General features: G+C 68.2%; 41 protein-coding genes. 17 read left to right on the top strand and 24 right to left on the bottom strand.

Features of this window, described 5'->3' with window-relative positions; translation table 11 throughout:
- Nucleotide 1 precedes the first annotated feature (1 nt).
- Together ACE3P2_RS16705 and ACE3P2_RS16700 are read right to left on the bottom strand one after the other, a co-directional pair.
- Nucleotides 2–1,237: an MFS transporter gene (locus ACE3P2_RS16705; RefSeq protein ID WP_374266523.1), complete on the bottom strand. Its 1,236-nt coding sequence runs from the start codon at nt 1,235–1,237 to the stop codon at nt 2–4.
- A gap of 64 nt (nt 1,238–1,301) precedes the next feature.
- The gene (locus tag ACE3P2_RS16700; RefSeq protein WP_374266521.1) at nt 1,302–5,969 is read right to left on the bottom strand and encodes a PAS domain S-box protein; all 4,668 of its coding nucleotides are present in this window, start codon (nt 5,967–5,969) and stop codon (nt 1,302–1,304) included.
- A 274-nt stretch (nt 5,970–6,243) separates the two neighbouring features.
- Between ACE3P2_RS16700 and ACE3P2_RS16695 the strand changes: the two genes are divergently transcribed.
- Both ACE3P2_RS16695 and fusA read left to right on the top strand, forming a co-directional pair.
- Nucleotides 6,244–7,992 carry a SulP family inorganic anion transporter gene (locus ACE3P2_RS16695; RefSeq protein ID WP_374266519.1) on the top strand — a complete coding sequence of 583 codons (1,749 nt, stop codon included), beginning with the start codon at nt 6,244–6,246 and terminating at the stop codon, nt 7,990–7,992.
- Nucleotides 7,993–8,092: 100 nt separating this feature from the next.
- The gene (gene fusA / locus ACE3P2_RS16690; RefSeq protein WP_374266517.1) at nt 8,093–10,144 is read left to right on the top strand and encodes an elongation factor G; all 2,052 of its coding nucleotides are present in this window, start codon (nt 8,093–8,095) and stop codon (nt 10,142–10,144) included.
- A 197-nt stretch (nt 10,145–10,341) separates the two neighbouring features.
- Here fusA and ACE3P2_RS16685 read toward each other — a convergent pair whose 3' ends face one another.
- The 5 genes from ACE3P2_RS16685 to crcB all read right to left on the bottom strand — a co-directional run bounded on the left by ACE3P2_RS16685 (nt 10,342) and on the right by crcB (nt 20,103).
- Nucleotides 10,342–12,099 (bottom strand): putative bifunctional diguanylate cyclase/phosphodiesterase, encoded by a 1,758-nt coding sequence (locus ACE3P2_RS16685; protein WP_374266515.1) that lies wholly within the window; start codon nt 12,097–12,099, stop codon nt 10,342–10,344.
- Entirely contained in the window at nt 12,092–14,722 is a 2,631-nt protein-coding gene (locus ACE3P2_RS16680) for a GAF domain-containing protein (RefSeq protein WP_374266513.1), read from the bottom strand. The genes ACE3P2_RS16685 and ACE3P2_RS16680 overlap by 8 nt, the downstream gene beginning before the upstream one ends.
- 156 nt (nt 14,723–14,878) lie before the next feature.
- A complete protein-coding gene (locus tag ACE3P2_RS16675; RefSeq protein ID WP_374266511.1) occupies nt 14,879–15,421 on the bottom strand; it encodes a hemerythrin domain-containing protein in 543 nt (180 codons plus the stop codon).
- A gap of 155 nt (nt 15,422–15,576) precedes the next feature.
- Nucleotides 15,577–19,650, bottom strand: coding sequence for an ATP-dependent RNA helicase HrpA (gene hrpA, locus ACE3P2_RS16670; protein ID WP_374266509.1), 4,074 nt, complete (start codon nt 19,648–19,650; stop codon nt 15,577–15,579).
- A 48-nt stretch (nt 19,651–19,698) separates the two neighbouring features.
- Nucleotides 19,699–20,103, bottom strand: a complete 405-nt coding sequence (gene crcB, locus ACE3P2_RS16665; protein WP_374266507.1) for a fluoride efflux transporter CrcB — start codon at nt 20,101–20,103, stop codon at nt 19,699–19,701.
- A 171-nt stretch (nt 20,104–20,274) separates the two neighbouring features.
- Between crcB and ACE3P2_RS16660 the strand changes: the two genes are divergently transcribed.
- The 5 genes from ACE3P2_RS16660 to ACE3P2_RS16640 are packed head-to-tail and all read left to right on the top strand — an operon-like array spanning nt 20,275 to nt 25,651.
- The gene (locus ACE3P2_RS16660; RefSeq protein WP_374266505.1) at nt 20,275–21,816 is read left to right on the top strand and encodes a response regulator; all 1,542 of its coding nucleotides are present in this window, start codon (nt 20,275–20,277) and stop codon (nt 21,814–21,816) included.
- Nucleotides 21,813–22,127 carry a hypothetical protein gene (locus ACE3P2_RS16655; protein ID WP_374266503.1) on the top strand — a complete coding sequence of 105 codons (315 nt, stop codon included), beginning with the start codon at nt 21,813–21,815 and terminating at the stop codon, nt 22,125–22,127. Before ACE3P2_RS16660 ends, ACE3P2_RS16655 begins: the two co-directional genes overlap by 4 nt.
- Complete coding sequence (locus ACE3P2_RS16650; RefSeq protein ID WP_374266501.1) at nt 22,124–22,963, top strand: HDOD domain-containing protein; 840 nt, start codon at nt 22,124–22,126, stop codon at nt 22,961–22,963. The genes ACE3P2_RS16655 and ACE3P2_RS16650 overlap by 4 nt, the downstream gene beginning before the upstream one ends.
- 7 nt (nt 22,964–22,970) lie before the next feature.
- Nucleotides 22,971–24,344: an ATP-binding protein gene (locus ACE3P2_RS16645; RefSeq protein ID WP_374266499.1), complete on the top strand. Its 1,374-nt coding sequence runs from the start codon at nt 22,971–22,973 to the stop codon at nt 24,342–24,344.
- Complete coding sequence (locus ACE3P2_RS16640; RefSeq protein ID WP_374266497.1) at nt 24,341–25,651, top strand: HD domain-containing phosphohydrolase; 1,311 nt, start codon at nt 24,341–24,343, stop codon at nt 25,649–25,651. Before ACE3P2_RS16645 ends, ACE3P2_RS16640 begins: the two co-directional genes overlap by 4 nt.
- A 15-nt stretch (nt 25,652–25,666) precedes the next feature.
- On the opposite strand, the gene ACE3P2_RS16635 is transcribed toward ACE3P2_RS16640, so the two are convergent.
- Genes ACE3P2_RS16635 through ACE3P2_RS16620 form a run of 4 tightly spaced genes read right to left on the bottom strand, consistent with a single transcriptional unit; the run spans nt 25,667 to nt 33,177 of the window.
- Nucleotides 25,667–27,811 carry an EAL domain-containing protein gene (locus tag ACE3P2_RS16635; RefSeq protein WP_374266495.1) on the bottom strand — a complete coding sequence of 715 codons (2,145 nt, stop codon included), beginning with the start codon at nt 27,809–27,811 and terminating at the stop codon, nt 25,667–25,669.
- Complete coding sequence (locus ACE3P2_RS16630) at nt 27,808–30,570, bottom strand: response regulator (RefSeq protein WP_374266493.1); 2,763 nt, start codon at nt 30,568–30,570, stop codon at nt 27,808–27,810. The genes ACE3P2_RS16635 and ACE3P2_RS16630 overlap by 4 nt, the downstream gene beginning before the upstream one ends.
- On the bottom strand, nt 30,570–31,142 hold the full coding sequence (locus tag ACE3P2_RS16625; protein WP_374266491.1) for a YfiR family protein: 573 nt from the start codon (nt 31,140–31,142) through the stop codon (nt 30,570–30,572). The genes ACE3P2_RS16630 and ACE3P2_RS16625 overlap by 1 nt, the downstream gene beginning before the upstream one ends.
- Nucleotides 31,143–31,152: 10 nt before the next feature.
- Nucleotides 31,153–33,177, bottom strand: a complete 2,025-nt coding sequence (locus ACE3P2_RS16620) for a TonB-dependent receptor plug domain-containing protein (RefSeq protein WP_374266489.1) — start codon at nt 33,175–33,177, stop codon at nt 31,153–31,155.
- Between the two features lie 292 nt (nt 33,178–33,469).
- On the opposite strand from ACE3P2_RS16620, the gene ACE3P2_RS16615 reads away from it, so the two are divergent.
- The 9 genes from ACE3P2_RS16615 to proB all read left to right on the top strand — a co-directional run bounded on the left by ACE3P2_RS16615 (nt 33,470) and on the right by proB (nt 43,593).
- On the top strand, nt 33,470–35,191 hold the full coding sequence (locus ACE3P2_RS16615) for a glutamine--tRNA ligase/YqeY domain fusion protein (RefSeq protein ID WP_374266487.1): 1,722 nt from the start codon (nt 33,470–33,472) through the stop codon (nt 35,189–35,191).
- A gap of 276 nt (nt 35,192–35,467) precedes the next feature.
- Nucleotides 35,468–37,909, top strand: a complete 2,442-nt coding sequence (locus tag ACE3P2_RS16610; protein ID WP_374266485.1) for an EAL domain-containing protein — start codon at nt 35,468–35,470, stop codon at nt 37,907–37,909.
- Between the two features lies 1 nt (nt 37,910).
- Complete coding sequence (locus tag ACE3P2_RS16605; protein ID WP_374266483.1) at nt 37,911–39,155, top strand: hypothetical protein; 1,245 nt, start codon at nt 37,911–37,913, stop codon at nt 39,153–39,155.
- Between the two features lie 13 nt (nt 39,156–39,168).
- Entirely contained in the window at nt 39,169–39,594 is a 426-nt protein-coding gene (locus tag ACE3P2_RS16600; protein WP_374266481.1) for a hypothetical protein, read from the top strand.
- 147 nt (nt 39,595–39,741) lie between these two features.
- Nucleotides 39,742–40,566, top strand: a complete 825-nt coding sequence (locus tag ACE3P2_RS16595) for a DUF4440 domain-containing protein (protein WP_374266479.1) — start codon at nt 39,742–39,744, stop codon at nt 40,564–40,566.
- 86 nt (nt 40,567–40,652) lie between these two features.
- The gene (gene rplU, locus ACE3P2_RS16590) at nt 40,653–40,964 is read left to right on the top strand and encodes a 50S ribosomal protein L21 (protein WP_374266477.1); all 312 of its coding nucleotides are present in this window, start codon (nt 40,653–40,655) and stop codon (nt 40,962–40,964) included.
- 12 nt (nt 40,965–40,976) lie between these two features.
- The gene (gene rpmA, locus ACE3P2_RS16585; RefSeq protein WP_153161217.1) at nt 40,977–41,240 is read left to right on the top strand and encodes a 50S ribosomal protein L27; all 264 of its coding nucleotides are present in this window, start codon (nt 40,977–40,979) and stop codon (nt 41,238–41,240) included.
- 87 nt (nt 41,241–41,327) lie between these two features.
- Complete coding sequence (gene obgE, locus ACE3P2_RS16580) at nt 41,328–42,494, top strand: GTPase ObgE (RefSeq protein ID WP_374266475.1); 1,167 nt, start codon at nt 41,328–41,330, stop codon at nt 42,492–42,494.
- Nucleotides 42,475–43,593: a glutamate 5-kinase gene (gene proB, locus ACE3P2_RS16575; protein WP_298619935.1), complete on the top strand. Its 1,119-nt coding sequence runs from the start codon at nt 42,475–42,477 to the stop codon at nt 43,591–43,593. Before obgE ends, proB begins: the two co-directional genes overlap by 20 nt.
- A 177-nt stretch (nt 43,594–43,770) precedes the next feature.
- Here proB and ACE3P2_RS16570 read toward each other — a convergent pair whose 3' ends face one another.
- From ACE3P2_RS16570 to ACE3P2_RS16555, 4 genes are all read right to left on the bottom strand, one after another.
- Nucleotides 43,771–44,979, bottom strand: coding sequence for a porin (locus ACE3P2_RS16570; protein ID WP_374266473.1), 1,209 nt, complete (start codon nt 44,977–44,979; stop codon nt 43,771–43,773).
- A gap of 259 nt (nt 44,980–45,238) precedes the next feature.
- Complete coding sequence (locus tag ACE3P2_RS16565; RefSeq protein ID WP_374266471.1) at nt 45,239–45,553, bottom strand: c-type cytochrome; 315 nt, start codon at nt 45,551–45,553, stop codon at nt 45,239–45,241.
- A gap of 174 nt (nt 45,554–45,727) precedes the next feature.
- A complete protein-coding gene (locus tag ACE3P2_RS16560) occupies nt 45,728–47,464 on the bottom strand; it encodes an autotransporter assembly complex family protein (RefSeq protein ID WP_374266469.1) in 1,737 nt (578 codons plus the stop codon).
- A 75-nt stretch (nt 47,465–47,539) separates the two neighbouring features.
- Nucleotides 47,540–48,541 (bottom strand): class 1 fructose-bisphosphatase, encoded by a 1,002-nt coding sequence (locus ACE3P2_RS16555; protein WP_374266467.1) that lies wholly within the window; start codon nt 48,539–48,541, stop codon nt 47,540–47,542.
- Nucleotides 48,542–48,679: 138 nt separating this feature from the next.
- On the opposite strand from ACE3P2_RS16555, the gene ACE3P2_RS16550 reads away from it, so the two are divergent.
- Nucleotides 48,680–49,945 carry a D-amino acid dehydrogenase gene (locus tag ACE3P2_RS16550; RefSeq protein ID WP_374266465.1) on the top strand — a complete coding sequence of 422 codons (1,266 nt, stop codon included), beginning with the start codon at nt 48,680–48,682 and terminating at the stop codon, nt 49,943–49,945.
- A 13-nt stretch (nt 49,946–49,958) separates the two neighbouring features.
- Here the strand turns inward: ACE3P2_RS16550 and ACE3P2_RS16545 are convergent, their stop codons facing one another.
- From ACE3P2_RS16545 to ACE3P2_RS16505, 9 genes are all read right to left on the bottom strand, one after another.
- Nucleotides 49,959–50,837: a flagellar brake protein gene (locus tag ACE3P2_RS16545; RefSeq protein WP_374266463.1), complete on the bottom strand. Its 879-nt coding sequence runs from the start codon at nt 50,835–50,837 to the stop codon at nt 49,959–49,961.
- A gap of 58 nt (nt 50,838–50,895) precedes the next feature.
- Nucleotides 50,896–51,315, bottom strand: coding sequence for a DnaJ family domain-containing protein (locus ACE3P2_RS16540; RefSeq protein WP_374266461.1), 420 nt, complete (start codon nt 51,313–51,315; stop codon nt 50,896–50,898).
- A 24-nt stretch (nt 51,316–51,339) separates the two neighbouring features.
- Entirely contained in the window at nt 51,340–51,861 is a 522-nt protein-coding gene (locus ACE3P2_RS16535) for a hemerythrin domain-containing protein (protein ID WP_374266459.1), read from the bottom strand.
- Between the two features lie 111 nt (nt 51,862–51,972).
- Nucleotides 51,973–52,416 (bottom strand): ClpXP protease specificity-enhancing factor, encoded by a 444-nt coding sequence (locus ACE3P2_RS16530; RefSeq protein WP_374266457.1) that lies wholly within the window; start codon nt 52,414–52,416, stop codon nt 51,973–51,975.
- A gap of 143 nt (nt 52,417–52,559) precedes the next feature.
- Nucleotides 52,560–53,156: a glutathione S-transferase N-terminal domain-containing protein gene (locus ACE3P2_RS16525; protein WP_153161384.1), complete on the bottom strand. Its 597-nt coding sequence runs from the start codon at nt 53,154–53,156 to the stop codon at nt 52,560–52,562.
- A gap of 107 nt (nt 53,157–53,263) precedes the next feature.
- Entirely contained in the window at nt 53,264–54,007 is a 744-nt protein-coding gene (locus tag ACE3P2_RS16520; protein WP_374266455.1) for a cytochrome c1, read from the bottom strand.
- 14 nt (nt 54,008–54,021) lie between these two features.
- Nucleotides 54,022–55,287, bottom strand: a complete 1,266-nt coding sequence (locus tag ACE3P2_RS16515) for a cytochrome bc complex cytochrome b subunit (RefSeq protein ID WP_374266453.1) — start codon at nt 55,285–55,287, stop codon at nt 54,022–54,024.
- A gap of 1 nt (nt 55,288) precedes the next feature.
- A complete protein-coding gene (gene petA, locus ACE3P2_RS16510) occupies nt 55,289–55,882 on the bottom strand; it encodes a ubiquinol-cytochrome c reductase iron-sulfur subunit (protein ID WP_374266451.1) in 594 nt (197 codons plus the stop codon).
- A gap of 344 nt (nt 55,883–56,226) precedes the next feature.
- The gene (locus ACE3P2_RS16505; protein WP_374266449.1) at nt 56,227–57,198 is read right to left on the bottom strand and encodes a hypothetical protein; all 972 of its coding nucleotides are present in this window, start codon (nt 57,196–57,198) and stop codon (nt 56,227–56,229) included.
- Nucleotides 57,199–57,671: the final 473 nt, after the last annotated feature.

The raw sequence follows: 57,671 nt of genomic DNA, 5'->3' as shown, positions 1-57,671 counted from the left end.
TTCAACGCACCGCGCAGGCCGCGTCCGGGCGGTCGAGCGGCGCCTCGCGGATCGGCAGATTGACCAGCGCGGCGAGGGCGGCCAGCACGATGTCGGCCACCCACATCCAGTCGTAGTTGCCGAACGCCAGCAGCGCGAGCCCGCCCAGCCAGGCGCCGAAGAAGGCGCCGGTCTGGTGCGACAGCAGGGTGAGCCCGAACAGCGTACCCAGGTAGCGCAGCCCGAACAGCTTGCCCACCAGCCCGGCGGTGGGCGGCACCGTCGCCAGCCAGGTCAGCCCCAGGCCGATGGCGAAGGCGTAGAAGGTCAGGTCGGTCTTGGGCGCGACGAGATACAACCCCACCAGCACCGCCCGCGAGCCGTACATCCACACCAGCAGGAACTTCATCCGGTAGCGCTGGCCGAGCCAGCCGGCGCCCAGGCTGCCGGCGATGTTGGCGAGCCCGATCAGCGCCAGCGACAGGGCCGACACGCTGGCCGGCAGGCCGCACAGGTCCACCGCCCCCGGCAGGTGGGTGACCAGGAAGGCGATGTGGAAACCGCAGGTGAAGAAGCCCGCGTGCAGGCACCAGTAGCTGCGGTCGCGCAGCGCAATGCGCAGCTGCGCCGCCAGCCCGATGCTCACCGCCGCGCCGCCGGCCGGGTGCTCGGCCTTGTGGCGCAGGGGCCACGACAGGGGAATCGTCAGCAGGGTGATCGCCGCGAGGCCCAGCAGCGCACTCACCCAGCCATAGGCGCCGATCAGGAACTGGGACAACGGCGCGAACACGAACTGCCCGAAAGAACCGCCGGCATTGATGAAGCCCGACGCGAAGGCCCGCTTGTCGGCCGGCAGGCGCTGGGACACCGCCCCGAGCAGAATCGAGAAGCTGCCCGCGCCGGCGCCGGCCGCCACCATCAGGCCGACGGTCAGGGTGAGCGCCAGCTCGCTGTGGGCGAAGGGCGTCAGCGCCAGGCCGAGGGCCATCAGCACCGCGCCGCCGAACAGCGAACCGGCCGGCCCGTAGCGGTCGGCGATGGCGCCGAAAATCGGTTGCGAGGCCCCCCAGACGAATTGCGACACCGCCATCGCGAAGCTGATGCCGGCGATGCCGATGCCGGTGGCGGTGTTGATCGGCGAAACGTAAAGCCCCAGCGACAGCCGCACCCCGACGGTGACCATCAGCACCATCGCGGCGGCGACGATCAGCAGCCAGTAGGACGCGGGCGGGGCGGACGGGGAAACGGACGACGACATCGGGCGGCTCGGCGGGGCGACGGATTGGGCCCGGGAGCATCCCCCAGAAGGCCGCCGGGGTCAATCAGGGCAAGTGGGTACGCAGCAGCGCCAGCGCCGTCGGGAAATCATAGACCGCCACCGCCTGCTCGAAGCGGCGCATGTCGGCGCCGAGCACCGGCCGGAGCAGGCTGGCGGCATCGCGCACCCGCTTGTGCACGGCCACGTCGCCATCCACCAGCTGGGCCTCGATGGCGGCCAGGGTGGGGGCCGTGGCGGTGGGGTCGGGCGCCGACGGGGCGACCACGTCGGCCGGCAGCGCGCGGATCGCCGCCACGGTGGCGGCCTGGGCGTCGGCGAGCGCCGCAAGACGCGCCGCGACGGTATCGGCGTCGAGGGATTCGCGGATCGCCGCTTCCAGATCGGCCGCCAGGGCCTGCACGCCGACGGCGCCGATCATGCCGGCCACGCCCTTCAGCGAGTGGGCCATGCGGCGCACGTCGTCCTGGACGCCGGCGGCCAGGGCGTCGCGGATGCGCGCCGGATCGTCGGCGTGCCCCTCGGCGTACTTGTGGAGCAGGCGCAGGTAGTTGGGCACCCGGCCGCGCAGGTTCTTGAGGCCGTAGGCGGCATCGAGCCCCGGGACCTGGGCCAGGCGGCTGCGGATGTCGGCGTCGTCGCCCGGCACCGGCGTCGCGGCGGCGGTCTCGGCGGGCACGCCGTCGGCGTGGGGGAGCCACTGCAACAGCTTGGCGTAGAGCGTGGCGGGATCGACCGGCTTGGACAGGTGGTCGTTCATGCCGGCGTCCAGGCAGCGCTGGCGGTCCTCGCCGAAGGCGTTGGCGGTCATCGCGACGATGGGCAGTTGCAGGTGGCCGCCACGGCGGATCGCGCCGGTCGCCTCGAGGCCGTCCATGACCGGCATCTGCATGTCCATCAGCACGAGGTCGTAGTGCCGGCGGGCCACCTGCTCCACCGCCTCGGCGCCGTTGCCGGCCACATCGACCCGGAGGCCGACGCCTTCGAGCAGCGACAGGGCGACCTCCTGGTTGATCGGGCTGTCCTCGACGAGCAGCACGCGGACGTTGCGGTAGTCGCGGGCCAGGGTGGCCTCGGCGGGCAGCCGGCCGGCCGTGGCGGAAGTCGGCGCGCGCCGGGTGACGCCGGCCTGGAGCACGTCGTCGAGGGACGACAGCGTCACCGGCTTGGCGAGCATTCCGGCAATGCCCGCCGCCTGTATCCGCGCGCGCTGGGCGAGGGTGTCGCCCAGGGTCAGCAGGATGCACTGGGGCGACGGCTCGAGCGCCAGTTCGGCGATCCGGCGGGCGGTCTCGACACCGTCGGGGCCCTCCATGCTGCTGTCGAGCAGCACCAGGTCGTAAGGGTCGCCGCAATCGCGGCCGTGGATCAGCTCGGTGAGCGCCTGCCCCCCGGAATCGACGCAGCCCGCCCGCACCCCGAGGGCGCTCAACATGCTGCCGATGGCCTGGCGCGAGGCGGCCAGATCGTCCACCACGAGCACCCGCATACTGGGCAGCGGCTGGGTGCGCCAGGCGCCGCCCGCCCCCCGGCCGAACCGCGCGATGAGCCAGAAATTGCTGCCACGGCCCACTTCGCTCTCGACGCCCGCCTCGCCGCCCATCAGGCGGGCCAGGTGGCTGGTGATCGCCAGGCCGAGCCCGGTGCCGCCGAAACGACGGGTGGTGGAGCCGTCGGCCTGCTCGAAGGGCATGAACAGCCGGGCCTGGGTGTCGGGGTCGATGCCGATGCCGGTGTCGATCACCTCGAAGCGCAGGCGCACGGCATCGGCCTCCTCGTCCTCGACGCGGGCGCGCAGCATGACCACGCCCCGCTCGGTGAACTTGACCGCGTTGCCCAGGTAATTGACCAGCATCTGCCCCAGACGGGTGGCGTCGCCGACGAGACGGTCGGGCACATCCACCACGTCCACGACGAGTTCGAGGCCTTTCTGGCTGGCGCGGTCCACCACCAGCGCGCAGGCCTTGCGCACCACGTCGTCGAGGCGGAAATCCCCGTTGTCGAGGGTCAGCTTGCCGGCCTCGATCTTCGACAGGTCGAGGATGTCGTTGATGATCGTGAGCAGGTGCCCGGCGGCGTCGCTGACCTTGTGCAGGCGGTCCTGAGCTTCCTCGTCGGCGACGCTGCGCTGCAGGAGATGGGTGAGGCCGATGATGGCGTTCATCGGCGTGCGGATTTCGTGGCTCATGTTGGCCAGGAAGGCGCTCTTGGCCCGGTTCGCCGCGTCCGACTGCTCCTTGGCGATCTCCAGCTCGGCCGAGCGCTGGGACAGCACCTGATTGGTTTCCTCGAGCTGGCGGGTGCGCTCCGCCACCCGCAGTTCGAGCTGGTCGCGGTAGCGCGCCAGTTCGGCCTCGACGCGTTTGCGCTCGGTGATGTCCTGCTGGATGCTGAGGTAGTGGGTCACCTCACCGTTGGTGCGCACGATGGGCGAGATGCGCGCCAGTTCGATCACCACCTCGCCGTCCTTGCGCCGGTTAAAGAACTCGCCCTCCCACGACAGGCCGGCCCGCAGCGCCGCCCACAGCGCGGCGTAGGTCTCGCGCGGGGTGAGCCCCGACTTGAGGAAGCCGGCGCGCTTGCCGATGGCTTCTTCGGCGCTGTAGCCGCTGGTGCGCGAGAACGCGAGATTGACGTATTCGATGCAGCCGTCGACGCCGGTGATGATGACGCAGGCCGGGCTCTGCTCCACCGCCATCGACAGCTTGACGAGCTGGTCGGCGGCGGCGCGCTTCTCGGTGGTGTCGCGCCACACCCCGGCCAGGTAGCTGCGGCCACGGATCTCGATGGCCCGGTAGCTGATCTCCACGTTGCGGGTCGTTCCGTCGGCGCGGCGCTGGGTATGCTCGAAAGTGCTCGAGCCGCGCTTGTCGATCAGCGCCCCGACACGCGCCCGGAGCTGCTCGGCGCTCAGATCGGCCTGGACGTCGAGGGCGGTGAGCGCGGCGAACGCATCGCGGGAATAGCCCAGCGACTGACAGGCCGCGTCGTTGAACTCCACGTAACGCAGGGTTTCGGTGTCGAGCAGCACGATGCCGTCGGCAGCCTGGCTGACGATCGCGCTGTAGATTTCCTCCCGCGCCCGCAGCGCCTGCTCCTCGCGCCGCAGCGGGGTGATGTCGCGGGCGATGCCGAACACGCCCACCACCTTGCCACTGGCGTCGTGCAGCGGCCCCTTGGTGGTGAGCATCGTCAGCGGGCCGTCGGCGGTGCTGAGGATCTCCTCCCAGCTTGCCACCGCGTTGGTGGTCATCACCACCTGATCCTGTTGGCGCAGCGACGCCGCCTCGTCCGGCGGGAACAAGCCCCCGTCGCGGCTGCCCACCAGCTGCGCAGCGGTGGTGCCGAGCAGACGGGCCGCCTCGCGGTTGCCAAACAGGTAGATGCCGTCCAGATCCTTGGCGAAGATGGCGTCGGTCGAACCGTCGGCGATGGCGTCGAACAGGCGCAGCTCGCGCAACTGGCGGCTCTGCGCCTCTTCGCGCTCGCGCACCTGCTCCAGTTCGCGGCGCTGGAGCAACAGCACCGCCGCCACCCCGATCGCCAGCAGCGCGAAGCCCGCCGCGAGGGCGATGCTGAGCAGCTGCCCGCTGGCCGCCTCGCGCACCTCGTCGGCATCGATCTTGACCACCAGCTGCCAGTCGGTGCCCGGCACCACGCGCCCGACCCCGACGACCGGGGAGCCCCGGTAATCGAGCGCCTCGATGGCCTTGCCGCGCATCGATGGGTCACCGGCCACGATCACCGACAGCACGTCGCCGCGCCGCATCGAGACCTGCTGGCTGAGGGGCGGCGACGGCTTGTGGCGCAGCGGCGAAACGAAGGTCAGCGCATCGCCGTCGTGGGTGAAGAGCAGGCTTTCGGCGGTGCGGCTCGGCACCGGCCAGGTGTTGAGGTAGTCGAACAGGAACACCGAGGGGTCGCTCTGCAGCACCACGACCAGCTGCCGCCCGCTCACGTTCTGCATCGGCGCCACGAAATCCACATGAATCGGCTCATCGAAGCGCGCCGGATGATCCCGGTAGAACACCGTCTCGACCACCGCATCGTCGTCGAAGGCCCGCTGGATGACCTCGCGCAGCGGCCGGGTGACCGGAAAATCGCCGCCGGTGGCGATCAAAACCTGCCCGTCCGCGTCGATCAGGGCGATCCGGGCGTAGCGGTAAGCGCCGCGCGTCGCCTCCAGGGAGGCCAGCAGGCGCTCGCGGGCGGTGGCGTCCTCGCGCCGCTGCAGTTGCTCGAACAGCGCGCTCAGGCTGGCGTTGCCGGCGATGGCCTGGGCGTCGGCGCGGCGCTCCTCCCGCCACAGCACGAGCTGCCCCACCTTCAGGTCGGCGATCGCCTCGAGGCGCTGGTACTCGCGGGCGCGCAGTTCGCGCAGGGTCAGGCCACCGCTGACGAAGGCCAGCACCACCACGCCCGCCGCCAGCGCCGCCAGCGGCAGCAGCAGGGAGCGCACCCCTTCGCCCGAGAGCCAGCCCGGGAGCCGCCGCGATCGCTTGGCGGTCTCGCCCTCGCTGCGGGCGAGGCGCGACAGCAGGCCCCACAACAGCAACGAGGTGACCAGCACGAAGGCCCACCCCTTGAGGGTGCAGGCCAGACGGACCAGATCGGGGCTGGAGACCAGCAGGCTGACCAGACTGTCCGAGAACAGGATCCAGCCCGCCGAGAACACCGCGTAGATGAGGACGATGCGCAGCACCCGGGAACTCATGGCCGCACTCGCCCCCCGGCGTGCGCTGCGGGCACGCCGGCACGGCCAAGCAGGGAAACGAGAACGTCGGAGATCACCTGGAGAATTCAACCCACACGAGGAAATGGCCGGGCCGGACGATCCGCGCAAGGTGCCATGTCTGGCTGCTTAACGACCCGGGCGGGCGCTTCTTTAACCGCGGCGGCGCCGCGCCCCACCGGCGCGCTGCCCGAGGCCCCCGCGCCGCGCTAAACTTTTCGCCTTCTGCCCTTTTCGTGGAAGGCCACCCCACCCGATGCCGCCCGTTCCGTCCACGCCGCCATCCCGCCTGCCGGCGCGCCTGTTCCCGTTTCTCGGCTGGCGCCACCAGCTCGACCCCGCCACCGTGCGCAACGACCTGCTGGCCGGCTTCACGGTGGCGCTGGTGGCCGTGCCCCAGGCGCTGGCCTACGCCCAGCTCGCCGGTCTGCCCGCCTACGTCGGCCTGTACGCCTCGCTGCTGCCCTCGATCGTCGGCGCCCTGTGGGGCTCGTCGGCCCAGCTCAACACCGGGCCGGTGGCGCTCACCAGCCTGCTCACCGCCAGCGCCCTGTCCCCGCTGGCCCTGCCCGGCTCGGAGACCTGGCTGCTGCTGGCGGTGCAACTGGCGCTGCTGGCCGGGGTGCTGCAACTCGTCTTCGGCGCGCTGCGCCTCGCCCACTTCGCCGACCTGCTGTCGCACCCGGTGCTGCACGGCTTCATCAACGCCTGTTCGCTGCTGATCTGCGCCGCCCAGCTACCGACCCTGCTCGGCCTGCCCTCGGCGGGGCAGCGGCCGTTCTTCGAGGCGGTGACCGATCTCGTCCTGGCCCTACCCGCCGCGCACCTGCCGTCGCTGGCCCTGGGGAGCGCGGCGGTGGGGCTGCTGCTGCTCCTGCAGCGCCTGGCCCTGGGCGGCCCCGGCGTGCTGCTGGTGGTCGCCGGGCTGGCCGGCGCGGCCTGGGCGGGTGGCTTCGAAGCCAGCGGCGGACGCGTCGTGGGCACCCTGCCCGAACAGATCCTGGCCTTCTCGCTGCCCCGCGCCGACTGGGCGCAGATCACCGACCTGCTGCCGTCGGCCTTCGTGCTGGCGCTGGTGAGCTTCATCGAGGCGATGTCGAGCTGCAAGCTCGCCTCGGCGCGCACCGGCCAGCGCTGGGACGGCAACCAGGAACTCATCGGCCAGGGGCTCGCCAAGCTCACCGCCGCCTTCTGCCAGGCCTATCCGGTCAGCGGCTCGTTCGGCCGTTCGGCCTTCCTGCTGGCAGCCGGGGCGCGCACCGGCGTGGCCTCGGTGGTGGGCGCGCTGGTGGTGCTGGGGGCACTCGTCGCGATGCCCGAGCCGATCGCCCACATCCCGCGCCCGGTGCTGGCGGCGGTGATCCTCGTCACCGTGGCGCGCCTGCTGTCGCTGCAGGCCCTGCGCGAAGCCTGGCGCTCCGGGCGCGACGACGGCCTGGCCGGCACCGTCGCCTTCGCGGCGACACTGGTGTTCGCGCCGCACGTGGAGATCGGCATCCTGGCTGGCCTGCTGCTGTCGCTGGCGCTCCTGATCTACCGCAGCATGACGCCCCGCGTGGCGCTGCTGGGCCGCCATCCCGACGGCACCTGGCGGGACGCCGCCCGCTTCGGCCTGCCGCCGCCCCACCCGCAGGTGGCGATCCTGCGCTTCGACGGCCCGCTGCACTTCGTCAACGCCGCCACCTTCGAGGACGCGGTGCTCGCCACCCGCCGCGATCACCCGCAGATGACGATCCTGCTGCTCGCCTGCGCCGGCATCAACGCCATCGACGCCAGTGGCGTGGACGCCCTGCGCCGCATCCATCGCCAGCTCGCCGCCGAAGGCCGGGTGCTGGCCTGCTGCGGCCTCAAGAAGCAGGTCATCGACGTGCTCGAGCGCACCGGGCTGTGGGCCGAGATCGCCGCCCACGCCGCCTACCGCACCGAGGACGACGCGCTGCGCCAGGTGCTGCCCGCGCCAGGGGGCGCCGCGGACGCGCCGGCCCGCCGCGGCTTCGAGTGGTAGCAGCTTTGTTGACCTGGATCGTTGAACTCGGGATTGCGCAGGCAGATACTTGACCGAACCTCGGCTTTCGACTTCCAAAATAACGTCAAAGGGAGCAAGCATGACACCCACCTCGGTCCGCGACATCCGCAACCTCAGCCTCCTCGGCCAGTCCGGCAGCGGCAAGACGACGCTGCTGGAAAAACTGCTCGCCGCCGCCGGCGCCATCGGCGCCCCGGGCTCCGTCGAGAAGGGCGACACCGTCAGCGACTACGACCCGCAGGAAAAAGCCTTCGGTCACTCCCTCAATGCCGCGCTGGCTCACCTGGAATGGGCCCAGCATTGGGTCAACATCCTTGACACACCGGGCTTGCCCGACTTCCTCGGCCGCGCCCTGGCCACGCTGCCGGCGGTCGAAACCGCGGTGGTCGTCATCAACGCCGCCGCCGGCGTCGAGACGGTCACCCGCAAGGTCATGGAGGCCGCCGCTGGCCAGTGCCGGATGATCGTCGTCAACCGCATCGACGCGCCCGGTGTCGACTTCGCCGCCCTGATCGAACGCATCACCGCCAGCTTCGGCAAGGAATGCCTGCCGATCAACCTCCCCACCGCCGGGGGCGAGCGCGTCGTCGATTGCTTCTTCCAGCCCGACTACGATGCCCAGCCGGCCTTCTCGAGCGTGCGCGAAGCCCACGACCGCATCGTCGACCAGGTGGTCGAGGTGGACGAAGACCTGATGGCCCTCTACCTCGAACAGGGCGAGTTGCTCCAGCCCGAGCAGCTCCACGACCCGTTCGAGATCGCCCTGCGCGAAGGCCACCTGATTCCGGTGTGCTTCACCTCGGCCCGCAACGGCGCCGGCATCACCGAACTGCTCGACATCCTGGGCCGCCTGCTGCCCGACCCGACCGAAGGCAACCCGCCGCAGTTCCTCAAGGGCGAAGGGCCGGCCGCCGAAGCCGTCTCCGCGACCACCGACGCCGACAAGCACGTCATTGCTCACGTCTTCCAGGTCAGCAACGACCCGTTCCGGGGCAAGCTCGGCCTGTTCCGCATCCACCAGGGCACCGTCACCCCGAGCACCCAGCTCTTCATCGGCGACGCCAGGAAGCCGTTCAAGGTCGGCCACCTGCTGCGCGTCCAGGGCAAGACCCAGACCGAGATCGAGGTCGGCATCCCCGGCGACATCTGCGCCGTCGGCCGGGTGGACGACATCCACCGCGACGCCGTGCTGCACGACTCCCACGACGAGGACCACTTCCACCTCGTCCCGCCGCGCTACCCGCAGCCGGTGTTCGGCCTCGCCCTGCTGCCCGAAAAGCACGGCGACGAGCAGAAGCTCTCCGAAGCCCTGCACCGGATGCTCGACGAAGACCCCTGCCTGTCGGTCGAACGCGATCCTCAGGCCAAGGAAACCGTCATCCGCGGCCTCGGCGAAGTCCACCTCAAGTCGGTGCTCGACCAGCTCAAGACCCGCTGGAACCTCAATCTCGGCACCCGTCCGCCCGCCATCCCCTACCGCGAGACCATCGCCGGCACGGCCGAAGCCCGCTACCGCCACAAGAAGCAGAGCGGCGGCGCCGGCCAGTTCGGCGAAGTCGCCCTGCGCGTCGAAACCCTCGAGCGCGGCGCCGGCTTCCAGTTCGCCGACGAGGTCAAGGGCGGCACCATCCCCGGCAACTTCATGCCGGCGGTCGAAAAGGGCGTCCAGCAGGCGATCGCCGAAGGCGTCATGGCGGGCTTCCCGCTCCAGGACATCCGCGTCGTGGTCTTCGACGGCAAGCACCACACCGTCGACTCCAACGAAATCTCCTTCGTCACCGCCGCCCGCCACGCCGTGCAGGAAGCCGTTGCCGGCGCCCGCCCGGTCGTGCTCGAACCGCTCATCACGCTCACCGTGAGGGTCGCCGACGAGCACTTCGGCGGCATCAGCGCCGAGCTCTCCGGCCGCCGCGGCCGCGTCACCGGCACCGACAGCCCGCAGCCGGGCTGGACGGAAATCACCAGCCAGGTGCCGATGGCCGAGATGGAAGGCTTCGAGTCCCGCCTCAAGTCGATCAGCGGCGGCGACGGCAGCTGCAGCATCGCCTTCAGCCACTACGAGCCGGCGCCGGGCGACGTCCAGCAGCGCCTCGCCCGCGAACACCAGGGCAAGCGCGTCGGCGAGCAATAAACGCCCGCCGCCGCACCCCGGCGGCGCGTCAGACCAAGGGAGGCCTCGCGCCTCCCTTTTTTTCGCCCGCGGACGACACATCGATCTTCCGGATTCGTCCCACACGCGCCGGGGCGCCTATCCCCACACGGGTTTCATCCTGCGCCGCTGCGCGGCCAGGCACGCTTTCGCCGGCCGGGCGACCCGCCGCCGACGCCTCAATCGTGGGCAGGCGGCACGGGGCTTGCCGCCATCGCCGCCTCGAACAAGGGGCGTTCGAGCGGCTTCGAGAACAGGTAGCCCTGCCCCTGGTCGCAGCCCAGCCGACGCAGGGCATCGAGCTGGGCATCGGATTCGATGCCTTCCGCCACCACCGAGCAGCCGAACAGGTGCGCGATGACGACGATCGTCTCCACCAGCTTCTGGTCTTCGGCGTTGTGATCGATCTCGCGCATGAAGCTGCGGTCGATCTTGAGTTCGCTCACCGGCAGCGACTTGAGGTAGGACAGCGACGAGTAGCCGGTGCCGAAATCGTCGATCGAGACGCCCACGCCGGCCGCGCGCAGGGCGCCGAGACGGGCCTGCGCCTCGTGCAGATCGTGGATGAAGCCGGACTCGGTTACTTCGATCTTGATTCGCCCCGGCGGCAGGCCTGCGGCCGTCAGCCGGCGCAGCACCCCGTCGACGAAACCCTCGTGGAGCAGTTGCCGGCTCGACACGTTGAGGGCCAGCGCGAAATCGTCCGCCAGCCGGCCGGCCGCGTGCCAGACCTGCATCTGACGGATGCCTTCGTCGAGCACCCAGTCGCCGATGGCGAGGATGTCGCCGGATTCCTCGGCGAGGGGAATGAACACGTCCGGACGCACCGCGCCCATGTCGGCCGACTGCCAGCGCAGCAATGCTTCGGCCCCGATCAGGCGGCGGCTGGCGAGATCGATCTTGGGCTGGAACACCAGGGTCAGCTCGCCATCGGGCACGGCTTGCTTGAGCGCGCGGCGCAGCCGGCGGCGCTGGGCGAGGGCCTGCTCCAGCTCGGGGTTGAAATGCCCCACCGGCCCGCCCCCGGGCGGCGGGATCGCGGCGGCGGCCTTGCGCAGCAGGTCTTCGGCGCCACCGACGGCATCGCCCGAGTGAGCGATGCCGACGCGAATCGGCGTCGCCAGCAGCAGATCGTCGATACGGTGGTCGCCCTCGAGCAGCCGCAGCAGACGGCGGGCGGTGCGGTCGAGCTGGGTCGGATCGTCGGTGGGCTGGACCAGCACCAGCTCGCTGCTCCCCCAGCAGCCGACGATGCCGCCCTGGGCCACCGGGCTGGCCGCCGCCAGTTCGCCGAGGGCCTGAAGCAGCTTCTCGGCGGTGGGGTAGCCCTGCACGCGGGCGATCTCCTCGACCTCGTCGGCCACGATGAAGAACACCGCCACCTGCCGGGCGATGCTCATCAGACCGTCGAGCTTGGCGAGCACGGCGCGGCGGTTGGGCAGGCCGGTGGCACTGTCGGTGAGGGCGAGGCTGCGCAACTCGGCGGTCTGGCGATCGACCAGGGTCTGCAGCAGCTCGGTCTGACCGCGCAGATCGCGCGACTGGCAGTGGGCCAGCAGGATGTTGCGGATGCGCTTTTGCACCTCGCCCTGATCGAAGGGTTTGTTGAGGAAGTCGATGGCGCCCAGTTCCAGCGACTGGGAACGCGTCTCCCGGTCGGTCTGGGCGGTGAGCACGACCACCGGCGGCGCCATCACGCCGAGCCGCCAGCGCACCTGGCGCAACACGTCGAAACCCGACAGATGGGGCATGCGGATGTCGAGCAGGATCAGGTCGGGCAGGCAGCGGTCCACCTCGGCGCTCACCTCGCGGGGGTCGGTGATGCCGAGCAGATTCTGGTAGCCGGCGTCTTCCAGGATGCCGAGCAGCAGCTCGACATTGGCCGGCGTGTCATCCACCACCAGGATGCGGGCGTCGGCGAGGTGTTCCTCAAGCATCCGGCTCGCCTCCCAGGTGGTGCGCCAGGACGGCGTATAGCCGCGTGAAGTCGAGCGGCTTGGTGAGGTAGTCGGCAAAGCCGGCGGCAAGCCCGCGCTCCACGTCGGCGGGCATCGCATTGGCCGACAGGGCCACCACCGGCACGTCCCGGGTGGCGGGGTCGGCCTTGAGGGCGGCCAGCGCGGCGTAGCCGTCCATGCCGGGGAGGTTGATGTCCATCAGGATCAGCGCCGGGCGTTCGGCGCGGGCCAGCTCGATGCCCAGCGCCGCCTCGTGGGCGCAGGAAAGCTCGCAGGCGCCGAAGTCCTCGAAGATGTCGGTCATCAGGCGCTGATTGGCGGGATTGTCCTCGACGTAGAGCACGCGCTGACGATGCGTCTCGTCGCCGGCGAGCGGCTGCACGCCGGCCGCCGCGGCGGCCGCCACCGGCAGATCGGTGGCGCGCTGGAGCGCGAACCAGAAGCAGCTGCCGCTGCCGTGGATGCTGTCCACGCCGACGCGGCCGGCCATCTTCTCGACGAGCTGCTTGGTCAGCGCGAGTCCGACACCGGCGCCTTCGATGCCGGAATGCTCGGCGCCGATGCGGTTGAACGGCTGGAACAGCTCGTCGATGCGCTCGGCCGGAATGCCGACGCCGGTGTCGCGCACCTCGACGCGCAGCGCCTCGCCGTCCTCGCGCCAGCCGATGTCGATGCGGCCGCCGTCGCGGTTGTACTTGATGGCGTTGGACAGGAAGTTGATGAGCACCTGCTTGATCCGCGTGAAGTCGGCCATCACCCGCGGCCGACCAGTGCCGGCCGGCGGAAGGTGGATGGCGATGCGGCGCATCTCGGCCAGCGCGCTGATCGACGCGACGGATTCCTCGATTGCGCCGGCGATCTCCACCGGCTCGATCGAGAACGCCAGCCGGCCGGCCTCGATGCGGGCCAGGTCGAGGATGTCGTTGATCAGCGTGAGCAGGTGCTGGCCGCTCTTGAGGATCTGCTCGACCTGCCCGGCCTGGCGCTCGGGCAGCGGTTGCCGACGGTTGTTGAGCAGCAGCTGCGAGAAGCCGATGATCGAGTTCATCGGCGTGCGCAGCTCGTGGCTCATGGACGACAGGAACTCGGTCTTGGCGCGGCTGGCGCGGGCCTGCTGGGCGTGGGCAATCTCGAGCTCGTGGGTGAAGCGGGCCTGCTCGTTGATGCGCCGGTAGAGGTTGATGAGCAGCGCGCAGGTCGCGGTGAAGGGCTCGAGCCAGGCCAGCAGGTCGGCATCCACCCGCTGGCGCGAATTGGCGATGGCGAACATGCCGATCACCTGCCCCTGATCGACGATCGGCACGCCCAGGTAGTTGTGCAGCGGCGGGTGGCCGTGGGGGAATCCCGTACGCCGGGTGACCGTCGCGACGTCGTTGGTCATCATCACTTCGCCGCCGGCGAACACCCGGCCGAGCATCGAATCCGGATTGGTGAGCATCATGTCGCCGGAGCGCAGACGCTCCATCAGGCGGCGGGAATCGTCGTTCCACGACAGGTCGGTGATCGCGTGGATCTTCAGCCCGGGCTTGCCCTCCACCGGCACCACCTCGCCGATCAGGGCGTAATCGCTGCCAGTCAGGTCGCACAGGGCGTCCTTCAGGAAGGACCACAGCTGGTCGCTCGACATCAGCGCGGCGAAGTCGGTCATGCCCCGGTGCAGCACCTGCAGCAGGCGGTGCTGGGCCTGCTCGCGCTCGCGGGCGCTGTAGAGCTCGGAAAGATCGGAGAGGATGCCGATGAACTCGACGCCGTCCTGCCCGGGGATCATCACCTCGCTGACCGCCAGATGCACCGGGATGGTTCGTCCCGACTTGTGCAGCGCCTGCACCTCGCGGCCGATGCCGATGACGCTGGGCGGGCGCCCCTTGAGGTAGGAATCCAGGTATTCGTCGTGATGCTGGGCCCAGCGCTGCGGCATGATCATGCGCACGTTGCGGCCGATCAGCTCGGCGGCGGCATAGCCGAGGATCTGCTCGGCGAAGGGATTGACCTGTTCGATGATGCCCCGCGAGGTGATGCGGATGATGCCCACCGCCGCGCGGTTGAGCAGCGCCTCGTTGCGCGCCACCGCCAGCTCCAGGCTATCTTGCTGGCGACGCGAAGCGAGGCTGGCGAGGTGGTGACGGATCAGCTCCTCGGCCTGCCGGGCAAAGCGGGCGAGGCAGTCGAGCTCCCGGGCGCCCAGGACGCGCGGCCGCGTGTCGATGACGCACAGCGTTCCGATCGGCTGGCCGTCCAGCGGGCGCAGCGGCATGCCGGCATAGAAACGCACCCCGGGCATCGCGCAGGCCGGCGCCTCGGTGGCGAAGCGCGAATCGGCCAGCACGTCGTGAACCACGAAGGCGCCCTCGCCGCCGATGGTGCGGGCGCAGAAGGAGGAGGCGTCGCGGGGCACTTCGCGGATGTCGGTGCCGGCCGCCGCCTTGAACCACTGGCGCTCCGCGTCCATCAGCGCGACGAAGGCCACCGGCACGTCGAACACCGTGCGCACCAGTTCGACGAGATTGTCGAACGCCGCGTCGGGCGGGCTGTCGAGCAGGCCGGTGGCGCGCAGGGCGGTCAGGCGGGCGGCCTCGGAGGCCGATGGGGAGCAGGCGGGCATGCGGGAAGACCGGTCGGGTTGGCGGGAACACTCCAGCGCGCCGGGCGCGAGTTCCGTCCCTTACCCCGCACGCATCTGGCGTATATCGGCACCCGACCGCCCGGCTTGAGCGCCGTCAGGCCCGCGCCCTGGGCCTCGAAGCCGCAGCGGCCGCCCTCAGAGCGGGCCGTACAGCGGGTAGAGATTGCCCTCTTCGTTGCGCATGCGATCCACCAGCACCTTGCCGATGCCCTCCAGCTCGCGGCAAAAGTCGTCCCGCCAGTCCGGGTGCTCGGCCAGCGCCCGGTAGCGGTCGAGGAAATCCACCACGGCCTTGCCGATGCGGTCCATCTCGTGGCGAAAGCCGTGCATCAGCTCGTGGCTGATCGCGTCGCCGGCCAGCGCGTGTTCGAGGTAGACGTAGAGCTTCACGTTTTCCTTGAGCAGATGGCCCTGCAGGGCGTGGCGGAACACCTCGAGCCGCTCGCTGGCCTCGACCAGACGCCCCGCCTCGGCGGCGCCGCGCAGCCCGCTGAAGATGCGCAGCAGATCGCGGTGATCCTGCTCGAGCTGGCCGATCAGCTCTGGATGATGGGCGATGCGGGTGCCCGGCGCCATCGCCGTCGGCTCGGCCACCACGGCGGGCGACGGCGGCTGCGGCAGCGGGGCCTGCGCGGCCTCGGGCCTGCGTCGCCCGAACAGGCGATCGAAGAAAAACATGGCGTTCCCTCCCCGGGTGTCTGGGTGGCGCGGGCGATGCCCGAGCGCCGAGGACGCCATCGTATTTACAATGATTAACCAAAAAATTGACCGCCATCAACGCGGCCGCCGCAACCCGGAATGGGCGCCTAATCCGCCACGACCGGCCGCCGCGGTCAGCGCGGCCGGCTCTCCCAGATCTTCTGCAGGCGCTTCACCGACACCGGCATCGGCGTCTTCAACTCCTGGGCAAACAGGCCCACGCGCAGCTCTTCCAGCAGCCAGCGGAATTCCTCCAGCTGCGGATCGGTGACGCCGGCCTTGGCCTTGGCGAGCCATTCCCGCTCGAAGGGCTGGGCGAGCTTCTTCCAGTCGCCCATCAGCTCGGCATCCCGCGCGGGGTTGTTGCGCAGCTTGTCGATGCGCACCGTGGCGCCCTTGAGGTAGCGCGGAATCTGGGCGATCCGCTCGTAGGGCAGCGCAACGAGGAAGTTCTTCGGCATCAGCTTGCCCACCTGGGCGTTGATGTCGGCCACCACGTCCGGGAAGGTCTTGAGGCCGGCGAGGCGCTTGACGAGCGTGGCGTGCTCGACGATCAGCTGGCCGGTGAGGCGCATCAGTTCCTGGGCCACCAGGGTGATGCGCGGCTTGGCTTCCTGGCAGCGCTTGTCGAAGCTGTCGGCGTCGGTCGGCAGCGGTTCGAGCAGGCAGCAGCGCTCCAGCGTGGCAACGACAAGCTGGGCCTTGAGTTCGGCCTCGGAACCGTAGCTGATGAACTGCAGCGCCAGCTCGCGAATGCCCGGCAGCTTCTCGATGGCCTTGACCTGCGCCGACAGGGCCAGCGCAAACAGGCGCGCGAGGCCGCCGCGATGCACCTTGGCGGCCTCTTCCGGCGTGTCGTAGGGGCGCAGCGACACGCTCGCGCCGTCGTCGTGGAGCGCCGGGAAGCCGACGATCTCGCGGCCGGCGACCTTCACTTCCAGCAGCTCGGGCAGCGGGCCGAAAGTCCAGCCGGTGAAGCCGGCGAGCTGCTTGTCGGCGGCCGATGCGGCGGGCGTGGCCCTGGCAGGCTCGCCGCCCTTTCTGGGCGTCTCTGGCGCGGGCGCGGGCGCCGGCACGATGCGCGCGCTCTGGAAACGCTGTGCCACCTGATCGCGGAATTTCGTGCGCAATTCGGCCAGGTTGCGTGACTGGCCGAGGACGCGGCCGTGCTCGTCATGCACCCGGAAGTTCATGAAGCAGTGCGGGTTGAGGTTCTCGGGCCGGAAGCTCTCCATCGGCAGCTTGAGCGAGACCCGCTCTTCCACGAAGCGCTGCAGCGCCTTGATGAGGGGGTCGTCCAGATCGAACTCACCCGCCTCGAACTTCGTCATGAAGTCCGCCGCGCTGTCGGCCATCGGCTGCAGGCGGTGGCGGTGCTTTTGCGGCACGGTGCGCAGGAGCGCGGTGACCTTTTCTTCGAGCAGACCGGGCACCAGCCACTCGCAGCGGTTGGCGGGAATCTGGTTGAGCATCGCCAGCGGTACGGTGAGCGTCACGCCGTCGTCGGCCTCGCCGGGTTCGTGCAGGTAAGCGAGCTTGAGTTTCTGGCCGAGCACCTCGAGGCTGGACGGGAAGCGATCGGTGGTGATGCCTTCCGCGTCGTGGCGCATCAGCTGGTCGCGGGTGAGCTGCAGCACCTTCGGCGCCTTCTTCTCGGCGGCCTTGCGCCAGGCCTCGAAGCTGGCCAGGTCGAGCACGTCGGGCGGCAGCTTGGCGTCGTAGAAGGCGTAGATGAGCTCTTCATCCACCAGCACGTCGGGCCGGCGGGATTTGTGCTCAAGCCGCTCGATCTCGGCCATCAGCCGGCGGTTGTGGCCCAGGAAGGCCATGCCCCGGGCCGGGCCTTCGGCGATCTCGCCCTGCACCAGGCCTTCGCGGATGAACAGCTCACGGCACAGGGCCGGATCGATCTCGCGGTAGCTCACGCCCCGGCGCGGATACACCGTGAGGCCGTACAGCGTGCCGCGCTCCCAGCCGCGCACGGCGCCGCTGGCCTTGGACCAGTGGGGCTCCGACACCTGCCGCTTGAGCAGGTGGCCGCCCACCTCCTCCAGCCACTCGGGTTCGATGCGGGCGAGGCAGCGGCCGAACAGCCGCGACGTATCCACCAGCTCGGCACACATGATCCACTTACCGGCCTTCTTGGCGATGGCGGAACCCGGGTGCGGCCAGAACTTGATGCCGCGGGCGCCCAGATAGCTGCCGGCGGCGGGGCCGGAAGCGTCCTCGATCTTGCAGCCCACGTGGCCCAGCAGGCCGGCGAGCAGCGCCTTGTGGATGTCCTCGAAGCTGGCGGGCTTGTCGTTCTCCTTCCAGCCGTGTTCGGCGCAAAGGGTATGCAGCTGGGTGAACACGTCGCGCCATTCGCGCAGGCGCAGCCAGGACAGGAAATTACTCTTGCACCACGCCTTCTGCTTGCTGGAGGTTTCGTGGCGCTGGACTTCCTCCCAGGCTTTCCAGAGGTTCCAGTACCACAGGAACTCGGATTTCTGCTCCTGCTCCGGGCCGCGGAAGCGGGCATGGGCCTGGTCGGCGGCGGCCTGACGCTCGGGCGGGCGCTCGCGCACGTCTTGCGTCGACAAGGCCGCGGCGATCACCAGCACCTCGGCGAGGCTGCCCCGATCCCGCGCGGCGAGGATCATCCGGCCGATCTTCGGGTCCAGCGGCAGCTTGGCGAGCTCGCGGCCCACCGGCGTGAGCTGCATGACGCCCTCGCCTTCGCGCTCCTCGACGGCGCCGAGCTCGGCCAGCAGCTGGTAGCCGTCGGCCACCATGCGCGGCAGCGGCGCGTCGATAAAGGGAAAATCCGCTACCTCGCCGAGTTTGAGCGACTTCATCCGCAGGATCACCCCGGCCAGGGACGAGCGGAGGATTTCCGGGTCGGTGTGGGCCGGGCGGGCGTTGAAGTCGTCCTCGTCGTAGAGCCGGAAGCAGATGCCGTCGGCCACCCGGCCGCAGCGGCCGGCGCGCTGGCGGGCCGCCGACTGGGCGACCTTCTCGATCTGCAGCTGCTCGACCTTGTTGCGGTGGCTGTAGCGCTTGACCCGCGCGAGGCCGGTATCCACCACGTAGCGGATGCCCGGCACGGTCAGCGAGGTTTCGGCCACGTTGGTGGCGAGCACCACCCGGCGGCCCTTCGACGGCGCAAACACCCGCGCCTGCTCCTGGGCCGACTGGCGGGCGAAGAGCGGCAGCACCTCGGTGCCGGCGGCGTGGTGGGCCTTGCGCAGGGCTTCGGCGGCTTCGCGGATTTCGCGCTCGCCGGGGAGGAAGACCAGCACGTCACCGGGGCCGCTGCGGTGAGCTTCGTCCACGGCGTCGACCAGCGCGTCGTAGAGGTCGCGGTCCGGCCCGCGGGGTTCGGGGCGCGGCGCCTCGCCGGGGCGGACGGGCTTGGGCTCGTCGCGCTCGACGGGCCGGTAGCGCATCTCGATGGGGTAGAGCCGGCCCGAGACCTCGATCACCGGCGCGGGCTTGTCGGCCGTGCCGAAGTGGCGGGCGAAGCGCTCGGCGTCGAGCGTGGCCGAGGTGACGATCAGCTTCATGTCCGGCCGCTTGACGAGCAGCTGGCGCAGATAGCCGAGCAAAAAATCGATGTTGAGGCTGCGCTCGTGGGCCTCGTCGATGATCAGCGTGTCGTAGGCCGACAGCAGCGGGTCGCCCTGGGTTTCGGCGAGCAGGATGCCGTCGGTCATCAGCTTGATGTAGCTCTGCGGGCCGATGCGGTCGGTGAAGCGGATCTTGTAGCCGACGGTGGCGCCGAGCTCGCTCTTCAACTCCTGCGCGATGCGGGTGGCGGTAGCGCGGGCGGCGATCCGCCGCGGCTGGGTGTGACCGATCAGGCCAGCAACGCCGCGCCCGAGCTCCAGGCAGATCTTGGGCAGCTGAGTCGTCTTGCCCGAGCCGGTCTCGCCGCAGACGATCACCACCTGGTTGTCGCGGATCGCCGCGGCGATCTCGTCCTTGCGCTGGTTGACCGGCAGCTCGGGCGGAAAATCGGGCCGGGGCAACGCGTCGCGGCGGGCGATCAGCTTCGCGGCGGAATCGGCGATGGCGAGGCGCAGCGCCTCCGGCACGTCGGCCAAGGTGCGCGGGCGGCGCTGCAGCTTGCGCAGATCGCGGCGCAGACGCGGGCGGTCGGCGCTCAGGCAGTGTTCGAGCAGGCGGTACGGGTCCTGGGACGTCGGGGCGGAAGGCGAAGCGGGCATTGCGATACGGCGACAGGATGAAAGGCGGAAAAAACGCGACGGCGGCGCTCAACCACGCAGCACGTGGACGGTCCACATGCCAAGCGCGGTCATGCACAGCGAGCCGCCCAGGTGCACGGCGGCAGCCCCCGCCGCCCAGGCGTAGCGGGCGGTGTCGATCAGATGCACGACTTCCGCCGAGAACGACGAGAAGGTGGTGAGCCCGCCCAGGAAGCCGGTGACAACGAACAGGCGCACCTCCGGCGGGAGGTCGGTGCGCAGCGCGAACCACGCTACCGCCACCCCCACCAGGTAGCCGCCGAGCAGGTTGGCGGCCAGCGTGCCGAGCGGAATGTGGGCGAACAGCGGGTTGAGGCGCAGCCCCAGCCACCACCGCAGCCAGGCGCCGAGGGCGGCGCCGACACCGATGGCGACAAACGCGAGAGCCGGGAAATGATGGGCGTGATCGGACATGGCCCGGCATTTTACCTTGCCCGCCCCACCGCCGCCCGGCCACATGCACGCCGGGCCGCCCGGCGCACCGCGCGACGCCGCCCGTGCCGCTAAAGACCTCGGCGCCACGGCCGATATCCACAGCGGCGGCCTGCATTTCAAAAGCGGGTTGCTGTTTGGATTGGAGCTCAGATGGAAAGTCTCGACGGCACGCCCGCCGGTGCGGTGCGGTGCGTGTATGAACCCGGATTCGATTGCGGCAGCGGCGAGCTGACCTGCGCCCGCCTGCGCATCCTCGCCCCCGAGGGCCTGGACGAAGTCGCCTTGCGCGACGTGGGCGGCCCCGGGCTCGACGACCTGCGCAGCGCCGCGGCCCAGGTCGCCGCCTGGTCGGCCGGCTGCGGTCGCGCCCTGGTACTGTGCGTCGGCGCCCTCGAAGAGGCGCTGTGCGACCCGGCCTTTCCGGCGCAACTCAACGCCCTCCTGCTCGCAACCCAGCTCGCGCCGCACTGCCTGGAATTCTGCATCACCACCGCCGGTAGCCACATCGCCGACGAAACCGTCGCCCTGCTGCAGCGCCTCAAGGGCTGCGGCATCCGCTTCTCCCTCAGCGCAACCAGCCCCGCCAACGCCCACGTGGCGTGGGTCCGGCGTCTGCCGCTGGACGCCATCGACGTACCCTCGCACCTGGTGCGCGACGTGGTGGCCGACCCGGAAGGCGTCGCCATCCTGCGCGCCCTGGTGATCCGCGCCCACAAGATGAAACTCGCGGTCTGCGCAACCGGCGTCGACGACCCGCACACCGCCTCGATCGTCACCGCCACCGGCTGCGACCAGGTGTGCGGCCCGATGTTCGGCGCCGCGATGCCGGCCGAAGCGTTCAAGGCCCTGCTCGGGCGCCGCCTCGACAACCCGCTGCGACGCCCGAAGCAGGAGCGCACCCTGCTGCTGGTGGACGACGAGCAGAACATCCTCGCCTCCCTGCGCCGCCTGCTGCGCAAGGAGGGCTACACCATCCTGACCGCCACCAGCGGCCAGGAAGGGCTCGACCTGCTCGCCACCCATCCGGTGGACGTGATCATCTCCGACCAGCGCATGCCGGGCATGACCGGCGTCGAATTCCTGCGCAAGGCCAAGGACATGGACCCCCAGTCTGTGCGCATGGTGCTCTCCGGCTACACCGACCTGCAGTCGGTCACCGACGCGATCAACGAAGGCGCGATCTACAAGTTCCTCACCAAGCCGTGGGACGACGCGATGCTGGTGGCCAACATCGACGAAGCCTTCCGGCGCAAGCTGCTGTGCGACGAGAACCGCCGCCTGTCGGTCGAGCTGCAGCGCGCCAACCGCGAACTCGAACGCATCAACACCCAGCTCACCGACGTGCTGGCCGACCGGGAGCGGCGCCTGGGCGTCGACGAAGCGGTGCTGCGCCTCACCCACGAAGCCCTCGCGGTGATGCCGCTGCCACTGCTCGGCATCGACCCGTGCGGGATGATCGCCCTCGCCAACGCCGCCGCCGAACGGCTCTTTGCCGAGCACATCCCGCTGATCGGCCTCGACGCCGCCGGGGTGCTGCCCCCAGAACTCCTCGCCCTGGTGGACAACGGCACCCAGTCCGGCGAAGTGAACGTGGGCAGCCGAACCTTCCGCATCGAAGCCCACCCCCTCGGCAACGCCTCCGACGCACGCGGCACCCTGCTGGTCTTCACTTGCGCAAGGAGTCGGCCGTGAGCGACACCCGAGAAATCCCCCTCGACGAGGCCGAAGCCGGCATGGAACTCGCCGCCGCCTTGCACGACGCTGCCGGCCAGGTTCTGCTGCCGGCCGGCGTCGTCCTCACCGACGGCCATCTGGACAGCCTGCGCCGACGCGGCATCGAGCGCCTGACGGTGGTCCAGGCCGCCGACCCCGAAGCCATCGCCCGCCAGCGCGAGGCGATCCGCGCGCGCGTGATGCACATCTTCCGCCACACCGCCGACGACCCCGCATCGCTGGCCCTGCTCCACGCCGTGCTGGCCTTCCGCCTGGAGAAAGGCCGATGACCGCCCCCACCCTCGACGAAATGATCCGCCACATCCGCGGCCTGCCGGCCATGCCGGCCGTCGCGATGGAGCTGCTCACCACCCTCTCCGGCGGCGACGCCGACGTGGACGCCCTGGCCCAGCGCATCGCCCAGGACCAGGCCATCGCCGCCCGCGTGCTGCGCGTCGCCAACTCCCCCTTCTACGGCCTGCAGGCGCGGGTCGGCTCGATCCACGACGCCATCGTGGTGCTCGGCTTCACCGCCGTGCGCTCGCTGGTGCTGGCCGCCGCGGTGGTCACCGCGCTGCCGCCGGGCTCCTGCCCGGGCTTCGTGCCGAGTCGCTTCTGGCGCCACGTGCTGGGCACCGCGGTGGCCGCCCAGGCCCTCGCCAAGGCCCTTCGTCACAAGGCCGACGGCCTGTTCATCGCCGGCCTGCTGCACGACATCGGGCGGTTGGTGATGGTCTCGGTCTATCCCGAACACTACGCCCGGGTGATCGCCCTCGCCAACGAGCGCGACAGTCGCCTGCTCGACGTCGAAACCGAGGTATTCGGCTTCGACCACACCGCCGTCGGCGCCGCGCTCGCCCGCTACTGGAACTTCCCCGAGGACATCGTCGAAGCCCTGGCCTGCCACCACAACCCCGAACTGGCGCGCCCCGGCAGCCTCGCGGCGGTGGTGCACTACGCCGACGCCATCGCCAAGGCCCTCGATCTGGAAGAAGCCGAGAACACCCAGACGCCGCCGCTGCACCTGGACTCCGTCAACGCCCTCGGGCTCGACTGGCAGGCCCTCGGCAGCGTGCTGGCCGACACCCAGGCCCGCTTCGACAGTCACCTGCCGATGCTGGGCTGACGCGCCGATGGACATCCAGCCCTTTCCGCTCCCCGACAGCCTGTTCCCGGTCGCCAACGCGCTGAGCTCGGCGGTGGCGCTGTACCGGGACGGGCGGATCCTGTTCGCCAACCGGGCCATGTCGCGGCTGTCGGGCTACACCCCGGCCGAGCTGGCAGCGATGCACATCACCGATCTTTTTCCGCCCCACCTGCGCGACGGCCTCAAGGCCCAGAGCCACGCCCACCTCGAAGGCGATCCGCCGCCGCTGCTGGCCGAGAGCTTCATCGTCACCAAGCGCGGCGAGGAACGCTGCGTCGAGCTGACCCTCACCCACGAACGAATTCGCGACGTCCGCACGCTGGTGTGCAGCCTGGTGGACATCACCGAGCGCAAGCACGCCGAAAACGCCCTGCTGCGGATGCGCACCGACCTGGAAGCCAAGGTCGCCCAGCGCACCCGCGACCTGCAGGACGCCAAGGCCACCCTCGAACAGGACATCGCCCGCCGCGAGACCGCCGAGACCGAACTGCTCAAGCGCTACGCCGAGCTCACCGAACTCAACTGCCGGCTCTACGACACCCAGCAGCAGCTCGTCCAGTCCGAGAAGATGGCCTCCATCGGCCAGCTCGCCGCCGGCGTGGCCCACGAGATCAACAACCCGATCGGCTACGTCAATTCCAACATCCACAGCCTGAAGGGCTACGTCGCCCAGCTGCTCGACGTGCTCGACGCCTACGAAACCGCCGAGACCGCGCTGCCCGCCGACGTCCGCGAGGCCGTCGAGGCCGCCAAACAGCGCGCCGACTTCGCCTTCCTGCGCGAGGACATCGCCCAGCTCATCAGCGAATCGGAAGAAGGCACCGCCCGGGTCCGCAAGATCGTGCAGGACCTGCGCGACTTCTCGCGCACCGACGCCAGCCAGGACTGGCAGCCTGCCGACCTCCACCAGGGGCTCGACAGCACCCTCAACATCGCCAGCAACGAGATCAAGTATCGGGCCGAGGTGGTGCGCGAATACGGCACGCTGCCCCTCGTCGAGTGCCTGCCCTCGCAGCTCAACCAGGTGTTCATGAACATTTTCGTGAACGCTGCCCAGTCGATGCCCGAAGGCCGCCGCGGCACCATCCGCATCCGCACCGGATGCGAAGGCGACACCGTGTGGATCGAGGTTTCGGACAACGGCTGCGGCATTCCGGCCGACGTGCTCGACCGCATCTTCGACCCCTTCTTCACCACCAAGCCGGTGGGCAAGGGCACCGGCCTCGGCCTGTCCCTGTCCTACGGGATCGTGCAGAAACACAACGGCCGCATCGCGGTGAACAGCACCCCTGGCGCAGGCACCACCTTCCGCATCACCCTGCCCGTCAGCCACCGGGCCGAACCGGGAGCCCCTTCATGACTACCGTCGCCCCTCCGACCGCCACCCGCAGCGCCACCCAGGCCTTCAGCATCCTGTGCGTGGACGACGAGGCCAACATCCTGTCGGCCCTGCGCCGCCTGTTCCGCCCGCATGGCTACACCGTGCACATCGCCACCAGCGGCGCCGAAGGCCTCGAGATCCTCGGCCGCGAGCACGTCGACCTGATCATTTCCGACATGCGCATGCCGGTGATGGACGGCGCCGCCTTCCTTGCCGAGGCCCGCAAACGCCACCCCGACACGGTGCGCCTGTTGCTCACCGGCTACGCCGACATGGAATCGACCATCGCGGCGATCAACAGCGGCCAGATCACCCGCTACATCTCCAAGCCCTGGAACGACCAGGACGTGCTGCTCACGGTCCGCGAAGCCCTCGAACGGCAGGCGCTGGAACAGGAAAAGACCCGCCTCGAAACCCTTGCCCAGCGCCAGAACGAAGAGCTCAAGCAGCTCAACGCCAGCCTCGAACAGAAGGTCGAGGCCCGCACCGCCGAACTCAAGAGCGCCCACGAAAAGCTCAAGCAGAGCTTCCTCACCTCGATCCGGGTGTTCTCCAACCTCATCGAACTGCGCGAGGGCAACAACACCGGCCACGCCAAGCGCGTCGCCGACCTGTCGCGCAAGATCGCCGTCAAGCTCAACTTCTCGGCCACCGATGTGCAGGACGTGATGCTCGCCGGCCTGCTTCACGACATCGGCAAGATCGGCCTGCCCGACGAACTGCTCGCCAAGCCGGTCTCCCACATGAGTGGCGACGAACTGGGCCTGATGCGCAAGCATCCGATCACCGGCCAGGCCGCGCTGATGGGCCTCGAGAACATGCGCGCCGCCGCCACCCTGATCCGCGCCCACCACGAACGCTGGGACGGCCAGGGCTACCCCGACCGCCTCTCGGGACTGGCGATTCCGTACGGCGCGCGCATCATCGCGCTCGCCAACGATTTCGACGGCATGCAGATCGGCCTGCTGTCGCCGCGCCGCCTGAAAGCCGCCGAGGCCATTGCCTTCATCCAGCAGAACCGCGGCAAGCGCTACTGCCCGCAGGTGGTGGACGCCTTCATGGAAGTGATGGGCGCGGTGGACACCGTGCCCCAGGTGGTCAGCGAACTGACGCCATCGTCCCTCAAGCCGGGCATGGTGCTGGCGCGGGATCTGGTGACCCGCGACGGGGTCATGCTGCTGGCGGCCGACTTCGTGCTCGACGACAACCTGATCCGCCAGCTGCGCGAACTGGAGGCCACGGAAGGCGTGCGCCTGTCCATCGCCATCCAGCCCGAGCGCAAGTAGGTGCCGCGGCCCGCCTCAGCCGGGCAGGCCGACCGCCCCCGCGGGCAGCACGCAGGCGCTGCTCAGCGACTGGGCCAGCGCCCGGCTCGACATCGGGCGGGCGAACAGGTAGCCCTGGATCAGGTGGCAGCCCTGGGCGCGCAAAGTCTCGAGCTGCGACATCGTCTCCACGCCCTCGGCCACCACCTCCAGCCCCAGGCTGTGGGCCAGGCCGATCACCGCCTTGACGATCGCCACCCCCTGCCCCTCGTCCAGCTCGCTCACGAAGGAGCGGTCGATCTTCAAGGTGTTCACCGCCAGCCGGCGCAGGTAGGCCAGCGACGAGTAGCCGGTGCCGAAGTCGTCCACCGCCACCCGGATGCCCATCTCGCGCAGCTGGGCGAGAATCGTCGTGGCGTAGTCGAGATCGCGCATCAGCACCGTCTCGGTCAGCTCGAACTCGATCCGCGACGGCGCCACCCCGGCCCCGTCGAGCACCGCGCGCACGGTGGGGATCAACTGGGTGTCCATGAAATTGACGCCCGACAGGTTGATGCTGATGCGGAAATCGTCGGGCAGCGCCGTCCCCAGCGCGGCGATGTCGTGGCTGACCCGCTCCATCACCGAGCGGGTCAGCGGCACGATCATTCCGGTTTCCTCGGCCAGCGAGATGAACTCCGGAGGCGGCACCGGCCCGCGCGCCATGTGCGGCCAGCGCACCAGCGCCTCGGCCTTGACGATGACGCGCCGCTCGACGTCGACGATGGGCTGGTAGAGCACCTGCAGCTCCTCCTCGCCGAGGGCCCGGCGCAGGTCGCCCTCCAGCGTGAAGCGCAGGAAGGCGGCCACCTTCATTTCCTCGGAGAACAGCGCCACCTGGTCGCGGGTGACTCGCTTGGCGCGGTTCAGCGCCGTCTCGGCGGCCTTCAGCAGCGCGTCGGCGTCGGTGGCGTGCTCGGGCATCACCGCCACCCCGACCCGCGCCGACAGGGCGATGTCCTGCCCCGGCACGCGGATCGGCGCCCGCACCACCCGCAACAACTCGTGGGCGATCGCCAGCACGTCCTCCACCGGCCCCACGTCGCTCACCAGGATGCCGAACTCGTCGGCCGCCAGGCGCGCCACCTTCAGGCGCGGCAGACTGCCACCGCCGGCCGGCTCGGCGGGCGTGCGGTCGCCCATCGATTCGCGCAGGCGGTGACCGATCACCTGCAACACCTGGTCGCCGCGCTCCGGCCCGAGGCTGTCGTTGATCCGCGCGAAGCGGTCGATGTCCACCACCATCACCGCGCAGCGGCTGTCGTTGCGCAGGCAGCGGGCGGTGGCGGCGAGCAGGCTCTCGCGGAAGAACTCGCGGTTGGGCAGCCCGGTGAGCGGATCGAAGTAGGCGAGCTGGCGGATGCGCCGCTGCGCCTCGACCTGCTCGGTGATGTCCTGGGCGCTGCCCTCCATCTGCAGCGCCGTCATGTCGTCGCCGGCGTCGGCCCGCTCGACGGTCTCCATCACCGTGCGCACGCTGCCGTCGGGCCACACGATGCGGTAGGTCAGGCGATAGCCGATGCCCTGGCGGGCGCCCGCCAGGGCCACCTCGACCATCGAACGGTCCGGCCCATAGACGTGCTCCACCAGCGCCGCCATGCCCTCGCCGAAGGTCTCGGCGTGCTGGCCGAAGAGGCGGAAATACTGGTCGGAGCGCTGCACCTCGTCGCTGGGCACGAACCACTCCCAGCTGCCCAGGCGGGCGATGCGCTGGGCGCTGGAGAGGCTCTCCTTGTTGCGCACCAGCTCGCGCAGCAGTTGCGACGAACGCAGCACGTAGCGGATGCGAAAGCGCAGCAGCGTCCAGTTGATCGGCTTGGAGATGAAATCGGTGGCGCCCACGTGGAAGGCCTGCTCGACCGACTCGCTGTCGTCCAGCCCGGTGAGCATGATGATCGGCACCAACTCGCCGGCCGGCGTCGCGCGCAGGCGCTGGCACACCTCGAAGCCACTGAGCCCGGGCATCATCACGTCGAGCAGGACGAGATCGGGGTGGCCCTGTTCGAAGGCCAGCAGGGCCTGCACCCCGTCCTCGGCTTCGGAGGTGGTGAATCCGCCCTCGCGCAGCGCCTCGGTGGCCATCATGCGGGTCAGCGGGTCGTCATCCACGATCAGGACGTGGGCCTTGGGGGTGGCAGTCATCGTTCCGTCGGGCCTTCCACCCGGTCAATCGCATCCATGCTCATCAGTTCCTCCTCGACGAGGCGCGCCTTGCAGGCGGCCCAGGCCTCGACCAACGCATCGGCGTCGGCCTGGGTCGGGACGAGACCGGCCTTCATCCGCTCGTCCAGCGCCCGCGCCCGCACGCCGAGGCGCACCGCCCCGACCGCCAGGCAGGCGGATTTCATCTTGTGGGCGAGGCGCTGCACCGCGGCAGTGTCGCCGGTGGCGGCGCCCTCGGCCAGGCTGCGCAGGTTGCGCACCGTCTCGCCGACGAAAAGCGGCAGCAGCCGCTGCAACATCGGCGAGTCGCGCCGTCCATTCACGCCGGGCAGCCCGAGCAGCACCGCCACGTCGAGGTCCGGCTCGCCGGTGGGCGCGGCCGGCGTTGCCACGACGGCGGGCGCGTCGCGACGGGCCGCGCCGTCCGGGTCGGACGGCAGCGCCTCGCGTAGCCAGTGGCTCAGCACCGCCCACAGCTGCTCACCCGAAACGGGCTTGACGACGTAGTCGTCCATGCCCGCGGCGAGGCAGGCATCGCGATCCTCGCGCAGGGCGTTGGCGGTGAGCGCCACGATCGGCATCCGCGGCAGGCCGTGCGCCGCCTCGTCGGCGCGGATCGCCTGGGTGGCCTGGCGGCCGTCCATCTCGGGCATCTGGATGTCCATCAGCACCAGATCGAAGCGGCGCGCGCGGCACGCCTCGACGGCCTGACGGCCATCCACCGCCACCGACACGCGGCAGCCGAGGGATTCGAGCACCGCCACCGCCACTTCGCGATTGACCGGATGATCCTCGACCACCAGCAGATGCGCGGCGAGGGTCCGCTCCGGCGCCACGGCGGGTTCGAGCGGCGGCTCGCTGCCGAGTCCACGGCGAATCTCGGCGCCGGTGAGCGGACGGCTCAGCACCGCGTCGGCGCCGGCCTCGCGTATCGCGGTCACCTCTTCGCGGCCGGAGCCGACGATCGCCACCAGCAGCGGACGCCCGGGCCGTCCGCGCAGGCTGGCGAGCAGACGCCCGCCATCGCCGTCGAAGCTGCCGTCCACCACCAGCCAGTCGTAGCCGGTACCGATTGCCAGCATCTCGTCGATGGCCAGCGGGTCGTAAGCCAGCTCGGTGCGGCAGCCGACAAAGGCGAGCTGCTCGACCAGCGCGTCGCGCAGGTGCGGATCGCCGATCGCCAGCAGGGCCGCCCGGCCCACCAGCGGCGCGTCGGGCTGCACGTCGGGCGCCGCGACGCCGAGCTCGAATTCGACCCAGAAGCACGAACCGCGTCCCGGCTCGGTGACGTAGCCGATCTCGCCGTTCATCAGCTCGACGAGCTGACGGGCGATGGCGAGACCCAGACCGGTGCCGCCGAAACGTCGCGCCATCGAGTTGTCGGCCTGGGAAAACGACTGGAACAGCCGGGCGCCGGCCTCCCGCGGCACGCCGATGCCGGTGTCGCGCACGTCGATGCGCAGCCGCATGCGTCCGCGCCGGGCGCACGGCGCCGGGGTGACGACGATCGAGATCTCGCCCTTCTCAGTGAATTTCTGGGCGTTGGAAACCAGGTTGTTGAGCACCTGACGCACCCGCAGGCCGTCGCCCGTCGCCCGCGCGGGCACGCGACGATCCACGTGCAGGCACAGCTGCAGGCCGCGGGCATGGGCCGAAGTGGCGAAGAGGGTGGCGATCTGGTCGAGGGTGTCGCGCAGCGCAAAGGGCAACGCCTCGAGTTCCAGCCGCCCGGCCTCGATCTTGGATACGTCGAGCACGTCGTTGATGATCTCCATGAGAGCCCGCGCCGAATCATCGAGCATATCAACAAAACGCCCCTGACGCTCGCCCAGGGGCGTCTGGCGCAGGAGGCCGATCATACCCATGACGCCGTTCATCGGCGTGCGGATCTCGTGGCTCATGTTGGCGAGGAACTGCGATTTGGCGCGGCTGGCGGCCTCGGCCTGCTCCATCGCGGCCTGCAGTTCGGCGGTACGCGCGGCCACCTCGGAGGCGAGGCGTTCCCGGTGGAGGGTCAGTTCCCGGTCGCGGGCGGCGATCTCGGCGAGCATCCCGTTGAAGCCGGCGATCAGCTCGCCCACCTCGTCGGCGTAGCCCGGCGGCGCCCGCAAGTCGTAGCGCTTGCCCTGCCCCACCGCGCGCACCACCTCGGCGAGCTGCTGCAACGGCGCGACGATCATCCCCTGCATGCGCCGGGCGAACACCCCGGCGGCGAGCAGCGCCACCACCAGCCCGAGCAGCGCGAACAGCAGCCACAGGGCGAGCCGTCCGACGATGGAACGCAGGTCGAACTCGAGGATCAGCCGGCCGAGCCGCTCGCCGTCGCTGTCCAGCCCCTTGGCCACGACCAGGCTGAGGGAACTCCAGTGGAAGGCGTCCACGTCGGCGCGCCGGCGCAGGTGGTCCACGTGCTCGGGATCGCTGCGCAGTTCGACCGGATAGGCGGCGAACACCGAACCGTCGGGACGCAGCACCACCGCCGTCGCCACCCGGTCGTGGTGGCGCAGGGCCGCCAGCAGCAGGTCGGCGACCGGCGCGTCGTCGAAGCGCAGTGACGAGATGACGCTCTCGGCGACGATCTCGGAGAGCATCCGGCCGTCCTCGTCGGCACGCCGGACTTCGTTGTGGGCCTCGGTGAGGAAGATCGTCAGCACCGCCACCCCGAGGGCGATCAGCACGCTCAGGCGGGCGACGATGCCGAGCTTGCGGCCGATGGGCAGATCCTGGAGTGGTCGCATCAGGGCACCCGGTGTCCGAACACGTTGCGGCCCAGGCGCAGCAGCTGCGAGCTGGCGCGCAGCCCGTCGCGGGCCAGGGCAGTCAGGTTGATGTCGAAGCGCACCCGGCCGTCCTCGACGACCAGTCCGACGGCGCCGCCGGCCTCGGCGAAGCCGTCGATGTCGCTCACCGTGAGCACCCCGCGGGTCGCCAGGGCCCGCAGCACCAGGCCGAGCCGGCGCTCCTCCGAGTCGGCGACGAAGACCAGGTGGCAATCGACCGCCGCGTCGGCGCTCTCCACCTGGCGCAGGCGCACGTCGTGGCCGTTGACCTGACGGCCCTCGACCCCGGCCAGCGCGCCGCCGAACGGGTCGCGCCCGAGCACGCACAGGCGCAGCGGCGCGCCGGCGGGCAGACGCGCCGCCGGCCATTCGATGTAGCGGGCGAAATTGAGCAGGTAGGCCGCCTTGATCTGGTATTCGCCGGGTGGCGTCGCGGTCGGCGTCATCGCCGCCACCGGCGCCGCCACGGCGCAGGTCGCCGCGAGGAGCAGGAGACGGGCGGCCCGGCGGGCGGAACGTAAAAGGCTCACCGACGCGTCCTCAGAACCGCCAGATGCCCTGGACGTAGCCCTGCCGGGCGATGTAGGCCGGCTGCGTCGGGAAGAAGCTCGACGTGTATTCCATGTGGCGCCGGTCGAACAGGTTGGCGCCGACCACCGCCAGCTCGAAGGCCGCGCTGGCCCGCCAGCCGTAGCGCAGGTCCACCGCCGTGTAGGCCGGCACGTCGCCCAGCCCGACCGCGCCGACGCGCCGCAGCATCAGGTCCAGCTCGCGCCCGCGCCCCAGGTTGACCAGGCCGTGCAGGCTGGCCCAGTAGTGGGGCGACGCGCGCACCAGCAGTTCGTTGGATGCCTGGGTGGCGATGTCGGCGCGCTCGCCGACCCGGGTGTTCATCAGGGTGTAGCTGGCCTGCATCCGCAGGGTGGCCGTCACCGGCAGGTCGAGGCCCAGCTCGATGCCGGTGCTGTGGGCGGTGCCGACGTTGCCGCGATAGATGTTCTGCAGCGGCACGTAGGGGCCCGAGCCGAAGTACGGCACGCCCGGCACCTGCAGCCCGACCGGGTCGAGGTAATCGCCCACCAGGCGGCGGTAGTCGTGGCGGAACAGCACCGCCTCGAAGCTGCCGTTGCCCAGGTTGCGGCGATAGCCCAGCTCCAGCGCGTCGACCCGCTCGGCCCGGGGACGCCAGTCCGGCCCGGGCTGCGAAATGATGAAGATTTGAGGAATGTATGGAACGCCGGTCTGCTTCACGCCGTAGAGGATCGACGCACCGATCTCGCCGATCGACGGCGTGCGCGCCGCGCGCGACCAGTTGGCCCACAGGCTGTCCGCGTCGCTCGGGGTCCACATCAGCCGTGCCGTGGGCTGCGGCTCGTAGTGGGACAGCGTCGAATGCTCGAAACGGCTGCCCAGGGTCAGCTTCCAGGTGCGCGGCTGCAGCGTGATCTCGTCCTGCACGAAGGCGCTGACGATCTGGAACGAGCGCGCCTGCGGCGACACGGTGAGCACCGGCGTGGTGGTGGTGATCTCGGTCTGCACGTAGCGGTGCCCGACGCCCCACATCAGCTCGTGGGCGCCCACCGGCACCAGGCGGTGCTGGAAATCCACGTCCGCCGAGGTGATGCTGCCGTGGCCGTAGCCGGCCACCTCGGCCTGCTGCTGATCCACGTAACCCTGCAGCGACGCCTCGCCGCCCAGCAGCCCCCAGCTGTAGCGCCCCAGCAGATTGGTGCCCTGAAACACGAAATCCAGCGGCAGCAGGCCGGTGATGCCGCCCAGGCCGTTGGTCGCCAGGTTCTCGGCGTTGGTGCGGCGATAGGCGTTGCCCTGGAGGGTCCAGGCATTGACCTTCGAACCCGCACCGTCGGCCCGGAAACCCGCCAGCCAGCCACGGTTCGCATCCACGTCCGCGCGCCCGTCGGCCGGGCGCGACGGCGTCAGCTCGCTCCCCTTGGCGAACACCCGGAGGGCGCCGATGCCCTCGAACTCCACCCCCTGCCGGACCGCCACCGCCGGATGCCCGCGGTCGTCGACGCGCACCGAGAGCAGCCCGCCCCGCGTCGCCGCCGCCTTGCGGGTGACGATGTTGATGACCCCATTGACCGCGTTCGCCCCCCACAGCGACGCCCCCGGACCACGAATCACCTCGATCCGCTCGACGTCCTCCAGCATCACGTCGAGCGCCTCCCAGAACACGCCCGAGAACAACGGGCTGTAGACGCTGCGCCCGTCGATCTGGACCAGCAGCTTGTTGGCGAACCGCCCCTCGGCGCCGCGCACGCCCACCGACCAGCGTCCGCCGCCGATCTGCGCCACGTTCAGGCCGGGCACCTCGCGCAGCGCCTCGGGCACGCTGCGCGCGCCGCTGCGGCGGATATCCTCGGCGGTCAGCACCGTGACGGCCGCCGGCGTCTCCGACAACTTCTGCGCCTTGCGCGACACCGTCGCCACGTCGAGTCCGGCCAGCTCTTCCAGCGCCATGTCGACCAGGGGCGCGTCGTCGGCGCGCGCGAGCAGGGCACACAGCAGGACGGGCAAGGCAAGGCAGGCGCGATAAGGGGGCATCGAGGGGTTCTCAAAAAATGGCGGAAGGCGGCGCGGGACAGCCAGCCTGACCTGCCGTTCTACCAAAATCCACCGCCAACGCCCGCCTAACAGTTCGCGCCACATCTTTTTTCACTTTCGTCATGCGCGCCGCCGCGGACAAGATCACGGGCACCGCAAACCCTGTCGCCCCCCCGTCGGCGGACGCCGGGTTTTCGGCGTCGAAGCTGCAGCGCCGCCGCCATCGGCTACAATCCCGGGATTTTCCAGAATCCGGCGGCTCACCGCCCGCGCCCGTCAAGGTAAGACCCAGATGACTGCACCGACTTCCCCCGCCGCCGAGGCCGCGCCCAGCAACTTCATCCGCAACATCATTGACGAAGACCGCCGCCTCGGCAAATGGGCCGGCCGCGTCGAAACGCGCTTCCCGCCCGAGCCCAACGGCTACCTGCACTACGGCCACGCCAAGAGCATCTGCCTGAACTTCGGTCTGGCCGAAATCTACGGCGGCGCCTGCCACCTGCGCTTCGACGACACCAACCCCGCCAAGGAAGACCAGGAATACGTCGACGCCATCATCGAGGCCGTCCAGTGGCTGGGCTTCGAGTGGGGCGAGCACCTGTACTTCGCATCGGACTACTTCGACAAGATGTACGCCATGGCCGAGCACCTCATCACCGTCGGCAAGGCCTACGTGGATTCGCTCTCCGCCGAGGAAATGCGCGCCTACCGCGGCACCCTGTCCAGCCCCGGCAAGGACAGCCCGTACCGCAACCGCAGCGTCACCGAGAACCTGGAGCTGTTCCAGCGCATGAAGGCCGGCGAGTTCCCCGACGGCACCCACATCCTGCGCGCCAAGATCGACATGGCCTCGCCCAACATCAACCTGCGCGACCCGGCGATCTACCGCATCCGCCACGCCACCCACCACCGCAGCGGCGACAAGTGGTGCGTGTACCCGATGTACACCTTCGCGCACCCCATCGAGGACGCGCTGGAGGACATCACCCACTCGATCTGCACCCTCGAATTCGAAGACCAGCGCCCGTTCTACGACTGGCTGCTGGACAACCTCGCCGAAGGCGGCTTCTTCCCGCGCCCGGTGCCGCGCCAGATCGAATTCGCGCGCCTCAACCTCACCTACGTGGTGCTCTCCAAGCGCAAGCTGATCCAGCTCGTCGAGGAAAAGCACGTCGCCGGCTGGGACGATCCGCGTCTGCCCACGCTGGTCGGCGCCCGCCGCCGCGGCTTCACCGCCGAGGGCTTCAAACGCTTTGCCGAACGCATCGGCGTCTCCAAGGCCGACTCGTGGATCGACATGAGCGTGCTCGAAGACTGCATGCGCGAGGATCTCAACGAATCCGCCGAGCGCCGCGTGGCCGTGCTCGACCCGCTCAAGCTCGTCATCACCAACTACCCGGCCGGCCAGAGCGAGCGCTGCCACGCGCCCAACCACCCGCTCCACCCCGAACTCGGCAAGCGCGAGATGCCCTTCAGCCGCGAACTGTGGATCGAGCGCGAAGACTTCATGGAAACCCCGGTCAAGGGCTACCACCGCCTCTACCCGGGCAACATGGCCCGCCTGCGCTACGGCTACGTCGTCAAGTGCACCGGCTGCGAAAAGGACGCCGACGGCAACGTCACCGCCGTGCTCTGCGAGTACATGCCCGACTCCAAGTCCGGCACCCCGGGCGCCGACAACTACAAGGTCAAGGGCAACCTGCACTGGGTTTCCGCCCCGCACGCCTACACCGCCGAAGTGCGCCTCTACGACCGCCTGTTCGCCCACGCCTACCCGGGCAACCGGCGCGAAGGCGACCCGGAAGGCCTCGAGCGCGATTTCCTCGACGACATCAACCCCGAGAGCCTGCGCGTCATCACCGCCCAGCTCGAGCCCGCCCTGCGCGCCGCCAAGCCGGAAGCCCGCTTCCAGTTCGAGCGCCACGGCTACTTCGTCGCCGACCGCATCGACTCCACCGACGGCGCCCCGGTCTTCAACCGTACCGTCACCCTGCGCGACGCCTGGAAGAAATAAGCCCCCCGAAACAGGGCGGAGCGCCCCCTGGCAACGCTTCGCTCCGCCCTGTATCCGCGCTTTATCTCCCATCGGGACGATGTTCAAGCGATAATCGTGAAAATTTCCCGGCCCGAAACGGGTCATGCCGTCCGCGTTTCACAGGCCCCGGCTTAAGCTTCCGTTCTTATTGCCGATTACAAACGGATGCCGGCTATCGGCCAACCCGCGCGCATATCGCCAAGCGTGCACGCCCCGACGGAAAAAACGCCCTCCGCCCCGCGATAATCGTCCCAGATGCTGAGCAACCTCTCGATCCGCGTCCGCCTTCTGCTGGCCAGCACCGTGGTCCAGATCGTGATGCTGACGCTGCTGCTGACGAATAGCGGGCGCCTCATGAACGAGGCCACCACCGCCAGCCTCAACACCCTCGTCGCCCAGAACGCCGCCATCCTCAACGTCGTCACGGCAACCTTCGTTCCCCAGGGCCGCTACAACGATCTCCAGGACGCCCTCGGCGAGCTGCTCAACGAAACCAACGAAGGCCTGATCTACGTCCGCATCGTCGATGCCACCGGCAAGACCCGGGTCCGCGCCGGCCTGCCCGACATGCGCGAACTACCCAAGCCCGACGACACCAGCGCCCTCAGCGTCGAGACCGGCGCCAACCACGACCTCATTCACATCCGCCGCCCGGTGCTGCTCGAGCGCAACCAGGTCGGCTTCGTGCAGTTCGGCGTGTCGGTGTCGGCGCTCACCGTGGCCAAGCGCCAGATCCTCAACCAGGGCATCGCGATCGCCAGCGCCGAGGTGCTGCTCACCCTGCTCCTGCTCGGCGCCGTCGGCTACCTGATGACGCGCAACCTCGGACGCCTGCTGCGCGGCAGCCAGGCCATTGCCGCCGGTCAGCTGTCCCACCGCCTGCCCGAACGCGGCAACGACGAACTGGCCCAGCTCTGTCAGCACTTCAACCGCATGGCCAGCGCACTACAGTCGCGCATTCAGGAACTCGAAGCCACCGCCCGCCAGCTCGCCAACAGCGAAGAACGCTACGCCCTGGCCACCCGCGCCGCCAACGACGGCCTGTGGGACTGGGACATCGTGGGCGACAAGACCTACTTCGCCCCACGCTTCGCCGAAATCCTCGGCATTCCGCCCGGCGCCACCAGCGGCCACAGCGACACCCTCTACACCCGCCTGCACCCCGAGGATCGCGAAGCCTACCGCCTGCGGATGATCGCCCACCTCAAGCGCGAATCCACCCAGCTCACCATCGAGCACCGCATCCTCCACGCCGACGGCAGCTATCGCTGGATCCTCACCTGCGGCATGGCGGTCTACGACCCCCAGACCGGCCGCGCCGTGCGCATGGCCGGCTCGATCAGCGACATCCACCTGCGCAAGCGCGTCGAGGACCAGCTCCTCTACGACGCCCTCCACGACGGCCTCACCGGACTCGCCAACCGCGCCCTGTTCGCCGAGCACCTGCAGAGCACCCTGCGCCACGCCGACCGCGTCACCGGCAGCCTGTTCGCGGTGCTGCACATCAACATCGAACGCTTCCACGTGGTGAATGACAGCCTCGGCTACTCGGCCGGCGACGACCTGCTGCGGCTCGTCGCGGCCCGCATTCGCGCCCTCGCCCGCCCCGGCGACGTGGTCGGCCGGGTCGGCGGCGACCAGTTCGCAGTGCTCCTCAACGACATCACCGACGCCAGCGAAGCGATCCGCTTCTCCGAAAACCTGCAGACCCACCTCGCCGAAAGCGCCGAACTCAACGGCCACGTGCTCTACCCCAAGACGCGCATCGGCGTGGCGCTCGGCAGCGGCGGCTTCCAGAACGCCGAAGACCTGATGCGCGACGCCGACAACGCCATGCAGCGCTCCCGGCGCAGCGCCGACAACACCATCACCGTCTTCCAGTCGGCCATGCACCAGCAGGTCATGCGAGACCTGCAGCTCGAATCCCAGCTGCGCGCGGCCCTGCGCGACAAGCAGCTGGTCGCCCACTTCCAGCCCATCGTCGCCCTCAAGACCGGCTGCGCCGCCGGCTTCGAGGCGCTGGTCCGCTGGCCCCAGGCCAACGCCCGCCGCATCGGGCCGGACGTCTTCATCCCCGTCGCCGAGTCCCTCGACCTCGTCCACGAGCTGGGCATGCAGATGCTCGACCAGAGCTGCGCCCGCCTCAAAGCCTGGCGCGACAGCGGTCTCGCCGACGCCGACCTGTCGATCAGCGTCAACCTCTCGGCCCGCCAGCTCATGCAGGTCGATCTCGCCGACCAGGTCGTCGCCTGCATCGAACGCCACGGCCTGCCCCCCAGCACCCTCAAGCTCGAGATCACCGAAGGCACCCTCGTCACCCGCAAGGAGCTCGCCATCAGCCAGCTCGGCAAGCTGCGCGCCAAGGGCCTCAAGATCCTCATCGACGACTTTGGCACCGGCTATTCCTCCCTCAGCTACCTCCACTCCATCCCCTGCGACACCATCAAGCTCGACGGCTCGTTCATCCGCGAAATCGAGCGCGACACCCGCCTGCGCGCCATCGTCGGCGCCACCATTCACCTCGCCCACGAGCTGGGCATGCAGGTGGTGGCCGAGTGCATCGAAACCCAGGCCCAGGCCGACATCCTCGACGAACTCGACTGCGATTTCGGTCAAGGCTATCTTTTCGCCCCCGCCGAGCCGGAAGACCGCGCCGAACGATGGCTCGAAAAGCAACGCATCCCCACCGGAGTCTAGGATGAACCGCCCCATCCGCCCCGCCGGCTCGCCCACAGCCTCCCACCGCCGGCGGATGCGCCTCGCCGTCGCCCTCGTCACCCTGGCGGCCAGCGGCAGCGCGCTCGCCGACGAACCGCCCCGCTTCGCCCTGTCGGGCTTCGGCACCCTCGGCATCGTGCGCAGCGACAAGGACAACTACCGCTTCCACAGCAGCAGCACCCAGTCCGGCAACACCCGCGGCCAGGATTTCGACGCCTCCGCCGACAGCGTGCTCGGCCTGCAGGGCACCGGCCGCATCGACGACCGCCTCGACCTCACCGTTCAGGCCATCAGCCGCCAGGCCGTCGGCTACAACTACACGCCCCACGTCACCTGGGCCTACCTGCACTACCGCGCCACCCCCAATCTTTCCGTGCGCGCCGGACGGACGACCACGCCGTTCTTCATGTTCTCGGACTCGCTCAACGTCAATTACGCCACCCCCTGGCTGCGCCCGCCGGTCGAGGTCTACAGCCTCAACCCATTCACCGACCTCGACGGCATCGACTTCCTCTACCGCATCCCGATGGGCGAGATGGACATGGAGCTGCAGGGCGTCTTCGGCCAGAGCGCAGTGTCCGCCCGCTCCGCCTCCAGCCGCCTCAAGAACGTCCGCGGCATCCGGGTCGGCGCGGCCGGCTCCGGCTTTTCCGGGCAAGTCGGCTACACCCGCACCCAGATGCACCTGCAATGGAACGACATCGGCTACCAGGCGCTGCACGATCTGCTCGTCGCCACCGGCGACGCCGCCGGCCTCGCCGCGCTCTCCGGCAACGACAGCAATGCCGAATTCTTCTCCGCCGGCTTCCAGTGGGAAAAAAACAACTGGGTGTCCATCGCCGAATTCGTTAAGCGACGGGTTGGTCGCTACATCTCCAGCTCCCACGCCTGGTACGTCACCCTCGGCTACCGCTTCGACACGCTCACGCCCTACCTCACCTACTCCCAACAGCACGAGGATCAGCCCGCCTTCACCGCCAGCGTCAATCCCGCGCTCGCGCCGGTGGTCGGGCTGTTTAACAACTCCCGCAACACCGCCCAGCAGACCACCGCGCTGGGCCTACGCTGGGATGCCGCCCGCAACATCGCGATCAAGGGTCAGCTCGAACGCGTCACCCCCGCCCCTTCCGGGCGCGGCATGTTCACCTCCGACCAGGCAGCCGACTACCTGAAGCCCGCCACCCCGGCCACCGTCCTCAGCCTGTCGCTGGACTTCGTCTTCTGAGGCCGACCTCCCCATGCCGCGGACGATCCTCCTCAGACTGCTCACCCTCGCCGCCCTGCTCGTCCCGGCGATCGGCCAGGCCGAACTCGTGATCGTCACCAGCCAGCGCAGCGGCCCCATCGAACTCACCCGCGAGCAGGCCGAAAAACTCTACCTCGGGCGCAGCACCACCCTCGGCGACGGCACCCCGGTCAAGCTCGTCGACCTGCCCAACGGCGCCACCCGTGACGAGTTCTACCTCAAGCTCACCAACAAGAACCCCGCGCAGATCGTCGCCTACCGTTCGCGGCTCGTCTTCAACGGCCGCGCCACGCCGCCCCTCGAAGCCGACAACATCGCCGAAGCCCGTCAGTGGCTTACCGAAACGCCCAACCTCATTGGCTACCTCGACCGGGCCGATGCCACCAGCGGCATGCGCATCCTGCTCCGACTCCCCTGAAACCTGTCGGCCACCCTCCTTGCCCAGCACGTCACACCCGGTTTTGTTAACAACCGCAAGTTTCGGGGCAATGCGGAGGAATCTTGCAATCAGCCCCCTCCGCGCCGCCTAGAATGGGCCGCAAGCGCTTTCACTCCGTCCGGCCCCATGACCTTCTCCACCGCCACCCCCGCTCCTTACCGGCGCCCCCGGCCGCTCTCCGCCGCCCAGACGCTCCTGTGGTTCGTCATCGGCATCGCCGCGATGTTCGCCCTCGTCTCCGCCATCTTCGCCATCAAGCTCTCCCTCGAAGGACGCCTGCCCTTCGGCGACCAGCCCATCGCGCCCACCTCCAAGACCAGCGACCGCCGCGACACCGCGGGCGCCCCGCCGGTCCCACCGGTCAGCGCGCCAACCGGCAACGACAAGGCTGCGACGGCCACGACGGCCGCGCCCGCCCCCACCGCCAGCTTCGTGTCGGGCGCCGAAAACATCCTCCCGCCGGAAGTCGCCCACCTTGCCAAAAACGCGTCGGCTCTTGGCGCCAGCGGCGACGCCCCGCCCCCCCCCGTCCCCGCGCCGGCGCCAACACCAGCCGCTCCCGCTGCACCGCCCCCCGTCGCCGCTGCGGCCCCCGCGCCGAGCAGCGCGACGCCGGCGACAGCCGTCACCGCGACGATCAACGAATGGGCCGCGGCCTGGAGCCGCAAGGACGTCGCCGCCTACCTCGCCCACTACGCGAAGGACTTCACCCCGGCCAACGGCATGGCCCACGACGCCTGGGTCGCCCAGCGTCGCCAGCGCCTCGGACGCCCCGAGCCGATCAGCGTCGCCATCGCCGACCTCGCCATCCGCAGCGACGGCAGCACGGCGGTCGCCCGTTTCACCCAGACCTATCGCGCCGGCAACCAGAACCTCAAGGAAGCCAAGACACTCGACCTCGTCCAGCGCGATGGCCGCTGGCAGATCGTGGCCGAACGTCTAGGACACTGACGGAAAACACAATTTCAGATTGACGCGAGCTTTCTCGCCCTGTAAAATTTCGCGTTTCCTGAAAAACCATCAATCGGAGTACATCCATGTACGCGGTCATAAAAACCGGCGGCAAGCAGTATCGCGTTGCCGTTGGCGAAAAACTCAAAGTAGAACAGATACCGGCTGACGTGGACTCGCAAATCACCATCGACCAGGTCTTCATGGTCGGCGAAGGCGAGTCGGTCAAGATCGGCACCCCCGTGGTTGCCGGCGCCACCGTCACGGCTACCGTGGTTTCCCACGGCCGTCACGACAAGATCAAGATCTTCAAGATGCGTCGCCGCAAGCACTACCAGAAGCATCAGGGTCACCGTCAGAACTACACCGAGCTGCGCATCGACGCGATCTCGGCTTAAGGAGAAACCGACATGGCACACAAAAAGGCTGGCGGCAGTTCCCGTAACGGTCGCGACTCAGAAAGCAAACGCCTTGGCGTCAAGCGCTACGGCGGTCAGTTCGTCCTCGCCGGCAACATCATCGTTCGCCAGCGCGGCACCGAATATCACCCGGGCGAAAACGTCGGCATCGGCAAGGATCACACCCTGTTTGCGCTGACCGAAGGGACCGTGCAGTTCACCGTCAAGGGCGCCAACAAGCGTCGCACCGTGAGCATCGTCGCCGCCGCTGAATAAGCGCCGACTGCAGGTATCGAAAGCCCTATCCAACGATAGGGCTTTTTTTCTTTCAGGGCCACGAAGCGCCCCACAACGGAACCTCCCATGAAATTTTTCGACGAAGCCCGAATCGAAGTCATCGCCGGCGACGGCGGAAACGGCGCCGCCACTTTCCGCCGCGAAAAATACATCCCGATGGGCGGCCCGGACGGCGGCGACGGCGGCAAGGGCGGCGACGTATACGCCATCGCCGACCGCAACCTCAATACCCTGATCGACTACCGCTACAAGCGCACCTTCCTCGCCGAGCGCGGCGAGAACGGTCGCGGTGCCGACTGCTACGGCAAGGGCGGCGACGACATTGAACTGCGCATGCCGGTCGGCACCATCGTCTCGCTACAGGAAACCGGCGAGGTCATCGCCGACCTCGACCATGACGGCAAGCGCGTGATGATCGCGCGCGGTGGCCGTGGCGGACTCGGCAACCTGCACTTCAAGACCAGCACCAACCGCGCCCCGCGCAAGAAGACCATGGGCCAGGAAGGGGAGCGCAAGAGCCTCAACCTCGAGCTCAAGGTGCTCGCCGACGTCGGCCTGCTGGGCATGCCCAACGCCGGCAAGTCCACCTTCATCCGCGCGGTCTCGTCCGCCAAGCCGAAGGTCGCCGACTACCCCTTCACCACCCTCGCGCCCAACCTCGGCGTGGTCCGCACGTCCGAGAACCGCAGCTTCGTCATCGCCGACATTCCCGGCCTGATCGAAGGCGCCGCCGACGGTGCCGGCCTCGGCCACCAGTTCCTGCGCCACCTGCAGCGCACCCACATCCTGCTGCACATCGTCGATCTCGCCCCCTTCGACCCCGAAGCCGACCCCGTCCATGACGCCCACGCGATCGTCGAAGAGCTGCGCAAGTACGACGAAAGCCTTTACCAGAAGCGCCGCTGGCTGGTCCTCAACAAGCTCGACCTGATCCCCGACGAGGACGAACGCAGGGAACGCATCGCCGCCTTCCTAGACGCCTACGGCCCCATCGAGCGCCACTTCGAAGTCTCGGCCATCAGCCGCCAGGGCTGCCAGGAAGTGGTCTTCGCAATCCAGGATCTCCTCGACGAAGAGAAGGCTGCCGCCCAGGCCGCGGCCGACGCCGCCGCCCTCGAAGCCGCCGCAAACCCTGACCTCGAAGCAGCAGACGACGACATCCCCACCGATGACGCCGACGACGAAGATTACGACGACGAAGACGAAGACGACGATGAGAACCGCAATCCGTAACGCCCGCCGGCTGGTCGCCAAGGTCGGCAGCGCCCTCGTCACCAACAACGGCGAAGGCCTCGCCATCGACGCCCTCGCCGACTGGGCCCGGCAGATCGCCGGCCTGCGCGCCGAAGGCCGCGAGGTGGTCCTGGTCTCCTCGGGCGCCATCGCCGCCGGCATGCAGCGCCTCGGCTGGACCAGCCGCCCCCAGGAGATGCACCAGCTGCAGGCGGCAGCCGCCGTCGGCCAGATGGGCCTCGCCCAGGCCTACGAAAGCGTCTTTGCCGCGAACGGCCTGCACACCGCCCAGATCCTGCTGACCCATGCCGATCTGGCCGACCGCACGCGCTACCTCAACGCCCGCTCGACCCTCGTCACCCTGCTCGAACTCGGCGTCATCCCGATCATCAACGAGAACGACACCGTCGTCACCGACGAGATCAAGTTCGGCGACAACGACACCCTCGGCGCCCTCGTCGCCAACCTGATCGACGCTGACGCGCTGGTCATCCTCACCGACCAGCAGGGGCTGTACACCGCCGATCCCCGCAAGGATCCGTCCGCCACACTGATCAGCGAGGAACGCGCTGAGAACACCGCCCTGGAAGCCATGGCTGGCGGCGCCGGCTCCGGCATCAGCAAGGGCGGCATGATCACGAAGGTGCGTGCCGCCCAACGCGCAGCCCGCAGCGGCGCTCACACCTGCATTGCCAGCGGCCGCGAGCCGGACGCCCTGCTGCGTGTCGCGCGGGGCGAGCAGCTCGGTACCCTGCTCTACGCCACCAGCACCCCGCTCGCTGCCCGCAAGCAATGGCTGGCCGACCACCTGCAACTGGCCGGCAGCCTCACCCTCGACGATGGCGCAATCGAAGCCCTGAAGTCCGGCAAGAGCCTCCTGCCCATCGGCGTGATCGCGGCAGATGGCGACTTCACCCGGGGGGCGGTCGTCGCATGCCGCACCCGCGACGGCAGGGAGATCGCCCGCGGCCTGGTGAACTACGCAGCCAACGACACCCGCCGAATCGTCCGCCACGGCTCGGGCGAGATCGAGTCATTGCTGGGATTCATCGAAGAGCCCGAACTCATCCACCGGGACAATCTGATCCTGATAGGCTGAGATCGACTCAAGCCCCAAATGAAAAGGCCACCTCCGGGTGGCCTTTTCATTTGGGGTGACACACTCGTCACGTCAGGCAGGCAACTGTCGGCATCACTTCACAGCCAGCAGCCTTCGTGAACGAAAAAACGGGCACCCGAAGGTGCCCGTTAATTTCTGACTCAGACGAAGTCTGAATTAGAAGGAGTGACGCAGGCCCAGCTGAACGCCCTGAATGGTCGCACCGCCGGTGGCGCCGCCATTGTAGGTGGAATTCACGCCAACGGCGTTGATGCCGAAGTCGTAAGAGGCCTTGTCGTCGTTGTTCAGGTGAGCGTAAACAGCCTTCAGCATGGTGCGCTTGGACAGGCTGTGCTCGTAGCCAACTTCGAACAGCTTGGCACCGGAGTCCTTGGAGGAGGAGCCGTTGACCTTCAGGTCATTAGCGAAGTAAGCCTGAGCCAGCAGCTTGCCAGCCGGGGTCACGTTGAAGGTGCCGCCCAGACCAAAGACGTTCTGGGTAACGGTGTTGCCGCCGAAGTGGTCAGCACGAGCGCGGTCGAACACGGCGCGGACGGAAGCCATGCCGAAGTCGTAGACACCACCAACACGGAAGTCGCTGACATCGGTGTTGGCTTCAGTGCCCAGGGAAACGGCGTTGTAGGTGACAGCAGCCATGGCGGGGCCATTGGCATACTTCAGACCAATGTCGTAGCCCTTGGTGTTAGCCGGATCACGGCTCACGGCAGGAACACCGGGGCTCGCCGGGGTGCTGAAACCGTTATTGCTGAAGGTCTTGTTTTCGTTGGCGACGTAAGCAGCGGTCACGTTAAGGCCAGCGAACGTCGGGGAGACGTAGGCAATGGCGTTCTTCCAACGGGTGTCGAAGATCGACGTGCAGGTGGTGTTGCGGTCACAATTGGCATTGCCAGCCGCGGTGTAGCTGCCGCTGGTGGTGTCGGTGGTGCCCAGCAGGTTGTTGCCCAGCTTGCCGAGCAGCGCGGAGTTGGCACCGATGCCGGTAGCGCCAGCGTTGACGTCGACAGCAGCACCCAGAGCACGGGTCGGGCCGGTCAGGTTACCGAGAACCACGGTACCGAAACCGCCAGCCAGGCCGACGAAGCTGTCACGGGTAGCGCCCAGAGCGCCGGTGTTGTCGAAACCGACACCGCTTTCGTACTGGAACACGGCGGTCAGGCCGTTGCCCAGAGCCTCAGCACCCTTGAAACCGATCAGGGACGAGTTGGTGGAAACGCGGGTGGTGTTGCCCAGTTCGCTGACGGCGTTGGAGGTACGAACAACGTCGAAGGAAGCGTCGGCCACGCCGTAGACGGTGACGTTGGCTTGAGCGAAGGCGCCGGTGGAAGCCAGGCCAGCAACGGCCAGAGCGATCAGTTTCTTTTGCATATGATTCTCCTCTTGATTGAAGACTGGCACGCGCCGCTTTCGCGGGGCCGACCAATTTCACCTCTCTAACGAGAAGTTGGACTGCATTGTCTGTGGGAAGACAAGGCCAGGGCAAGGACAGCGTTGTTTTTTGGATGCGCCTGACAGGTGGACTGTTGCATGTTCGCAACAGGGCTCCAAGGTCAGGATTTTCAGCGGTGCGAGCCCAAAATGAACAAGGGCCAGCCCACGGGCTGGCCCTCGATGCGACGGCGACCGCTTACTTCTGGCTGAGCACCCAGGCCACGAGGGTCTTGGCTTCGGCCGGGCTGACTTGCGGGTTGGGGGGCATCGGAACTTGGCCCCAAGCACCGACACCGCCCTTCTGGACCTTCTCGACCAGCTTGGCTTCGGCGCTCTTGTCGCCCTTGTACTTGGCCGCCACATCCTTGTAGGCAGGACCGACGACCTTCTTGGCGACGTCGTGACAGGCGAGGCAGTTCTTGGCCTTGGCCAGATCGAGGCCGGCGTCGGCGAAAGCGGCGGTGGAACCCATCAGGCCGGCAACGGCGGCAAAAGCAACGAGCTTCTTCATTGTGATCCTCTCGAGTAGTGTGGCGGGAAACGACGATTGGGGCGAAGTCTAAACCCAGCCTGCGGCTTTGCCAAATCGCATCGGGTAACACGGCGTAACGCGCAGCGGGCGGCGCCAGCCCTTCCTTGCAGATAACGCGGCCACAGTGCTCCCCGTTGACGCGAGGTCGTAAAGTCAGAAGGCGATCGCCACCGCAAACTGCAGGCGCACCCGGTGATCGGCCTGACCGTAGGCCAGATCGACGGCGATGGGCCCGGCGGGACTCTTCCACCGCGGGCCAAGGCCGTAGCCAAGATTCATCTTGAACAGCTTGCGCTCGTCGTTGGCGTTGCCGGCATCGACGAAAGCAGCCACGCCCCAGTCGCCGGCATACCAATGCACGTATTCGGCGCTGGTCACGGCCAGGTAACGCCCCCCGACCGTTGCATTGCCATCCTTCACACCGAGGCTCTGATAAGCGTAGCCGCGCACCGTCTGGGCACCCCCGGTACGAAACAGGAAATCCTGGGGCACGCCGTCGCGCGATTCGGCCACGGTGATGCCGCCTTCGGCGCGGAGAATCAGCACGTCGCGCTTCACCATCGGCACGAAGAGCTGGTAGCGGCCGTAGAAGCGCGCGAAGTTGCGATCCGACAACAGCGCCTGGGACGCACCGCCGACCTGCAGGTTGAGCACGTGCCCGTCGTGGGGATCGAGGATGCTGTCGACGCTGCGGTGGGTCCACGACCAATTGGCGGTGAGCGCGGAGCGGCTGGTGCGCTGGCTGCCTTCGGGCAGCAGCACCTCGTGCTGGTAGTTGAGCGCGAACCGGTTCTCGATGTTGCCCCGCGGGATCGTTCGAACCACGCCGATCGACTGACGCCGGGTCTGCAGCCCGGCGATGTTGGTGTGCTCGGCCAGCGCGCCGACGCTGTCGAGATAGCCGCCGGGCGAAGGCGGCAGGAACACGTCGGCGTAGCCGAGCTGACGCCGCTGTTCGATACGCAGGCCGCTGACCAGGTTGTAGGCGCGATCGAACAGATGCGCGTCACGGTAGCTGGTTTCGACGCGATAGCCGGTGTTGCTGCTGACACCGGCACCGAAGCCGATCCGCCGCGGTTTGGCTTCGGTGACCTGGACGCGAACCGGCGCCGCCTCGGGCGTAGCGCTGTGGCGGTCGATGTCGACCACCACCGACGCGAAGTAGGTTGTGTTCTGCAACGCCGTCTGGAACAGCAGCAGCCGTTCCTGGCTGTACGGTTCGCCGACTTTGGGCGGGCGGTAGCGCTCGATCAGCGAACGATCGTAGTCGGACAGGCCACTGATCTCGAGCGAGCCGAAGCGATAGACCGGACCGGAATCCACCTCGACACTCAACACCGCGCTACCGGTAGCGGGGTCGATCAGGGCCTGACTGTCGGTGATCGCGACGCCGGCGTATTCGCGAGCGCCGATTGCGTCGGTCAGGCGCTGCTTGGCGTCGCTCCAGTCGGCCTGCCGGAACGGGCGTCCGACGGGCAAGCCCCAGGCCGCCCTCAGCGCCTCGACGCGGGCCGGACGGTCGCCCTCGTCGCGCGCCAGATCGCCGCTGAAGCGCAGTTCGACCCGGCTGACAGTGGTACGGGGCCCCGGCGTGACGACGACGCGAAAGCCGTCGTCCGCGCCGTCTTCCCCTTCGATGGCCGGCGAGAAATAGCCTTCCGTGGCGAGGATCTCGGCGATTTCCTTGCGGGCCCGCCGCAGCAGCGCGACCCGCCCCGCCTCGTCGAGGGTGCCGGCGTCGTGGCGATCGAGAAAGTCGAGATGCTTTTCGAGCAACCCCTGCAGCTCGCCCGGCGCACGGATCGCGACGGACGCGGCCGCCGCCGGACGAGCGGGCAGCAGCGCGACAAGGGTCAGCAACAGGAACAGGACGAAGGCATGGCGAGGCACGGAGCGGATTCTAGCAGTGCCCACGCCGCCGCCGGCACCCGACCGCGATGGGCCGGGCTGCGACGACACGTCGGCTCAGCCTTCGAGATGATAGCGGGTGACCCGCTCGACCTCGTTCTTCGAGCCGAGCACCACCGGCACGCGCTGGTGGAGCTGGGTCGGCTTGATCTCGAGGATGCGCTCGCGACCGGTGGTGGCGGCACCGCCGGCGGCCTCGACGATCATCGCCATCGGGTTGGCCTCGTACATCAGGCGCAGCTTGCCACCCTTGTCCTTCATCTTGCTGTCGAGCGGATACATGAAGATGCCCCCCCGGGTGAGGATGCGATGCACGTCGGCCACCATCGACGCCACCCAGCGCATGTTGAAGTCACGCCCGCGCGGCCCTTCCTTGCCGGCCTGCAGCTCGGCGACGTAGCGCTGGACGGGCGCCTCCCAGAAACGCTGGTTGGAAGCGTTGATGGCGTATTCCTTGGTGTCCTCGGGAATCGTCATGTCGGGATGGGTGTAAATGAAGCTGCCCATCTCGCGATCCAGCGTGAAGCCATGCACGCCGTCTCCGATGGTGAGCACCAGCTGGGTGGAGGGGCCATAAACCGAATAGCCGGCGGCGACCTGTTCGGTGCCCGGCTGCATGAAATCGGCTTCGGTCGGCGCCCCGGCGCATTCCGGACAGCGCAAGACCGAGAAGATCGTGCCGACGGAGATGTTCACGTCGATGTTCGACGAACCGTCGAGCGGGTCGAACAGCAGCAGGAAACCGCCCTTCGGGTAGTCGCTGGGGATCGGACGGATCTCCTCGACCTCTTCCGAGGCCATCGCCGCCAGATGACCGCCCCATTCGTTGGCCTGGATCAGGATGTCGTTGGCGATCACATCGAGCTTCTTCTGGGCTTCGCCCTGGACGTTGTCGCTGCCGGCCTCCCCGAGCACGCCGGCAAGCGCGCCTTTCGAGACATTCACGGCGATGGCCTTGACCGCGCGGGCAACGACCTCCATCAACAGACGCAGGTTGGCGTCCATCAGCCCCTTGCGTTGCTGCTCGATCAGAAATTGGGTGAGCGTGACTCGACGCATGACTCGGTTCTCCAGAATAACCCGTAAAAGTGCAGATTATCGCCCGGATCGCGGCCTTGCGTCGTTTATGATTACGGGCTTCGGTTCCCAACGTGGCGGCGCACTCGTCCGCCCGTTCCGCACTCAACGCAAGGCATCATGGAAGTTCTGGTCATCGGCGCCGGCCTCGCCGGCGTCTCAAGCGCCTGGTATCTCGCCCAGGCCGGTTGCAGCGTCACGGTCGTCGACCGCCAGCCCGGCCCGGGCCTGGAAACCAGTTTCGCCAATGGCGGGCAGATTTCCGTCAGTCATCCCGAGCCGTGGGCCAACCCCTCGGCCCCCGCCACCGTGCTGCGCTGGCTGGGCCGCAGCGACGCGCCTCTGCTGTTCCGCTGGCGCGCCGATGCCGCCCAGTGGCGCTGGGCTCTCGCCTTCCTGCGCGAATGCCTGCCCGGCCGCACGGCGCGCAACACCGGGGCAATCGCCCGCCTCGCCACGTACAGCCGCCTCGAACTGCGCGCCCTGCGCGAGCATCTGGGACTCGAATACGAGGCCGGCGACGGCGGCATCCTGCACCTGTTCGAGAACGCCCGCGAAGTCGCACACCTGCCGTCGCGCCTGGAGACGCTCGAGAAATTCGGCATCCGCGGCCGCATCCTCACCCCCGACGAGGCAATCGCCCTGGAGCCGGCGCTGGCCGCCCGGCGCACACACCTCGCCGGCGCGCTGCACGGCATCGACGATGAGACGGGCAACGCGCACCTGTTCTGCACCGCCCTGGCCGAAAAAGCCGTCGCCGCCGGCGTGCGCTTCCTGCCGAACAATACCGTTTATGATTTCGACGTCATCCGCGGCCGCATCGCCGACGCGCGAGTATTCGACGCCGCAGGGCGGGCCGGCGTATTGCGCGCCGACGCCTTCGTGCTCGCCGCCGGCAGCTACAGCCCGCAGCTGGCCCGGCTACTCGGCATCCGGCTGCCGATCTACCCGGTCAAGGGCTATTCCGTCACCGTTCCGATCATCGCGCCGGATCGTGCGCCGCGCCTGAGTCTCACCGACGAGTCACGGCGGGTGGTGTGTTCGCATCTGGGCGACAAGCTGCGCGTCGCCGGCACGGCCGAACTCAACGGCTACGATCTCGCGCCCAATCCGACTCGCAGCGCCGCCCTCATCGACTGGGTCGAAACCCATCTACCCGGCGCCACCGATGCATCCCGGGCGGAACACTGGTGCGGCCTGCGTCCGACCACACCGAGCAACGTGCCGCTGATCGGACACACCGCCATCGACAACCTGTTCCTCAACACCGGCCACGGTACGCTGGGGTGGACGCTGGCCTGTGGCTCGGGCCACGCCCTCGCCGATATCGTGACGCGCCAGCGCCCCGAGCCGAACTTTCCGTTCCTGCTGCCGAAGGCAGGCTGAGGGGCGCGCCCGCTCAGCCCTCGGCCGACTCCTCGAAGAGCACGCGATAAACATAAGCCGACAGCACGACCTGCTCGGAATGCGGGAGCTCGCTGAACTGCACGCCGTGGCTCACCTGCGGTAGCTCGCCCTCGGCAGCGGCGGTGGCATGCACCGAACGCAGGATCGCCGGGATGGTGAGGTATTCCTCGACGTCATTGACGACGACCCGGAACTTGATCGAAAGCCGATCGTCCTTGGCGCCGATCGGCGTTTTCGCGGTGAGCATTGCACCGCCGGTGCTCAGGTCCACCAGCGAGGCGGCGTGGGAACGGCCATCCGCACCGGCCACCGCACAGATCAGATTCACCCGCGCCCGCGCGCCGCGCCGCACTACCAGCCCGCGAACCTGCGCCGGGTAACTGAGATGCAGGTGGGGAAACGGCACGTTCGCCACCTTGCTGACCGTGGTACCGAAGGCATAAACGCTCTTGCCCGAAAACATCCGCACCACGAACGCCTGCCCTTCACGCATCAGCAGCACCTTGCCATCGAGGGTCGGTGTGCTGACGATGATGCTCTTGCCCTTGAAATAGCCGATCAACTTGACGTAGTAACGGATCTGCGCCGCATCACCCTGCACCTGCAGCTGCATGGTGTCGCCGATGTCGAGCTTGATCTCCTCGAACGCGCACGTGCTGTCGGTGGGCTTTTCGCCCCCCTCCGTGCCGACACGGCTCTCGCTGGTTGGCTGCCGGCGGAAGACACCGCGCTCCATCAACGCCTGCTTGTGGCGGTCGGACTCGACGATTCCCCCCTGCTCGAGCAGCACCTGCTTCCTGTCGTCATAGACTGTCCACGGCATCGGCCTGCCGATCACGACTTCACCGCTACTGATTCGCACAAACGACATGGCCGCCCCGCCCAGTTGGATTCAAGTGAGCGACATATCGTCACCGCCTCCTACAACTTTAGCCGCGCCGTGACGCACTGCAAGAATCCCTAGCTAGCTCGCCACCGCCATCCGGACACGGTGAATCGACGGCCTTCGCGTCGCGCCGCCGGAGAATCGCCGCCGCCACGTGGGCCAGCCCGGCCGCTTCGACGCGCAGCAATAAGCGGGTCATGCGCAGTGACAGCCGGGCCGAGGCGTCGGCATCCGACGTGGTGGCGAGCACTTCGGCCAGACTCCCCAACGCCCGAAGGTCGGCCAGAGCCGGCGGAACGTAGCCGGCATTGCGCAGAATCTTGTTGCTCATCCGGACCTCGCTGGGCACGAGGCAGTCGTCTTCGAAAACCAGGGGGCGCCCTTCACCAGGCAAACCCGAGAGCTCGCCGCGCGCCTGGGCCGCGCGGATGCGCTCCTCGGCGAGCAGATCGAAGATGCTCATTTCAGCCCGTCAGGGCCGTGGCGCTCAGGCCGGCTGAGAATCCGCCGCCGAGGCCGGCGCCCCGCAGGTGGCCTCGCCACTCGAAGCTGGCGGCGAGCAGCACGAGGACGCGCCATCCGCGCAGTCGTCCTCCTGAGGACGGAGGATCTCGCCGGTCTCGGTATCGAAGCCGATCGATTCGATGTACGACGACAGCGCCGCGTCCATGGTGGCGACATGATTGTCGAACCACACCGGCAGCTCGCGGATCAATTGCCGCCCCAGCGCGGCATCACCCCGCTCCATGCGCTTGCGCACATCCTGACAGACGGCGAGCACACGATCATGCTCGGCTTTATGGCAGGCGGGAAAACCGATCTGCTCCATCCAGCGATTTTCCTGATCGAAATGCGCGACAGTATGGGCAATGAAGGCATCCATCTCGGCCAGCAACTCATCGCCGGAAACACTGAGGAGACGGTTATAGGCGTCGACGAACTCGACGTGGGTCTGATCCATCGGCGCCAGTCCGAGAACCAGCTTTTCAGTCCATTCCATGGCTGCCATGTGGGAAAACCTCGATTTGGGGATAAATACTGCAACGGGGGCAGCGGGCACTCTACGCTGCCTCACCCGCACCACGCCCTGAGCCAGATCAAGCGTGGCTCAGGCAACCCGTCACTTGACGAGCTTCAGGTGGGCGCGCCCGCCCTTCGGCGGCTCTGGCGGTGCGTCGCCGGAATCAGCCGACGAGGGCTCGATCGGGTGCGCCTCGGACGCGGATTCAGGCTCGTCGTCTTGATCGGGGATTCCTGCCACCTCGAACGCCATACCGTGCCCGTTCTCCCGCGCGTAGATCGCGGAAACGTTATCGACCGGGACAGAAATGTTCTGCGCAACGCCGCCGAACCGGGCCTGGAACGCAATCAACTCGTTGCCGATGACCAGGCTTTGCGTCGCGTCCGGACTGATGTTGAGCACGATCTGCCCCTCCTGGACGAATTGGCGCGGCACGATCGTGCGGCCATCGACCGCTACGGCGACATAGGGCGTCAGCCCCTGATCGGTGCACCACTGATAAATGGCTCGAATCAGGTAGGGCTTGGTGGAGATTTCACTCATGGGCGGCGAACCTTCCGGCAAGTCGGGCAACCCGGCGCACATGTGGCCTGGCCCCGGAATCTCGTAAACGCACTGAAACAACCCTCATGTCTTTCGAGGGCCCAAAGCTAGCGGGGCCGCCTGAAAGCGGCCCCGGCAGGCGATCAGCGTCGCATCACCTTTTCAGATGGTGTCATCGCATCGATGAACCCCTGACGGCTGAAGATGCGTTCGGCGTACTTCATCAGCGGTGCCGCGGAGCGCGGCAACTCGATACCGTAGTGATCGAGGCGCCACAGCAGCGGCGCGATGGCCACGTCAAGCATCGAGAACTCTTCGCCGAGCAGGAATTTCTGCTTCGTGAACATCGGCGCAAGCTGGGTCAGCTGATCGCGTACGTGAGCACGCTCTTTCTCGGCGCCCTTGGGATTCTTCTCGAGAGCGTCGATGTGCGAGAACAGCTCGAGTTCGAAGGTATGCAGCAACTGGCGAGCCCGCGCGCGCATGATCGGGTCGGGCGGCATCAGCTGGGGATGCGGGAAACGCTCGTCGATGTACTCGTTGATGATGTTGGATTCGTAGAGCACGAGATCACGATCAACCAGCACCGGAACCCGGTTGTACGGGTTGATGACAGCGATGTCTTCCGGCTTGTTGAAGAGATCGACGTCAATCACCTGGAAATCCATGCCCTTTTCAAAGAGCACGATACGGCACCGGTGACTGAAAGGATCTGTCGTTCCGGAATACAAATTCATCATCGTTGTGTTACCCCACGGATACTCTGAATCGCGCACCACGCGCCGGGCGCGTGGTGCGTCTTGCTCAGTGACGGCAAGAGATTGCATCGGCAAAAAGCACTGGCCGATTAATGGACGTCTTTCCAGTAGTTCTTCTTCAGAAGATAGGACAGGACGAACAGCACACCCAGGAAAGCGATGACGACCTTGCCGATGCCCTTGCGGGTTTCGGCCATCGGCTCGCCCATCCAGGTCAGGTAGGAGACGAGGTCGGCGGTGGCCTTGTCGTACTCTTCCTTGGACATCTTGCCGGGCTTGCCCTGCTCAAGGTGGATTTCCTTGATCTTGCCGCCGTGACCGTCGTCCTTCTCTTCGATCTTTGCAACCTGCTCGCCCTGCAACTCGTACAGGACGTGCGGCATGCCCACGTTCTCGAAGACCACGTTGTTCCAGCCGGTCGGGCGCTCGCTATCGCGGTAGAAACCACGCAGGTAGGTATAAAGCCAGTCGGCACCGCTGCCGAACTCGGAGGCACGGGAACGGGCGATCACGGTCAGATCGGGCGGCGCAGCGCCGAACCACACCTTGGCTTCGTCGCGCTGCATTGCGATGCGCATCGGCTCACCGATCTTGTCGGCGGTGAACATCAGGTTGTCCTTGATCATCTGCTCGGACAAACCGATCTGCTGCAGCCGGTTATAGCGCATGTAGCTGGCGCCGTGGCAGTTCAGGCAGTAGTTGACGAAGAGCTTGGCGCCGTTTTGCAGGGCAGCCGGATCGGTGGACACCGGCGCCTTGTCGAGGTGCAGCTCGGGGCCGCTCGCCACTGCGAGCAGCGGAGCGAACAGGAGAGACGTCAAAAGTTTTTTCATGGCTTTCATTCTCATTAACCGGTCACGCGATCAGGCTCGGGCTTGCACTTGTCGATCTTGGAGTACCACGGCATCAGCAGGAAGAAGCCGAAGTAGATCACCGAGCAGATCTGGGACACGATGGTGCGGCCCGGGGTCGGGGGCAGCACACCCAGGTAGCCGAGGATGAAGAAGGCAATGATGAAGATGGTCAGGATCAGCTTGAACAGACCACCCTTGTAGCGGATCGACTTCACTGGGCTGCGGTCGAGCCACGGCAGGAAGGCAATGATCACCACTGCGGCGCCCATGGCCACCACGCCCCAGAACTTGGCGTCGATCCCGAACAGCGGATAGGTCACCGCGCGCAGGATCGAGTAGAACGGGGTGAAATACCAGACCGGCGCAATGTGCGGCGGGGTCTTCAGCGGATCGGCCGGGATGAAGTTGTTGAACTCCAGGAAGTAGCCGCCACCTTCAGGCGCGAAGAACACGATGAAGGAGAAGACGATCAGGAAACCCACGACGCCGACGATGTCCTTGACGGTGTAGTACGGGTGGAAGGGGATGCCGTCCAGCGGGTGGCCATCGGCGCCCTTCTTTTTCTTGATCTCGACGCCGTCCGGGTTGTTGGAGCCGACTTCGTGCAGGGCGACGATGTGGGCGGCAACCAGACCGATGAGGATCAGCGGCACGGCGATGACGTGGAAGGAGAAGAAGCGGTTCAGGGTCGCGTCTGAGACCACGAAGTCGCCACGGATCACGACGGAGAGGTCGGGACCGATGACGGGAATCGCGGAGAACAGGTTCACGATCACCTGGGCGCCCCAGAAGGACATCTGACCCCACGGCAGCAGGTAGCCCATGAAGGCTTCAGCCATCAGCGCCAGGAAGATCAGGGTGCCGAAGATCCAGATCAGCTCGCGGGGCTTGCGGTAGGAACCGTAGAGCAGGCCGCGGAACATGTGCAGGTACACCACGATGAAGAACGCCGAGGCGCCGGTGGAGTGCATGTAGCGGATGATCCAGCCGCCCGGCACGTCGCGCATGATGTACTCGACGGAGGCGAAGGCCACCGGTACGCCGGAAGCGTTCAGCGAGGCGTCCGGCTTGTAGTGCATGACCAGGAAGATGCCGGTCACGATCTGGATCACCAGGACCAGCAGGGCCAGCGAACCGAAGAAGTACCAGAAGTTGAAGTTCTTGGGCGCGTAGTACTCGGACAGGTGCGCCTTGTAGGTGGACGTCAGCGGAAAACGCGCGTCGATCCAATCCATTACGGCTTGAGCTTTGGTGGTCATCTTATGCCTTTCCGTCATCGCCGATCAGGATCTTGGCGTCGCTGAGATATTTATGCGGCGGGATCTCGAGGTTATCCGGAGCCGGCTTGCTCTTGTAGACGCGGCCGGCCATGTCGAAGGTGGAACCGTGACAGGGGCACAGGAAGCCGCCGGGCCAGTCGGCGCTGACGCCGCTTTCGGCGCCAGTCTTGAACTTATCCGACGGGGAGCAGCCCAAGTGGGTGCAGATACCGACGGCAACCAGGATTTCCGGCTTGATGGATCGGGTTTCGTTCTTGGCGTACTCCGGCTGCATCGGCTTGTCGGAGTTCGGATCGCTGACCTCGCCATCGGTCTTTTTCAGCGAATCCAGCATTTCCTTGGTGCGGTTGATGATCCACACCGGCTTGCCGCGCCACTCGACGGTCATCATCTGACCCGGTGCCAGCTTGCTGATATCCACTTCAACCGGCGCACCGGCTGCCTTGGCACGTTCGGACGGCGTCAGGCTTGCGACAAACGGGACTGCGGCGGCAACCGCGCCCACGCCCCCCGCAGCCGACGTCACCAGCAACAGCTGGCGCCGACCCGCATCCACTTTCTGATCCACGCTCATGGCCCACTAACCTCAATAAAAGAGACTTCGAAGATCGCAATACGGAAAACTTTCGGATTATAGCGAAAACCCTAACCCAAAAAAAGACCCGCCCTGCTAAACCCGCGCCAGCATTGGAAATTATGGGATACGAAGGGTGTTTTCGAATGCCTCAACGCGGTGCAAAAAGCCTCCCGGGAGACGCATATTTTGAGTCGGGTGCGTCAACTCAGGCGGAAGCGCTGATCGGGTATCCGGCGGATTCCGGGTTGCGGCAGCCAGATCGCGCCTGCGGGGGCGTGTTCAGGTATCGAGGCTGCCTCGCGCCACCGAGCGCGGATTTCCACACCCAGCGCCCGCCCCCTTCAATCCGAGAACCCCTGGCTGTAGCGGGACCAGTCTGCGTCGCGGCGCAGGCCCCACCAGGGCAGATAGGCGTTGCCCTCGCCACGGGCGCGGAACCAGTTGCGCTCGGGGTCGACGATGCGCGGGCGGGCCGGCGGGGTGACGACGGTGAGCGTCGGGCGCCCGGTGTCGTGGGTGCCGGCCACGAGCACCGGCTGGCCCTTCTGGTGGGTCCAGGCTACCGCGAGGGCGACGTTGGTCAGGGCCCCGCCGGCGCGCATGTCCCCCAGGAGCTTCGAGGTGTTGAAGCTCTGGGCCAGGAAGTCGAACTCGGGCAGGTTCTCGGTGAGGGTCTGGGCGAGGCGGCCAATACGCGCGCTGGCGGCGTCCGAGCCCGTGCCGGCGTCGTGGATCACGTAGCCCAGCTGCGCGGGGCTCACCCCGGCGTTGTCGCTGGCGGCGCCCAGGGCGGCGCGCCAGGCCTGGGTCACGCGCGACTGGCCGTCCCGGGTCTCGAAATCCGCTGCGCTGCGCACCGCCGGGCGGCCGATCCAGGCGAGGGGTTCGCGCCCGGTGTCGAAGCGGGGGCCGGCGAGCACCAGGAGCACCCCGTTCTCGGCGAGGGAGTCGTCCCGGGGGAAGTCGGGGGAGTCCCAGTTCATGACCCAGACGGTCTTGTCCGGGTGGGCTTCGAGGTAATCGAAGGCGGCGGCCAGGGAGGTGAAGCCCGCGTTGGCGCCCCCGGCGGTGATGCGCACGTCGGCGGGGATGTTGGCGGTGGAGAGGGCGGGGACGCGGTAAAAGACGAACTCGCTATCCAGCGCGTTGCGCACGATCTCCGCGGCGGATTCGGGCGGCAGGGCGTCGGCGGCGGGGATGGCGAACTCCACGTGGATGCCGTGTAGCTCGCGCCAGCGGCTGCGATCCTTGGGCTGGACGGTGTAGAAGTAGTTGCCGTTCATGGCATAGCGGCGGCCGATGGGTTGAAACATGCGCTCGACGTAGAGCTTAAAAATCTTGTTGAAAAAACCCGTACCCCCAAAATTAGAGACGATTCTCGCGACGAACTGAACGGAGGAAAAGTGTATTGCGTCTTCACGAACCATATCGTCGTTCTTGTTCGGCTTCGCCAAACCCAGCGTCCATAACAACTGCCACTCGGTAGGGTAATCGCGGCGTACCAGCGGATTCATCCACTGGATGCCTACCACCTGAGCCTTGAAGGAGCCGGCAGGGGCCGACGGAGCGGATGTGGGGGCGGCCGCTCCGGACACACCGTCAACCGGGGCGCAGGCGGTGGCGAAGGCCAGCACGGCGGCGGCGAGGAGCCCGCCCCCGATCTGTGCTCCCCCCTTCAATCCGAGAACCCCTGGGTGTAGCGGGACCAGTCCGCGTCGCGGCGCAGGCCCCACCAGGGCAGATAGGCGTTGCCTTCGCCGCGGGCGCGGAACCAGTTGCGCTCGGG

It is taken from the genome of Zoogloea sp. (assembly GCF_041911615.1).
Taxonomy (GTDB): domain Bacteria; phylum Pseudomonadota; class Gammaproteobacteria; order Burkholderiales; family Rhodocyclaceae; genus Zoogloea.
The sequence above is the reverse complement of the archived record's forward strand: the minus strand, read 5'-3'. Positions and strand labels throughout refer to the sequence as shown.

Coding starts and splice junctions, on each gene's coding strand:
- ACE3P2_RS16705 (WP_374266523.1), bottom strand. CDS start 1,237: ATGTCGTCGTCCGTTTCCCCGTCCGCCCCGCCCGCGTCCTACTGGCTG.
- ACE3P2_RS16505 (WP_374266449.1), bottom strand. CDS start 57,198: ATGTTTCAACCCATCGGCCGCCGCTATGCCATGAACGGCAACTACTTC.
- ACE3P2_RS16530 (WP_374266457.1), bottom strand. CDS start 52,416: ATGAGTGAAATCTCCACCAAGCCCTACCTGATTCGAGCCATTTATCAG.
- ACE3P2_RS16605 (WP_374266483.1), top strand. CDS start 37,911: ATGAACCGCCCCATCCGCCCCGCCGGCTCGCCCACAGCCTCCCACCGC.
- ACE3P2_RS16515 (WP_374266453.1), bottom strand. CDS start 55,287: ATGACCACCAAAGCTCAAGCCGTAATGGATTGGATCGACGCGCGTTTT.
- hrpA (WP_374266509.1), bottom strand. CDS start 19,650: ATGCCCGCTTCGCCTTCCGCCCCGACGTCCCAGGACCCGTACCGCCTG.
- proB (WP_298619935.1), top strand. CDS start 42,475: ATGAGAACCGCAATCCGTAACGCCCGCCGGCTGGTCGCCAAGGTCGGC.
- ACE3P2_RS16675 (WP_374266511.1), bottom strand. CDS start 15,421: ATGTTTTTCTTCGATCGCCTGTTCGGGCGACGCAGGCCCGAGGCCGCG.
- rpmA (WP_153161217.1), top strand. CDS start 40,977: ATGGCACACAAAAAGGCTGGCGGCAGTTCCCGTAACGGTCGCGACTCA.
- ACE3P2_RS16555 (WP_374266467.1), bottom strand. CDS start 48,541: ATGCGTCGAGTCACGCTCACCCAATTTCTGATCGAGCAGCAACGCAAG.
- crcB (WP_374266507.1), bottom strand. CDS start 20,103: ATGTCCGATCACGCCCATCATTTCCCGGCTCTCGCGTTTGTCGCCATC.
- ACE3P2_RS16570 (WP_374266473.1), bottom strand. CDS start 44,979: ATGCAAAAGAAACTGATCGCTCTGGCCGTTGCTGGCCTGGCTTCCACC.
- ACE3P2_RS16595 (WP_374266479.1), top strand. CDS start 39,742: ATGACCTTCTCCACCGCCACCCCCGCTCCTTACCGGCGCCCCCGGCCG.
- ACE3P2_RS16650 (WP_374266501.1), top strand. CDS start 22,124: ATGACCGCCCCCACCCTCGACGAAATGATCCGCCACATCCGCGGCCTG.
- ACE3P2_RS16630 (WP_374266493.1), bottom strand. CDS start 30,570: ATGCGACCACTCCAGGATCTGCCCATCGGCCGCAAGCTCGGCATCGTC.
- ACE3P2_RS16660 (WP_374266505.1), top strand. CDS start 20,275: ATGGAAAGTCTCGACGGCACGCCCGCCGGTGCGGTGCGGTGCGTGTAT.
- ACE3P2_RS16615 (WP_374266487.1), top strand. CDS start 33,470: ATGACTGCACCGACTTCCCCCGCCGCCGAGGCCGCGCCCAGCAACTTC.
- rplU (WP_374266477.1), top strand. CDS start 40,653: ATGTACGCGGTCATAAAAACCGGCGGCAAGCAGTATCGCGTTGCCGTT.
- ACE3P2_RS16685 (WP_374266515.1), bottom strand. CDS start 12,099: ATGCTTGAGGAACACCTCGCCGACGCCCGCATCCTGGTGGTGGATGAC.
- ACE3P2_RS16520 (WP_374266455.1), bottom strand. CDS start 54,007: ATGAAAAAACTTTTGACGTCTCTCCTGTTCGCTCCGCTGCTCGCAGTG.
- ACE3P2_RS16525 (WP_153161384.1), bottom strand. CDS start 53,156: ATGATGAATTTGTATTCCGGAACGACAGATCCTTTCAGTCACCGGTGC.
- ACE3P2_RS16535 (WP_374266459.1), bottom strand. CDS start 51,861: ATGGCAGCCATGGAATGGACTGAAAAGCTGGTTCTCGGACTGGCGCCG.
- ACE3P2_RS16540 (WP_374266461.1), bottom strand. CDS start 51,315: ATGAGCATCTTCGATCTGCTCGCCGAGGAGCGCATCCGCGCGGCCCAG.
- ACE3P2_RS16695 (WP_374266519.1), top strand. CDS start 6,244: ATGCCGCCCGTTCCGTCCACGCCGCCATCCCGCCTGCCGGCGCGCCTG.
- petA (WP_374266451.1), bottom strand. CDS start 55,882: ATGAGCGTGGATCAGAAAGTGGATGCGGGTCGGCGCCAGCTGTTGCTG.
- ACE3P2_RS16645 (WP_374266499.1), top strand. CDS start 22,971: ATGGACATCCAGCCCTTTCCGCTCCCCGACAGCCTGTTCCCGGTCGCC.
- ACE3P2_RS16565 (WP_374266471.1), bottom strand. CDS start 45,553: ATGAAGAAGCTCGTTGCTTTTGCCGCCGTTGCCGGCCTGATGGGTTCC.
- ACE3P2_RS16635 (WP_374266495.1), bottom strand. CDS start 27,811: ATGACTGCCACCCCCAAGGCCCACGTCCTGATCGTGGATGACGACCCG.
- fusA (WP_374266517.1), top strand. CDS start 8,093: ATGACACCCACCTCGGTCCGCGACATCCGCAACCTCAGCCTCCTCGGC.
- ACE3P2_RS16545 (WP_374266463.1), bottom strand. CDS start 50,837: ATGTCGTTTGTGCGAATCAGTAGCGGTGAAGTCGTGATCGGCAGGCCG.
- ACE3P2_RS16610 (WP_374266485.1), top strand. CDS start 35,468: ATGCTGAGCAACCTCTCGATCCGCGTCCGCCTTCTGCTGGCCAGCACC.
- ACE3P2_RS16600 (WP_374266481.1), top strand. CDS start 39,169: ATGCCGCGGACGATCCTCCTCAGACTGCTCACCCTCGCCGCCCTGCTC.
- ACE3P2_RS16700 (WP_374266521.1), bottom strand. CDS start 5,969: ATGAGTTCCCGGGTGCTGCGCATCGTCCTCATCTACGCGGTGTTCTCG.
- ACE3P2_RS16680 (WP_374266513.1), bottom strand. CDS start 14,722: ATGCCCGCCTGCTCCCCATCGGCCTCCGAGGCCGCCCGCCTGACCGCC.
- obgE (WP_374266475.1), top strand. CDS start 41,328: ATGAAATTTTTCGACGAAGCCCGAATCGAAGTCATCGCCGGCGACGGC.
- ACE3P2_RS16620 (WP_374266489.1), bottom strand. CDS start 33,177: ATGCCCCCTTATCGCGCCTGCCTTGCCTTGCCCGTCCTGCTGTGTGCC.
- ACE3P2_RS16640 (WP_374266497.1), top strand. CDS start 24,341: ATGACTACCGTCGCCCCTCCGACCGCCACCCGCAGCGCCACCCAGGCC.
- ACE3P2_RS16550 (WP_374266465.1), top strand. CDS start 48,680: ATGGAAGTTCTGGTCATCGGCGCCGGCCTCGCCGGCGTCTCAAGCGCC.